Origin of the sequence: Chelativorans sp., assembly GCF_031180965.1 — a bacterium.
In the GTDB taxonomy this organism is placed as follows: Bacteria; Pseudomonadota; Alphaproteobacteria; order Rhizobiales; family Rhizobiaceae; genus Chelativorans.
In genome coordinates this window covers 1-55,737 of sequence record NZ_JAPSLH010000020.1, presented here as the reverse complement: position 1 = coordinate 55,737, position 55,737 = coordinate 1, and the positions used below count along the sequence as shown (strand labels likewise).

Genomic DNA, 55,737 nt, shown 5'->3' with positions numbered 1-55,737 from the left:
TACTCGATCCCGCTGCGCATTCTCGCGCGGCGATGACAGACGGTGGCGTGGTAGATCTCGCCCAGCGCGCCGCTCTGCACGATCTGCCGCGCTCGCTCGGTCGAGGCATAGCCAAGGAACCGGTTGCTGGCACAGCCCAGCCGCTTTCCCGCCGATCGCGCTGCCGTCAGCATCTCCTGCCCGTCGGCAAGGGAGAAGCCGAGCGGCTTGTCCGCAAGCACATGGCGGCCCGAAGCGAACGCACGCTTGGCCAGCGGCGCATGCGTGACGGGCGGGGTCGCAACCACAACCACGTCGTCCTCGTGCGCAGGAATGGATAGCATCTTGTCGGCATCGGGGAAGGCGGCCGCTTCGGGGAACTTGTCCAAAAAGCCTTGCAGCGCCGCCTCGCTGGGATCGGCGACATGGATCGCGCTTCCAAGCAGGGCGGCAGCCTCCGCGTGAGCGCGGCCTATGAAGCCTGCTCCGATGATGAACACCCGGCTCACGCGTGCGATCCTTCTGCGCGAGCGGAGGCGAAGAGCTGCCGCGCATATGCCGCACTGCGGCGATGGGCTTCGACATCGCTCATCGTTTCCGGAGTTCCCTCCTCGAGCGCGCGCTCCAGCACCAGCAGCGGCTGAAGATCGAGGGCGGTGAAGCGGGTCGCCAGATGCTCGTGGTCGAGATCACCCGGGCCAAGGATTTCATCCCAGATCCCGTCTCGCGACTGGCGCAAATGCACGAGCTCGATGCGGTCGCCATAGTGGGTGATGATGTCGTGGAGGGCGATCTCGCTGTTCTCCGCGCCCCGGTAGATCCAGTGCGGGTCGAGACAAAGGCGCACATGGTTCGGGTCGGTCGCGGTCAGCATGTGGTGGAATTCGCGGGCGCTCGCCCGCATCTCTGCATCGTGGGAATGATAGCAGAGCCGCAGGCCCATCTCGTGGAACCTGCCTCCCAGGGCGGCGAGGAGGCTTGCCTGCAGTATGAGCTGCCCGTCCGTCTTGTTTTCCTTTCCCTTCCAGTCGATCGGGTTGGGATTGATCAGGATGAAGCGGACGCCCCATGGCCTCGCCTTCTCGGCAATCGCTACCATGTTTTCAAAGGTGCGCCGCCCCTCCACCTCGTCGTGCATGGCGCCGCCAATATAGATCGAAGGCATCTCCAGCCGGTGCCGTTTGGCCGCCAGAGCAATCCCTTCCACCTGATCCGGCGTCCGCACGATGGGCTCCCAGCCGTCGAGGCCGGCCTCGGCCGCTTCACGCATCGCGTTCTCAAGTTGGTCTTCCCAGGCATGGCCGCGCTGCTGCGCCCGCTGCATGAAGGGGTAGGCCTGCGTCGCAATGAAGTCCGGCCGCATTCAATCCTCCCGCACAGTCATTGATGGCGAGTAGTGAAAGAAAAAGACGTAAAATGCAATAGCGATATGGCAGCGGCCGTAGAGGCAGGTTAGCGTGCAGGGGCAGAAGTGGCTTCGGAATGTCCGATGCGCTTGACAGGCAGGACACACGCTGCAAAACTGGCAGGGATGACGGTAAATGACGTATGCCGCATCATCAGGGAGGAAAAATGATGGCTAGGACATTCTGGGCCGCGATGGCTCTGACGGCTTCCGTTGCCGCGGCCGCCGCGCAGGAGGACGTCATCACCGTCGTTCACGTCGAACAGAACCCGGCGGTGCAGGAATTCTGGGAGGACCTTGCGAAAAAGTTCGAGTCGGCGAACCAGGGTGTAGACGTCCAGTTCCAGTACCTTGAAGCCGAAGCTTTCAAGCAGAAGATGACGACGCTTCTACAATCGTCCGATCGTCCCGATATTATCTACAGCTGGGCGGGAGGTGTGCTGCGCGCCCAGGTCGAAGCCGGCGTCATTGCAGATCTCACGGAGAAGCTCGATCCTGCTGCAAAGGACATGCTTCTTCCCGCCGCGCTTGATGCCTTCACCCTGGATGGCCGCATCTATGGCGTGCCGGTGCGGATGACACAGGTCGGGATCTTCTACAACAAGGACATGCTCGGAGCGGCAAATGTGGACCCCGCGTCCCTTGCCACCTGGGACGGATTTCTTAAAGCCATCGAAACGCTGAAGGCTGCGGGAACGACGCCGCTTGTGGTCGGCGGAGCCGACAAATGGCCGCTGATGTTCTACTGGTCAGGCCTGGCGCTGAGGGCAGGGGGAAGCGCGGCGTTCGAGGCGGCCGTCGCTCAGGAAGGCGAGGGCTTCGCAGCCGCGCCCTTCGTCAGGGCCGGCGAGCTTTTCCAGCAGCTGACCGCGCTGGAGCCTTTCCAGTCCGGCTATATGGGCACCAAATACGGTGCGTCGGTCGGCCAGTTCGGTGACGGCAAGGGGGCCATGATGCTGGTGGCCGATTTCGTGCTCAACGGCATGAAGGCCAATGCGGCCGACGGGGTCGGCATTCCCCTCGACCGGCTGGGCTTTGCTCCGCTCCCCACTGTTGAAGGCGGGGCCGACGAGCCGAACGCCACCCTTGGCGGCATCAATGGGTGGCTTGTAACCGAGGGTGCTTCGCCGCGCGCGGCCGATTTCCTGGCATTCTTCATGCAACCCGAAAATCAGCGCATGGCGGCGCAGAAGTCCTTTTACATTCCCACGGTGAAGGGGCTCGAGGCTGAGCTTGCCAATCCCATCCATCAGGTGATCTCCGCCAATCTTGCAAAATCGACCTACCACCAGAATTTCTACGACCAGGCCTTGGGCGCAGCGGTTGGCGCCGTGGTGAACGATGTCTCGGCAGAGCTTGCGGCGGGCAATATGACGCCCGAGGAAGCAGCGGACGCGGTGCAGGAAGCTTACGCGTTCGAGCAGTGAGTGCGGCGGACCGCTAGGCGCGCCTAGCGCGGGCTCGAACCGAGGGTACGGGATGACGGTGGACTATGCGGGCGAGGGGAGCGCGACCGCCGCTTCCAGGGGCTGGAAGTTGCGGCTCGTTCGCCGGGACGAGGCGCTGCTGGCGCTCGTCTTCCTGCCTCCGGCGCTCCTGCTCTTCACGGTGTTCGTGGCCCTGCCGATCCTCGAGGCGGCGCAGTACTCCTTCTTCAACTGGAACGGTTTTGGTGCGCCGGAGAAATTCGTCGGCCTGCAGAATTACGTTCGGCTTTTCACGCACGGCGCCTTCCACACCGCACTTGCCAACAACGGGTTGATCATCCTGGCCTCGCTGCTCATCCAGATGCCGCTTGCGCTTCTGGTGGCAACGATGCTCGCCGACCGTGAACCGCTCACCGACACTTTCCGGCTCATCTTCTTCCTCCCCTATGTGCTGGCCGAAGTGACCGCGGGGCTGATCTGGCGCTTCATCTATGACGGCGACTATGGCGTCGTCGCAGCGATGACCGGCTGGCTGGGGCTCGATCCGGTCTATGTGCTCGCGGACCGGAACTTCGCCATCTATGCGATCCTGCTGGTGATCGTCTGGAAGTATTTCGGCCTCCATATGATCCTCTTCATCGCCGGCCTGCAGCAGATCGACCGCTCGCTCTACGAAGCCGCGCGTATCGACGGCGCCGGCGGCTGGACGCTCTTCCGGACCATAACGCTGCCTCTGCTGGCCCCAACCATCCGTCTCTCGATCTTCTTTTCGGTGGTTGGCGCTCTGCAGCTTTTCGATGTGATCATGCCGATGACGGCCGGCGGACCCTCCGACAGCACGCATACGATCGTCACCTACCTCTACAATTTCGGCATCATCCGGACGCGCTTCGGCTTCGGCAGCGCTGTCGGGGTGGTGCTGTTCCTGATCTGCGTCATCTTCGCGTTCGGGTACAAACGCACGGTGATGCGCAATGACTGAGGAGGGCCGTTCGCCGCTGCACTGGCCAGCGCCGCTGCGCTACGCGGTCCTCCTGATGGTCGGCGCCTTCGTGCTCGTCCCTCTCGTCATCACGGTCCTCGGCGGCTTCAAGGCGCTAGGTGAGCTCCGCGTCAATCCTTTCGGGCTGCCCGAAACCTGGCGATGGGAAGTCTATTGGGAAATCCTCCGCGGAAGCCGGTACTGGCAGATGCTGGGAAACTCGCTGGTGATCGCTCTGGCGACGGTCTTCCTCACGGTGGCTTTTTCGGCGATGGCGGCCTTCGTCTTCGCGCAGCTTCGCTTCTTTGGCAGCGAATTTCTTCTTGCCTATCTGACGCTCGGCCTGATGTTTCCCGCCGCGACAGCCGTACTGCCGCTCTTCATCAAGGTGCGCGACCTCGGGCTGCTCAATACGCATTGGGCCGTGATCCTGCCGCAGGCCGCCTTCGGGCTTGCAATGAGCATTCTCCTCTGCCGCAACTTCTTCAAGGGGCTGCCGGCGGAGCTGAAGGATGCAGCTTTCGTCGACGGCTGCAGCTATTTCGGCTTCTTCTGGCACGTGGTTCTCCCGCTCTCGCGGCCGATCCTCGCCACCACCGGCGTGATCGCCTTCGTCCACAGCTGGAACGCCTTTCTCCTGCCCCTGGTGATGCTCAACAGCCCCGAGCTCTACCCGTGGCCGCTTGGCATCATGGTCTATCAGGGCGAATATTCGACCGAGTGGAACCGGATCCTCGCCTACATCACGCTTACCATGCTTCCTGCGACGATCCTGTTCCTCCTGGCACAACGCTATGTTGTAGCCGGCCTGACCACCGGTGCAGTGAAAGGATGACAATGGAGAAGCGAAAGATCGCCGTCGTGGGGGCTGGCCTGGTAGGCTGCGGCTGGGCCATCGTCTTCGCGCGTGCCGGTTTCCGGGTGAATGTATTCGACGTCGATCCGTCTATTCGTGCTGCGGTGACCGGGCGCATAAGCGCGGCGCTGGCCGACATGGAAATGGCCGGGCTCGTTGAGGAAAGGGAGACCATAGCGGCCAGGGTGACCGTGGAGGATGAGCTCCGAAGCGCGGTCAGGGGCGCCTCCTACGTGCAGGAATCTGTCTTTGAAAGGCAGGACATCAAGAAGGATGTGTCGAGCCAGATCGATGCCGTCATGCACCCGCAGGCCATCGTGGGAAGTTCCAGCTCAGGCATTCCCGCTTCGGCCTTTACCGAACATCTGAAGAACCGAGAGCGCTTCCTGGTGGTCCACCCGGTCAATCCCCCGCACCTTGTGCCGCTGGTGGAGCTGGTGCGGGCGCCGTGGACCGATTCTGCTGCGCTCGCCTCTGTGCGGGAACTCATGGAGGAAGTCGGGCAAACCCCCATCACGGTGCGGCGCGAGATCGAAGGCTTTGTGCTCAACCGGCTGCAAGGAGCGCTGCTGAACGAGGCCTGGGCGCTGTTTGAAGAAGGCTATGCGAGCGCAGAGGATATCGACCGCACGGTGCGCGACGGCCTTGGGCTCCGCTGGTCCTTCATGGGTCCTTTCGAGACCATCGATCTCAACGCGCCGGGCGGAGTGGGCGACTATGCCCAGCGTCTCGGTCCGCTCTACCACAAGATCGCGCTCGACCGCCGCGACCCCCGGCCCTGGTCGGAAGCCCTGATTAGGCGCGTCGAGGCGGAGCGGCGAGCAAAACTGTCGCCGGACGAGCTTGCCGAGCGGCGCGCATGGCGGGATCGTCGGCTGATGGCGCTCGTCGCGCATCGGCGCCGGATGATAACCGAGGAACAATAGAGGAAAAAGCTCCATGCCCGTCTGGCTCAAGCGAAGCAGGAGCATCGAAGAACGCGCCGAGGCCGACCGTCAGGTGCGCGCCGTGGTCGAGGGCATTCTCGGCGATATCGAGAAGCGGGGCGACGAGGCGGTGCGCGAGCTCTCCCGCAAATTCGATGGATGGGATCGGGAGGATTTTCGCCTGAGCGAGGCGGAGATCGACGCCTGCATGGCCGAGCTTTCGCAGGAGGATCTCTCCGACATCGCCTTCGCGCAGGAGCAGGTGCGCAATTTCGCTGAGGCGCAGAAGGATACGATGCGTGAGCTCGCCGTCGAGACGTTGCCAGGCGTCATCCTGGGCCACAAGCATGTGCCCGTGAGCGCGGTGGGCTGCTATGTTCCCGGCGGAAAATACCCGCTGCTCGCATCCGCTCACATGTCGGTCCTGACGGCCAAGGTGGCCGGGTGCGCGCGCGTGATCACCTGCGCGCCGCCTTTCCAGGGCCGGCCGGCCCCGGCCATCGTCGCCGCCCAGCATATGGCAGGGGCGGACGAGATCTATGTGCTTGGTGGCGTGCAGGCGGTCGGCGCCATGGCGATCGGCACCGAGAGCATCAAGCCGGTGGACATGCTGGTCGGCCCCGGCAACGCCTATGTGGCGGAGGCCAAGCGGCAGCTTTTCGGGCGGGTGGGCATCGACCTCTTTGCCGGCCCGACCGAAACGCTTGTGATCGCCGACGAGACAGTGGACGGCGAGCTCTGCGCTACGGACCTTCTGGGCCAGGCGGAGCACGGCCCGACCTCGCCGGCCATACTGCTCACCAACTCCGAGAAGCTTGCTCGCGAGACTATGGAAGAAGTGGAGCGGCTGCTCGCCATCCTCCCCACCGGCGAGATCGCACGCAAGGCCTGGACGGATTTCGGCGAGGTGATCGTCTGCGAAAGTTACGACGAGATGGCCGAAGTGGCGGACCGGATCGCCTCCGAGCACGTCCAGGTGATGACGGATCGCGACCTTTGGTTTCGCGACCGGCTGCAAAACTATGGCGCGCTCTTCCTTGGGCCGCGCACCAACGTGGCCTACGGAGACAAGGTGATCGGCACCAACCACACCCTGCCGACCATGAAGGCGGCGCGCTATACCGGCGGCCTCTGGGTCGGCAAGTTCATGAAGACCTGCACCTGGCAGATCGTCGAGACGGACGCTGCCTCGGCACAGATCGGCGAATACGCGTCTCGTCTCTCCATGCTGGAGGGGTTTGCTGGCCACGCCGAACAGGCAAACATCCGCGTTCGCCGTTACGGCGGCCGCAATGTTCCCTACGCTGCTGCTGCCAGCCGGCGCAAGGACGGCTAAGATGCGCCTGCCCAGGACGCCGAGCTTCCGCCTGGACGGCAAGCGCGCGCTCGTGACCGGCGGCACGCGCGGCATCGGCCTTGGGGCCGCGGTGGCGCTTGCTGAAGCGGGCGCGGAGGTGACCATCGCCGCCCGTACGGCGCGAGATGTGGCAGCGGCTGTGGCGGCAATGCGGGAGAGCGGCTTCAGGGTCGACGGCTCGGCGCTGGACGTTACTGATACCGCCGCGGTTCAAGCCTTCATGGCCGAACGACCAGCCTTCGACATCCTTGTCAACAGCGCTGGCGGCGCGCGCCATGCGTCTTTTCTCCAGGTGGAGGAGCGTGATTATCAGGCCGTGGTCGACCTCAATCTGAAAGCGACGATCTTTGTGTCGCAATGTGTTGCGACCAGGCTTGTGGCGGAAGGCCGGTCCGGCTCGATCATCAACATCTCTTCGCAAATGGGGCACGTCTCGGGCCCGCAACGCTCCATCTATTCGGCCACGAAATTTGCCGTGGAGGGGCTGACACGAGGGATGGCCATCGATCTTGGACCCGACAATATTCGGGTGAACACGATCTGCCCGACCTTCATCGAGACGGAAATGACGGCCGGCAGCCTGAGTGATGCGGAATTTCGCGCCTGGGTGTTGTCGAAGATCAAGCTTGGGCGTCTGGGCAAGGTCGAGGACATCATGGGGGCTGTCGTGTTCCTTGCATCCGATGCCTCGGCGATGGTGACCGGCTCTTCGCTGCTGGTGGACGGCGGTTGGAGGGCCGGTTGAATTCAACGTGCCGGGACTCGCCTTTTTGAGGCCGTTCCAGTGCTGCGTGCGAGAGGACGCGCGGTCGTTGATGATCTGTCGCCCGACTTGGTGTGTAAGCGATCCCGATTGGCGCCAGCGGAAGCGGATCGGCTGCCGATCCGCCGCGTCGCGCTCCCGACGAGATCGCCCCCGCCTATGTCTATCTCGCCTTCGATGAGGGGAGCTTCGTGGTAGACCAATCGATCTCGCCTATTAGCGGTGACGTGAGCTAGTGATCAGGTAGCGCGCGGCGGTATTCTGGCGGCCAGCCGGACAAGGGAAGTTCAAGAGCTACCCATCGGCTACTTCCAAGTCGACGTTGCCGAGGTGCGCACCGATGAGGGCAAGCTGCACATGTTCGCTGCCATCCAACGGTGTAAGTTTGCCTTCTTGGAACTGCACGAGAAGTCCACGGCCGTGTGGAGAGCTTCCTGCTGCGGCTGACCAGCCGCTCCCCACAAAATCCACACCGTGCTCACCGACAACGGCATCCAAGTCACCACGCCCGGCGTCGGCGGTCGGCCATTCCCCTGATCAAGCAAGCCATCGCCAAGGCGGAACGCTTCCGGGCACATGCCTTAAGATACACCTGCATTACCGACGACATCGAGCACCGCACGACCAAGGGCAAATGTCCATGCACCATGGTCTAGTCGAGAGATGAATTGCGACAAGGATGCTACCGTCGGGCGTTTTTATCACGAGAGCCACGATCAGCTCCGCCGACATTTCGCCAACTTCGTCGCGGCCCACGATCTCGTTGGCGGGCTGAAGACCCTCAACGGTCTCTCACACACTGCGTAATCAGCTGCAAGTCATGGGCTTCCCAGCCAAGCAGATCTGCTCTCAATCGCGTCGGTAAATGCCAGGACTAATTATCTAGTTGGACCGCAGATCGGCGATGATCAAGTCGGACATCCGCTCGGCCAGCATGATAGTAGGAAGGTTGATGTTGGCGCGCGGGGCCGTGGGCATGACGGAGGCATCCACGATCCTGAGCCCATCCAGGCCATGGACCCGTGCCGTCGAGGGATCGACCACCGTGTACCGATCGTCCGCCAGGCCCATTCGGCAAGTGCCGCAGGCGTGCCACTGGCCGACGGCGTTCGACCTCACATGCTCTTCGAGCACGTTGTCATCGGCAAGGAGGGCTTCGAGCGCAGCGCCACCGGCGACACCTTTGTGCAGGAACTGCCGGCGCAAGCCGGGCAGCGCGTCGATGGCTACAGACACCGGGGCGGTAAGCAGGAAGTTCCGCAACGTGCGCCGGCCGAGCGCCTTGGCAAAGCCGCCGTAGCTCGAGGGCACCGGATACTCAATGACGTTCCGCAGCGCCGCGGTCGACACCAGCTGCGCCATCAGTCGGAAAGCAGATTTGAGCCTTTGCAGATCGCGGTGGTCTGCAAGAAAGTTGAAGCTTGCCGTCGGCGCGATCCGCGGGTCGCCGCTGACCAGCGATACGCTGCCACGGGAATAAGCCTTGTTGATCCAGGCAAGGTAGGTGCCGATCTGCCGCCCCAAGGGATGCCAGGCGGATTTGGCCACGGCAACCATGAACATGTCGCCCCCAGGAGCCCCTGCTTGTTCCGACGAATATCGCAGCCCGATATGGATGTGGCGCCTCGTTAGCTTCAGCCGAGCCCGGGCCGGATGAAAGCGGAGAGCGACACGCCTGGGTGTTCCTGCAAATTGGCGCCAACGCCCGGAAGATCAGCCATAATTTCGATCTCGCGCTTGCGCAAATCGGCCGCAGGGCCAATTCCTGACCGCATCAGAAGAGCTGGCGAGTGGATGGCACCGGCGGAAACAATGACCTGCCGCCCGATGAGATCCTTCTCTCTCCCCTCGCGCGAAATGCGGACCCCTGTGATTAGTCGGCCATCGCAAAGGAGGCTCAGGGCTTGCGCGCGAGTGAGGATTGCGAGGTTTGGACGGGAGCGCGTTTCCGGGGAAAGATAGGCCATGGCCGCCGAGACGCGGTGCGAACCGTTGTTGGATAGCGTGAGGGCAGCATAGCCGTCTCCGAAGCGCCCATTCATATCCCCGATGTCGCTGAAGCCGAGTTCGTTGAACGCCCGCGCCGACGCGTGCGAGAACTCGGGCCATTGCTCGCGAGGGATCCGGTGGATGGGTATAGGTCCCGAGCGCCCGTGCATTGGGCCTGCATAATCGAGGTCGGTTTCAAGGCGGCAGAAGTAGGGGAGCACGTTCTGCCAGTTCCAGCCTCGCGCGCCCAGCATCTCCCACTCATCGTAGTCGGCGGGAGTGCCGCGGTTGGCGATCTGCCCATTGATGCTGGAGCCACCTCCGATCAGCCTTGCCTGCTCGTAGGTTTTGTAGGGCGCCGCATCAGGCCGGTTATGAAGGTGTGATGCAGTCTGCACCTTCAAGTCTGGCCAATGGTTGTTGGGGTCGAAGGCTGCGCGGCTCGGATAGGTGTCGAGGATCGCGGCACCTTCGCTTCCCGGTGGCACGTCGCGGCCTGCCTCGAGCAGAAGCACCTTCCGGCTCCGATCGGCGGACAGCCGATTGGCGAGAACGCACCCGGCGCTCCCTCCGCCGACGATGATGATGTCCCATGTCACAATACTACCGCGTCTCGCGTTGGCTCCGCTGCCCTACACAAGCAGGCTTTCCAGCACGGCCTCGGTGAGGCCCAAGCCGAAACCCGGCTCGCCATTGGGAATGACAACGCCGTTCTCGGGAACGGCCATGCCAGGGAAAACCTTGGCATGCTCGAGGGGCACGCCGGGAGGGGAGCCAACGAAGTACTCACCCCAGGGCACGTTCGGCGCAGCCAGGCTGAAATGCTGGCCGTAGGGCGTGTTCATGCCGGCATGCAAGATGACAGGAATGCCCGCCGTCTCCGCAATGTGGTTGATGCGCTGGCAGGCGGTGAACCCGCCCGCCCAGCAGATGTCTGGCTGGAAGACGTCAGCTACGCGACGGGCTGCAGCTTGCGCGAACGGATGCGGTGTGTACCAGTGCTCTCCGGTGGCAAGCGTCTGCCAGGGCAGCCGCCGGCGCAGCTCTTCATGAGCATCCATGTTCTCCGGTGTCAGACAATCTTCGATCCAGGTGAGGCCATAGGGCCGAAGCCGCTCCGCGAGCTGCACGGCATAGGCAACGTCTGCCGACATCCAGCAATCGAGCATAAGCTCAATGTCAGGTCCGATGAGTTCACGGGTTCTGGCGACCAGTTCCTCGTTCTTGGCAAGCCCCGCCGCACGGTCGAAGTGGCCATGCGGGCAGGCGAGCTTGGTCGCCTTGAAGCCAAGCTCCATGTTCCAGTCCGTGTCGTTGCCCGTAGCGTAACAGACCTGCCTTTCGCGCGCCGGGCCACCGGCAAGCTCGTAGACCGGGATGCGGAGCAGCTTTCCCTTGAGGTCCCAAAGCGCCAGGTCGACCGCGCTTATGGCGTGGGAGGCAATCCCCATGGCGCTGTAGGTGGAGGTAATCCGCATCATCACGTCCCAAAGGCGGTCTGTTGCCATGGGATTTTCATCGACGAGCAGTGATGCCAAATGATCGTTGATAAGGCTGATGACGGGATTGCCGTAGCGCGATACCCCGAAGCCGGTGGTGCCGTCGTCCGCCGTCACCAGGCAGCCGACGGCCGGCGTGCCCGGCCGCCATTTCGACCGCTGCCCCCTGAACCGTTCATAGCCGTCCATCGGGCTTGCCACATCGGCATACTTGTTCCACGGCTCGCGCCGGGCGCCGCCCGCGGACACCTGCCCCTCGCGGTAGGCCGCGCCGACCATTTCGTTCTTGATGGCGAAGGCGCGAACTGACTTGATCTTCATTGCGGTCCCGTCGAGCTAGGTTTGTTTTCCGGCGCGAGTGGACCGGCGATCGCAATCGGCCGTCCGCCTTCGCGCGACGATTGGAGAAGGGCGGAGATCACGTCGACGGTCGCCGCACCGATTGTGCCCGGCGACGCGTTCAGGCCAAAGCCCTTGGCAAGATCCACGAGCGCATCTACCGGCCCATCGCAGCGATAGGTCCAGGCGCCGTCGGCAAGCTCCAGACCATCCGCTGCGCCGTCGAAACGACGGATCTCGCACCAGTCGCGATCGAATTCGGCCACAAGCAGTCCCTCGCTGCCGGTGATGAAGAAGCGCAGCAATGCGCGGTTGCCCTGAGGCATCGCCGCCGCCCCGCTGAGCACGCCCACCGCGCCGCCGGCGAAGGAAACCGTCGCCGCGTTGCAGAAATCGACTCGGTCGTTTGGGAAGGAGTGGGCGCTTACGCTGCCGGCCTCCAGACCCGTGAGATAGAGAAGCAGCGCGATCGCATGCGACATCTGCCCATAGGCAAAGCCGCCGCCCTGTTCCGGATCCTGCCAGGTCGACTTGTCTGGCCTGAAGAACGAAGTTTCCCAAGACTTCAGGCCACCCTCGCCTGCAAAGACGTCGCGCGTGGCCGAGATGAAGCTGCACATCACGTGCTCGATACGTCCGACCGCGCCCTCCGCGATACGTCGGCGCAGGTCTTCCACGCCTGGCAGATATTGATAGCCGTTAGCGATCAGCAGGTGACGGCCTTGTGCTTCCGCGCGCTTGACAAGGTCCCATGCCTCGCGCGGATCGAGCGTCATCGGCTTTTCGCAGAGCACATGCGCACCAGCCTCCAGCGCGTCGCGCGCATGCTGGTAGTGCAGGTGGTGCGGCGAGGCGACGATCACGACATCCGGGCGCCGGGCGAGCACCTCCCGATAATCCTCGGACGCGAAGGCAAACCCGAAATGCTCCTTCACGCGCAGGAGCGCCTCCGCACCCAACCTGCTCACGCCGTCAAGCACCAGGTCGCCGCGTGCGGCGAGCACCGGTATGTGGTTCTGAGCCGCGTACCAGCCGGCGCCGATTACCGCTGCGCGAATAGGCGCCTGGCTAGCCATGCGCCGTCACCCGAGCATCGTCGTCAAGGCCCCAGCTCACATCGGGATCGACAGAAGGAATTGCACTGATCAGGCTCTTGGTATAGGGGTGCTGCGGGTTCAGAATCACGGAATCCGGGTCGCCCGATTCCACCACCTTTCCGGAGTTCATCACCAGCACATGATCGGCGATCTGGTAGGCGGTGGTCAGATCATGGGTGACATAGATCAATGAGATGCCCTTCTCCGTTTTCAGGCGATAGAGCGTGTCGAGGATGGTGGCGCGCAGCGAGGCGTCCACCATCGAGGCGGGCTCGTCGGCGATGATGATGCGAGGGTTCAGCAACAGGGCGCGCGCGATCATGACACGCTGACGCTGTCCACCTGAGAGCTGATGCGGATAGCGCCCGAGAGTTTCGGCAGGACGAAGGCCCACCACCGTCAAGGCTTCGCGGATGCGCTCATAGGCTTCATCCCGGTTGCGCGCCAGGCCGAACCGCTGGAGCGGCAGCAAAAGCGCCCGATCGACCCGATAGAAAGGGTTGTAGGCAGCGAAGGGGTCCTGGAAAATCGCCTGCACCTCACGCCGGTAAGTAAGGCGCTCGGCCCGGTCCATCTCCGACAGGAGCTTTCCGCGATAGCTCACCCTGCCGCCGGTCGGCGCCATCAGGCCGAGCAGCAGGCGCGTCAGCGTTGTCTTGCCGCTGCCGCTCTCGCCGACAATGGCGATGATCGCCGGCGGATCTTCGCCGATCTGCAGCGAGACACCGTCGAGAGCGTGCTTCACCTGGCGCCGGCCAAGCGTGCCACCGGTGAAGGTCACGGTGACATTGTCGGCGCTAAGCAGGGTGGACATCGCGCACCTCCGTGACCAGATGACATGACACGCGGTGCCCGTCTTCCCCCAACCATTCCCCGGGATAGTCACGGCTACAGCCGGCGATAGCGGAAGGACAACGCACGTGGAAGGGGCAACCAGGCGGCGGGTCCAAGAGGGACGGCGCCACGCCGGGAATACCGAGGAAGCGCCCGCGATGGCTGAAGGAGGGCAGGCTTGCAATCAGCATCTTCGTGTACGGGTGGCGCGGATTGCCGAAGACCTGCCGCACCGGCCCGTATTCCACCAGCCGGCCGGCATACATGACGCCGATCGTGTGGGCGAACTGGGACATCAGCGCCATGTCGTGGCCAACCAGGATAACGCTCGCGGAAAGCTCCTTCTGCACCCGCACCAGGGTGCGCAACACCTGCTTCTGAACGACCACGTCTAGCGCGCTCGTCGGTTCGTCGGCCACAATCACGCTGGGCTTGAGGGCGATCGCCATGGCGATGCAGACTCGCTGCTTCATGCCGCCGCTCAATTGGTGCGGGAAGAGGTCGGCGACCCCCGGCTCAAGTTCGACTGCCTCGAGAAGGCGCGCCACGTGGGCACGCGCCTCACCTCGTGATTTCCACGCGCCATGCGCCTTCAGGAGGTCGTGGAACTGAACGCCGATGCGAAGAACGGGGTTGAGCGAGTTCATTGCCCCCTGCGGCACGAGCGAGATGCGCGAGAAGCGGGCACGGCGCATCGTTTCGTCGGTGGCTGCCACCAGATCCTCGCCATCCAGCAGCACCTCGCCTCCGGCGATCCGCCCGGGCTTGGCCAGAAGGCGCAGCATGGCAAGGATAGTGGTGGTCTTGCCCGAGCCGGATTCACCGACCAGGCCCAGGCGCTCGCCCGGATGCAAGGTGAAGGAGACATCGTTCACCGCCCGGGCGATGCCGCGCTCAAGCGGGAACTCGACTTGGAGATGCCGGACTTCAAGTGTGCTCGTCATGGGGCAGCGCTCAGACGGTTGTTCACGATTCTGTCGAGGCCGATTGAAATCATGAGCAGGGACAGGAAGATGAGCGCGATCACCACCACCGGCGGTCCCCACCACCACCACATGCCGCGTAAAATCGCACCATTGTAGTGCGCCCAGTAGATTATGCCGCCGAGCGTCAGCTCGTTCTGCGGCCCGAGACCCAGCGCTTCTAGCCCGATCGTCGCCAGAAGTGCGGAGGAAACGGCCGTCACGAAGCTCGCGGCGATGAAGGGCAATAGGTTGGGCAAAACCTCAGTCGCAAGAAGGCGCAGCCCGACCACGGCATTGAGCCGCGCTACGTCGATATAAGGCCGGCTGATGATCGACAGGGTCTGCGAGCGCATGGTCCTGGTTGGGTGCATCCAGGCAATGCCAGCCACGATCAGGGCGATCATGTCCACTGTCATTATGCGCACATTGGTTGCAACAAGCACCAGGACGGCTATGCCCGGAATAGTCATCGCCACATCACAGAGCGTGCGGATGATCGCATCGACCCAGCCGTGGAAATAAGCGGCGATGAGCCCGAGCACGATGCCGATACCGAGCCCGATCACGCCGGCAAAAAGGCTAATCCTCAAGCTTTGCGGCAGGCTCACGACGAGGGCTGCTATCATGTCGCGGCCTTGGCCATCTGTCCCAAGCCAGAATTTGGCGGACGGCGGGCGCCGGGCCCGCACGGCGCCGATCTCGGCAAGACCGGTATCGACCAGAAGCGGGCCGACGACGCCGACTAGGAGCAGGAGGAGAAAGATTGCTACTCCCCCCACGAGCATCGGCTCGCGGGTGACAAAGCGCAGGCCCCTCCCCTGCGCGGAAATTGAAGCAGCCATGCTCATCGAAGCGCGATCCTCGGATCGATCAGCGGGTAAAGCAGATCGAGAATGAACATGGTCAGGGCTATCGAGACGGACAGCAGGAGCACGATGCCCTGGATGACGAAATAGTCGTTGGTCTGTATGGCCTGGTAGAGGTCGTATCCGAGGCCGGGATAGGCGAAGATCACCTCCACCAGGATGGCTCCCGATACGACATGTCCCAAGGCGAGCCCGAGATGGGTGAACTGCGGCAACATGGCATTGCGCAGCCCATAGGCAAGAAAGATGCGGGCCGGCGGCAGCCCCTTGGCCTGAGCGAGCGTGATGTAGTCCTCTCCAAGCACGGAGACCACCATCCCGCGCATAGAAATGGCCCAGGCACCGATCGTCGTTAGAATGATCGAGAGCGCCGGCAAGGTGGCGTGCCAGAGCACGCCGCGAAACGATGCCCAGTTGAGCCCGAGGTTGAGATTGTAGGGAAAGCCGCCCGAAGCGGGGAAAAACTTCCAGACGATGGCGAATGCGAAGAGGAGCACCAGCCCAAGCACGAAATAGGGGATCGCGGAGAGCATCAGGAAGGGCACTGCGATCACCTGAACCCAGCGCCCCGTGCCGGGCCAGGCCATCAGCCCACCAAGAAGCGTACCGATCGCGAAGCTGATTACGGTTGACACCCCCAACAGCCCTATCGTCCAAAGCGCGCCGGTGCCGATCACCTCCACCACGGTCGAGGGGTAGTGCGTTACCGAATATCCGAGGTCGAGCCGCATGAGCCCGTAGAGGTAGTTCAGGTATTGCTGCCAGAGCGGCAGGTCGAGCCCGAATTTCTGCTGGTAGGATTCCACCATCGCCTGCATGTTCGAGCTCGACCCGCCCTGGGCCGAGATCTGGCTGATCATCGTCTGCACGGGATCACCCGGCATGGCGCGCGGAATGAGGAAATTGAGCGTCAGGGCCATCGCCACCACGATCAGCATCATTCCGGTACGCTTGATGATGTAGGTTGCGATCATTTCTGTCTCGGTTAGAGCGGCTTTGCGCTTTTGGGCCTGCCGATCCTTGCTGCCGGCAGGCCTGAATTGCGGTGGCGTTATTCGCGCGGCTTAAGCCGATCACGCACCAGCGCGAAGCCGTTCCAAGCGATATACGGCGCCGCATAGGGGTCTGCCGCCGACGGGAAACCGGTCCAGTAGGTGGTGTTGAACGTGATTGCGTGCAGTTCCTCGATCAACGTCACCTGCGGCATCTCCTCGAGCATGAGGCGCGTGGCGGACTTCACCAGCTCCATGTACTCGGCGTCGTCAGGTGAAGGCTGACGCGCTTCCATCTGGTCGAGGAGCGCATCCATCTCCGGATTGGAGTAGCGCGTGATCGCCCGCACACTGACGCCCTTCTGGCCGGGCTGCGCCGCAAACTTGCTATGAACATGCTGCAGCGTTTGCCACGGATCGTAGAGGCTGCCGCATTCGGTCGCCGTTGCAAGCTGGAAGTCGCCAGCCGTCAACGCTTCGAAATAAGCCGAGTCCTGGCTCGCCTTGAAAACCGCATCGAAGCCCGCCCGCTGTAGCTGACTGGTAACGACGGGAGGCAGTGAAGTGCCTTGATGCGCTGTGATGGTAATCGGCCACGCAGAGCCATCGGGCAACTGCCATTTGCCGTCCGCGCCCTTCTTGAAGCCAGCTTCGGTAAGAAGCTGTTCCGACCGGGCCAGATCCTGTTCAGCAACACCGGACTCCTGAATGATTTCCTCGAGTTGTGAGGTGTATTTCACGACGCCGGGATAGGACGCGAAAGGAAGCACCGCCGGGGGCTGCGATCCTTCGAACGCCAAGTCCGCCAGTTCCTCGCGATCGAACACTGCGGCGATCGCTTTGCGCACGGCAGGATTGTCGAACGGCGCAACCTGGTTGTTGAAGACTACCCGCCACGTGCAGCCGGCGCTCGTTCCCCACACGGGCCCGCTCTCGTTCCATGAGACGATGTTCGGATTGCGCGCCATCACGGCCTCGAGATTTCCGACATTGAGCGCGCGACCGATGTCGATGTCGCTGTTGGCGAAGAGCTGGGTCATGGCGTCGGCGGTTGCCGGGCGATAGAGAATGCGCTCCATTGCCGGCATCGCCTCCGCCAATCCCGCGTCGATCGCCCACCAGCTGTCCCGCCGGTCGAACACGGCGGAGGTCTCGTCGCTCTTCACCAGCTTGAACGGCCCCGTGCCCACCGGCCAGCCCTTGGCGATGTCGAAATTGTTGAAGGTCTTTGGATCCTGATCTTGCCAGATATGCTTGGGCACGACGGCGAAACGGTCCACCTGACCGGTCGCGAGCGTATCCTGTGCCCAGCGCGGCCCGGGCTTGCTGAGTTTCAGCACCACGGTCTGTGCGTCCGTCGCCTCGACGGATGCAACCCATTCGCTGATAGTGCTCGAAAGGGAAAGGTCGGGCGCGGCGCCCTTGAGCATCTCGAAGGTGAAGGCAACGTCTTCCGCCGTCAGCGCCTCGCCGTCACTCCACTTCACGTCCGGCCGGATCTTGAGCGTGACCTCGGTGAAATCATCGTTGTAGGTGAAGGACTCGGCGATCCAGGGAATGATCTCGTTGGTCTGGTGGTTCGTGTAGAATAGCGCCTCATTGATCGTGTAGTGCAGCACATTGCGGATGTTCTGCAGCGGGCTGATATAGGGATGGTAGTTCGAGGGTGCAGGCACCTGATTGTAGTAGTCCCAACCCTGGGTGATCAGCGTGCGGTTGCGCGGAACCTCGCGCAGTTCCTGGCCATGTGCCATTGCCGCGGGACCGAGCAGCAATGCTCCGATTAGGATCGTCTGTCGCTTCATGTCATCCTCCCTTTGCTGCGCTTCCGTCTCAAGACGGGTATTTCCTCAACCGATCGTGGTTCAGCCGCACGCCGAATCCTGGCGTGTCCGGCAGGTGGTAGCGCCCCTCCACGGGGAGCGGCTGGTCCAGAAGCAGGTCGAAGATGTTGACGAGCGTCGTGCCGTCGCCGCCGGTGACGAACTCCGCATAGGGGGAGCCGGCATTGGCCATCACGAGATGCATTGGATAGATGTTGGGCCCGTGCGGGACGAGCGGCACATGATGGTGCTCTGCATAGGCGGCGATGCGGAGCACGGCCGTCAGGCCGCCGCACCAATGGATTTCCGGCTGGATGACCGAGCTTGCGCCCGCCTCCAGCAATCCGGCGAAGGCATGGTGGTCGAATTCCATGTTGCCGTTCGCCAGACCGATGGGCACTAGCGCCTTGCGCAAATCGCGATTGGCGTCAGCGGCCCAGCCGCTCGGCAGCGGATCCTCGAACCATTTTACACCGCAATTCTTCACCCTCTCGGCCACGGCGAGCGCGAACTCGTGTCCCCAGGACATGTAGCAGTCGATCATGATCTCCTTGTCAGGGCCGATCGTCTCGCGCAGCTCGCGGATGAGCTTCTCCATTTTGAGTACCCCGGCCCGCCCACTCTCCGCGCCGAAGGGCGCAGCAATCTTGACGCCCAGGAATCCGCTGTCGCGCCAATGCCCGACCGCGTCCGAATGAGTGGTTAGGTAGCAGGGTATGCCGTCGTCTTTGGTGGCTCCTCCAAGCAGCTTATAGACCGGCTGACCGAGAAGCTTTCCCTTCAGATCCCAGAGCGCGAGGTCAACCCCGGCTATGGCCATTCCGATGAGCCCGCCATGGCCGTAGGGCAGCGAGGCGCGGTACATCTGGTCCCAGATCTTGGCACTGTCGAACGGATCCTGGCCGAGCAGGAAGCGCCTGAAATGAGCGCGGATGATCTCGCAGGCCATTGCGCCGCCGTAGTAGTTGGCGCAGACGCCTACCTCGCCCGTATCAGTCTCGATCTCGATGGCATAGTGCTCCTGCCCGGGCCCCATCCAGCTGCGCCGCGACATTGCATACTGCGGATAGGTCGACATTGGGTTGGCAACTTGGAGCCGCGTGACCCATCCGCGCTGCGCGATATCCTCGGAAGCCGCACTGTCGGTGAAGTACGAGCAGTCAGCTGGAAGCAGTAGGCGGACATCAGCGATCCTCATGAGCGGCGCCTGGCCAGCAGAAGGTCTCTCCAGCAGGCAAAGCCGCAAACTCGCCTTCGCTGATGGTTAGCGCTATCCATTATTGCGTCAGCCTTCCTCATTCTTCGCAATATACACCGGCGCGAACATGCGCGTGGCTGCTATTGACCATCCTACTTCGCGCTTGCCTATTCCTGCGACAACGCGTATGTGGATAGCGCTATCCATGAGGTGGTATCACCGTGAATGAGAAAGTGTCAAGACCCGTACGCCTCGCTGGTGAATCCACGGTTCGATTGGAGGATGTCGCCGCGGCGGCGGGCGTCTCCCTAATCACTGCTTCGCGCTGCGTTAGCAATCCTGGGCGCGTATCCACAAAGACGCGTGAGCACGTGCTGCGGGTGGCCGAGCAGCTGGGCTATATCCCGAACCGACTTGCCTCAAGCCTTGCTTCCTCGAAGAGCAGAGTCGTGGGTGCCGTGATCCCAACGATGCTCAACCCGGTGCACAGCGTGGTCCTCCAGGCCGCGATGGAAATTCTTGCGCCTGCTGGGTACCAGGTCCTGCTCGGCACCTCGCACTACTTAGCGCGCACGGAACTGGACCTCGTGCGCACATTTCTCGGGCACCGGGTGGACGGGCTGCTGCTCACCGGCCGCGATCATGCGTCCGAATGCTCCGCCCTCCTCAGGCGGGCCGGTGTGCCTACTGTGGAGATGTTCGAGCACATCCAGGACCCGATCGATGTCGGGGTTGGCACGTCCAACTTCGAAGCGGGTCACTCTCTTGCGCAGTACCTGATCTCCCGTGGCCGCCGGAATCTGGCCTTTGTGGGCCACACAGATTTCGAGGATAGCCGCATCAACGGCCGCCAGGAGGGACTGATTGCAGCCGCGCGCGACAATGGACTCGATCAGCCGCGGGTTTTTTCCGTCTCCAGCCAGCCCGGGTCGGGAACGGGCGGCGAAATCGTCGGAACCATCCTGCGCGAAACGCCGGAGACGGACGCCGTCGTCTTTGCCGGCCACCAGCTTGCCGTGGGGGCCATTCGCTACGCGCTCGACGTCGGCATCGAGGTACCGGGGCGGCTCGCGATTGCTGGCTTCGGCGACTCTCCCGTCGCGCAGTGGATCAAGCCGGCGCTCACCACCATCAAATTTCCGCTTGAGGACATGGGTCGCGAAGCGGGCAAGGCGCTCCTGCAAAGGCTTTCGGGGAAAGATCCGGGCGCTCGCACCGTACGCCTCGGCTTCGAAATTCTCAGCCGGGAGAGTGCCTGATGTGGCCACCTCCAAGCCTGGTGACGGCCAGAAGTGGAACGCCCGCGCGCAGCCGCTCCAGGTTCTGCGCCACGAAATCACCCAACTCCTGCTGCGCACCAAGGCCGGCATAGTGGGGGGTGATGATCACGTTTGGGGCGCGCCAGAGCGGATGTCCCTGCGGCAGCGGCTCGGGCTCCGTCACGTCGAGCGCTGCCCCGCCAAGCTGGCCCTCATTCAAGGCATCAATGAGCGCGTCAGTGTCGACAATCCTGCCGCGAGCGATATTGACCAGGAGCGCTCCCTTCCTGCAGGCGCGGAAGAGTTCATGGCCAAACAGGCCTTCCGTTTCCGGCGAAGCCGGCAAGGCGACCAGGATCAGGTCCGCTTGCGCAACGACCTCGGCAATCTCGCCGAAGGGCCGCATCTCGTCTGCGGCCGCATCCGGAGCACCGCTGCGGGAAACGCCGACCACGCGTGTGCCGAAGGCGCGGAGCCGCATCGCGATTGCCTTGCCGATCGATCCGAAGCCGAACACCGCGGCTGTCTTGCCGCAAAGCGAACCCAAGCTGCTGAACGGAGCGCGGTGCCATCGCTCGCCAAATTGGTTGGCAAATGCAAGGTCGAGCCGGCGCGAGAGCGCCAGCGTGAGCGCGACTGCATGTTCGGCCACCGCCGGAGCGAGCGAATCCCCGGCCGTCGCCACCACTGTCCCGGGCGGAAAGCTGCGGCCGAGAAGCGGATCATAACCGGCGGAGAGGAGCTGTACCAGCCGCAGTCGGCCGGATGCATGCACGGCCTGCTCGACCGCTTCAGTGTAACGGTTGGGGGTGATGACCAGTACCTCTGCTCCAGCCGCCTCTCGCATGGCGGCGGCCTCATCGGCCACCGCTGCGAGCTCGACGCCTTCAATCCTGCGCAACCGTTCGTCGATCAGCGGGCTGTGGTGCGGCAGTCCCCAATAAAGTACGCGCATCTGGAGATTTCCTTTGCTGGGAAAACGATCCCGTCCGTAAGGGATTCGATGTCCCGGCGCCTATCATCAGGGCCTTGCGAGGGGGCGTCAACCTCCGGGCGATCCCCGCGAAGCTCCGAAAAAAAGTCCTCGATGAGGGATCAGAGACTACTCATAAACCTGGCCGGCAACACGATGGACAGAAGAAGGGCCGCTGCCGAGTATTGGAGGTTTAAATGTCTGACACGCTGAAGGTTGTCGATCCGCACATTCACCTTTGGGATCTTCGCACGGGCCTTTATCCGCATTTCGAGAAGCCCCGCCGGACGCGCTTCGGCTCCAACGCCGCGATTGCCCGCAATTATCTGCTCGAAGAGTTCCTCGAGGAGGGGCAAGGTGATGTGGAGGTACTCGCGGCTGTCCATGTCGAAGCTTTTCCCAAAGATGCCCTCAAAGAGGTGGAGAGCCTGCAGAAGGTGGCAGATGGCAGCCCAATCCCTTTGGCGATTGTCGGGCACGCCGATCTTACCTCACCCGGCTTCCCGGCGCTCCTCGATCGCCAAGCCGCCCTTACCGCCTTTCGCGGAATACGCCAGGTCGTGAACACCCATCCAGACCCCGAGCTTTCCGTCGGGAGCTGCGACTTGATTGCCGTGCCTGCTTTTCTCGACGGCCTGAAGCTGCTGGGCGATCGCGGCTTCTCCTTCGATCTCCAACTCTATCCTCATCAGATGGACGCTGCTGCCAGGCTGGCGTCGCAGGCGCCCCAGACGCAATTCATCCTCGACCATGCCGGCATGTGGACGGACTTCACCCTGGACGGCTGGAAGACCTGGAAGGCGGGTATGCGGAAGCTCGCCGCACTGCCCAATATGGGGGTCAAGATCAGCGGGCTCAGCATGCGGACATCCACAGCGTCGGTGGAGAGCATGCGGCCGATCGTCTTCGAGACCTTGGAGGCCTTCGGGCCAGCCCGGGCAATGTTTGCCTCCAACTTCCCGGTCGACAAGCTCAAGGCTGAGTACCCGGCGCTCTGGCGGGCCTTCGACACGATTACGAGTGACTTCTCCAGCGGAGAGCGGGGCGCGCTCTTCCGCGAGAATGCCCTGCGCTATTATCGATTTTCACAAGGCACGAGGTGAGGAAATCCATGAACCAGATCGATCTCAACGGCCGTGTTGCCGTCATCACCGGCGGGGCTCAGGGAATCGGCTTCGCGATTGCCCGGCGCCTTATGGCCTCAGGCGCAAAGGTAGCGCTTTGGGACATCAACGAGGAAATGCTGGCCGAGGTGGCGCCCGAGCTTGGCAGCGCTTCGAGCACGCTAAAGGTGAACATCACGTCCTATGACGAAGTCGCGGCGGCAGTGGCTGAGACGGAGAAGCGGCTCGGCGGAATCGATATACTCGTGCATTCTGCGGGCATTGCCGGCAAGAACGCGCCGCTAGATGAATATGAGCTGGACGAATGGCGCCGCGTCATAGAGATCGATCTCAACGGCGCCTTCTATGTCAATCGCGCAGTGCTGCCGGGCATGAAGGCGCGCAATTACGGCCGCATCGTCAACATCGCCTCGATCGCCGGCAAGGAAGGCAATCCCAACGCTTCCGCCTATGCGGCGGCGAAGGCCGGTGTGATCGGCATGACCAAGGCTGTGGGCAAGGAGTGCGCGAGCTACAACATCGCTATCAACGCCATCACGCCCGCGACCGCAAAGACCCGGGTCCTCGACGAGCTGAAGCCCGAATTCATCGACTACATGTTGAGCCGCATACCCCGGGGCCGCTTCCTCGAAGTGGATGAGGCTGCGAACATGGTAGCCTGGCTCGTCTCGGAGGAGAACAGCTTTACGACAGCCTCCGTCTTCGACCTTTCCGGAGGTCGCGCGACGTATTAGCGCCTTCAGGCGGACGGGGTTGTGATTCAATGCACCCGGCATAGGAAATTGTCGATGCGGGCGCGGCTTTGTCAGCGAGTAGCTGGCGCACTCGTTTCTGGAGCGGCAGCGCAGCGGCTGCCCGTCGCTTTCCTGCTCGTTTCTGGGTGCATCGCTAACATTCGGTGAGAGGCACCCAAGCGGCTCCAGGTTCCAACCTGTCGGTGATATTCGTCGGGCGCTCGCACAATGTAGTCTTCAATTGTGCTGACAATCCGATCGGCCGCTTGGCCTTACCGCACACCAAGCCCGTCTCTGGAATGGAGTCCATGCTGGCGTTCTGATAGCCAGGTGAATCGATCATCGTCGCCTTTGAGGCTCCCCCTCTGTCGCATCGCACAACCGTCGAAGTAGGGCCGACACGCTTAATTCCTGCGCTGCCCGCATCATTCGGACATACATGTTGCTGATGCTGGACGAACCTGTGAGGTCACAGCAGCAACATAGCGTTCCAGCAGCCTATTAACCGTCTCACACAGCGGTTTGTAACGAATGTCGCTCGCGGCGGTCACGAGGCCTCGCCACCCATTCGGCCGGAAAAGAAGAGATGGGCGCTTTGCGGATGCGGTAGCACGCAGCTTGTGCGGCCCGCGAGCTCACTCTTCAAGGTGGCTGCGTCCTCAGCGTGTCCGCAACCGCCGGAGGTCTCCCGACCGCATCATGGCAGCGGGCGTGGTGCTCGCCGGGTGACGGACTATGGGGCAGACAAAAGGGCGCGATCTGCTATGCCTTGAGGTGGAGGGTGACCAGAACCGTGCAGGAGGCGTCGTCCTCGAATGAGGCCGCCACGCGCAGCCAGCTGCCGAAGTGTGTAAGCCGCGCCACGGCCATGCCGTCCTTTTGCGAAGGCAGGGGCATCTCGGTGCCTTCCGGAACCCAGTGCATGCCGTCCGGCGAGATCTCGATGCGCGCCAGCGGGGCAGGGCCGACGGGATCCTTGAGCGCGCGCACGAAGACGATGGCTTCCCGCGCCCAGCCCGCTTCATAAGGCTCGCTCGCCGCCTCGCCGCTCCAGGTCTCGTTGCGGGCGAGGATAGCGGTGATGTTCTCAGGCAGCATCAGAAATCACCCGAAATGCAGACGGAATCGACATAGAGGAAGGCGCGCCTGGCCACATCCGTTTCGGCAAAAAGGCAGAAATTGAGCATGCACCAGAGGTTCTTCATGGCCGGCATGCGGATGGAATCGAAGCCGCTCATGTCGAACACGCGGTCGTTGCACTGGAAGGAAAGCGCCTTCATCTCCGCCAGATCGAAGTCGAAGCGCAGGTAGCTCCAGTTCACCTTGGTGGCGATCTCGTTGTAGCACAGGCGCTGGCTCCCGCCCGGCAGGTCCTGCCATCCCTCCGGCGCGAGGTGATAGTGGCTCAAGGTCTTCTCGCCATCGCCGACCGGCTGGAATTTTGTCGTCTCGTTCTTGAACTGCCATTTCTGCAGATGTTGGCCACCCTCGGCGTTGAGGAACCTGAGATGCGGCATGACACGTTCCGCCCCATCGTCGCGGTCGCCGCCCTGCAGGTCGAAGAGGAAGCCCACCGAGCGCACGTCTGTCTCGCCGAGCTTCAGTTCCGTCGCCTCCGGCTTGAAGGTGAAATAGGCCTCGAAGCGGATCGGGCCACGCTTGCGGAAGGTGAGGCGCTTGATGGCGACATTCTGCGCGCCGGGATGCGGGCGAGTGGCGATCTTGAGCGCGTAGGATCCGCGCATGCCGCCATGCGAGCCCGCGTCCCAATGGGGAAGGGTGGAAAGCATGGCACTTGTGTGCTGCGCATAGCCCGGCAGCATCGTGTCGAGCGTGTTCTCATAGTTGCCGACGAGCTGCGACCAGCCGCAGTGCCCGCGCGAGAACTCGTCCAGGGTGATGATGCGGGGCAGCGGGTCGAACCGGCTGAGCCCCGGATTGGACAGGTTCATCGCCCGGCGGACCGTCTCGCCGAAATCGCTGCTGGTGTCGCTTCTGCTCAACATCGTCTCCGATTGCGAAAGTTTTACTGGCTGCGCAGGCTGCGCACCGCGTCCCAGTCGATCTCCAGACCGAGGCCGGGGCGCTGGGGCACATCGATCATGCCGTTCTTCTGGCGGAGGGCTCCGGGCGCGAGGTCTGCCAGCTGCGTCTTGAACGGGCTGCCGTCAGTCTCGCTTTCCATGACGCGAAAGTTCGGCATGGCGGCCGCAAGATGCACGCTCGCCGTCTCGCAGATGATGCCGGACATGCCTATATGCGGCGCATAGGCCACGTCATGGTTGCGCGCCAGTTCGGCCATGCGCCGCGTCTCGCTTATGCCACCGGCGCGGGCGACGTCCGGTTGCAGGACGGAGAGGGTGCGGTTGATCACCAGCCGCATTGCCTGGTCGACTGTATAGTTGCTCTCGCCGGCCGCCAGCGGCACGTCGCAGAGCCGGCGCAGCTCCTCGTAGCCCTGCTCGTTCTCCGGCGCGAGCGGCTCCTCGAACCAGCCATAGGCGTTTGCGGAGAGCGTCCGGCCCACTTCCACGGCCTCGTCCAGCTGATAGGCCCAGTTCGCGTCTACATAGAGCTCCACATCGTCGCCGGCGCGCCGGCGCAGCTGCTCGATACGGCGGCAGGCATCCTTCACCGGGCGGGCGATCTTCACCTTGATCCGGTTAAAACCGCGCTCGAGATAGTCCTCCAGTTCGCGCTCCGCCTCGGCATCGCCCACCCAGTTCACCGAGGCCGCATAGACGGCAACTTCCGTGCGCCCCACGCCGCCCAGAAGCTTGTAGATCGGAAGGCCGGCGGCTTTCCCCAGAATGTCCCAGAGCGCGATGTCGACACCGGCGATCGCCTCGATCAGCATGCCGCCCGCACGGCCCGAAAGGGCGCGGCGCATCGCTTGCCAGTGGGCGCCAATGTCGCGCGGATCCTTGCCGATCAGGCGCGGCTTCAGCGATGTCTCGATCAGCTCCGCATACGCTTTGGGCGAAAAGCGCGCCAGTGCTTCGCCGACGCCCGTGATGCCCGCATCCGTGCGGACCTCGACCAGCACGATCGACACGTCCGTATAGGCGCCCCAGGAGGTGACTGTGGATTTGGGCAGCGTCTGCGTCAGCGGGTGAGCAATGACATCGGTGATGCGCAGCTCGGGCATGGCCGCAGACTCTACCTTGTGGTCCTGCTGCCCGTACATACCTTGACTGCTCTCCGCCTGCATTCCTGCCCGCCTCCTACATTCGCCGCCTGCGCGGAACGCGAGCCATTCTTAGCCGAGACTAGATAGCTGCGCAACTATCAAACTTAGTTGCTATGTTGGAAAGCGTATGCTAAGAGGCGGGAAAGAGGACTTCATGAGCGCTGCAATCACCGACCCCCCGCTCTTTTCCGCCAGGATTGCCGTGCCGTCGCGCTTGGCCGATGCGGTGTTCGAGGCGATTGCCGATGCGGTTTTCGAAGGCCGACTCGCTCCCGGCGATCCTCTGCCGTCTGAAGGCGAGATCGCGCGAGAGTTCGGAGTGAGCAAGCCGATCGCCCGCGAGGCTCTGCGGCAACTGGCTGGCGCCGGCCTTGTCCACACACAGCAGGGCAAGGTGGCGCGCGTGAAGGCGCTCAATGGCGAGCCGCTGGAGCGTTTCTACGGCTTTGCCATACGCTCCAGCCTGCAGCGCCTGCGCGAGGCGAACGAGATGCGCCTGGTCGTCGAGACGGGAATCGCCCGGCTTGCCGCCCGCCGCCGCGCGCCCGAGGGACTGAAGGTGATGAAGGCGGCGGTGGGCGATATGGAACGTGCGCTGCTTGATCCCGCGGCTTTCACCGAAGCCGATATCGCCTTCCATCACGGACTGGCGCTCGCCACCGGCAACACGATGATGCGCGTGCAGGTGGAGGGGCTTCGCTCGGTTCAGCGCGAAGTCTCCGAGCTTTTCTCCCGCCGCAGCAACCGCACCGAAGCGGACTGGGCAGCCACGGTCGAACGTCATCGGGCGATCTATCTGGTCATCGAGATCGGGGACGAGGACGGTGCCGAAAAGGCCATCGTCAAGCACTATGAGGCCGCGGACATCGCCTCCTTCGAGGTTGCGGGCAGCCAGGACAACGGGAGCGGCAGACGATGAGTGCCGGCCGTTTTTCTCTTGCCGGCCGCAAAGCGTTGGTGACGGGCGGAAACTCCGGCATCGGCCGGGCGATCGCGCTCGCGCTGGCCGAGAGCGGCGCCGACATCGTTCTCCATCATTTCAGCGACCGGGACGGCGCCCTCGCGGTTTGCGCAGCAATCGAAGAGAAGGGCCGCGCTGCAGCAATCGTGGAGGCTGATTTCTCCCCCAAGGGCGGGACCGAAGCGCTGGCGAAGGCGGTGGTCGAGCGGCATGGCCCGGTCGACATCCTGATCGCGAATGCCGCGATCGAGCAGCGCGGATCGTGGCAAGAGATCGATCCTGCCCACATGGAAGCTCATTTCGCCGCCAACTTCACCTCGCTCCTCATTCTCGCCCAGGTGCTCGTGCCGGAGATGTCAGCGCGCGGCTGGGGCAGGGTGGTTGCGATCGGCAGCGTTTTGGCCAAGAGGCCGCGCGCCGAGACTGTTGTCTATGCCGCGTTGAAGGCCGCCCAGCTCACCGCTATCCGCGCGCTGGCGCGGGAGGTGGCGGGAACTGGCGTGACGATGAATGTGGTTTCGCCCGGCGCCATCGAAACCGAGCGCAACGCCCACCTCTACGCAGATGCCGCATTCCGGCGTGCCGTAGAGGCAAAGATCCCGATCGGCCGCGCTGGCCGGCCGGAGGACTGCGTCGGCCCGGTGCTGCTCCTCTGCAGCGAGGCGGGGGGCTACATCACCGGCGCCGACATTCCCGTCGACGGCGGATGGTCGATCGGCGACGCACCCACAAACAGCTGAAACGAAAAGGGAGGACATCTCATGAATCTGCGAATGAAAAGCCTGGCCGCCTCGACGATCCTGTCGTTGGGCCTGATCTCGGGGCCGGCTCTTGCCGAAGAGCTGCGCTTCACCGTCTGGACCGGCAGCGAGGCGCATCTGAAGATGCTCAACGAAATCGCCGAGAGCTTCAAGGCGACGAAGCCGGACGTCACCGTCCGCTTCGAGACCATTCCAGCGGCGGATTACACGCAGAAGCTCACCTTCCAGCTCGCAGGCGGAAACCCGCCAGATCTGGGCTGGATGATGGAGGATGCGGCACCGACCTTCGCCGCGGCCGGCGTCCTGATGGATCTCGGTCCAACCCTGCGCGAGGCGGAAGGCTATGACTTCGCCGATTATTCGGAGCCGGCGCTCGGGCTCTGGACCAAGGCCGAGACGGTCTACGGAGTGCCCTTCTCCACCTCGCCATTCATGATCTTCTACAACAAGACGCTGTTCGACGAGGCCGGTCTGGAAGATCCGCTCCAGCTCGCCGCCAGTGGCAAGTGGAATATGGACACGTTCCAGGAGGTCGCGAAGACGATTAAGGATAAGACCGGCAAGTGGGGATTCGAGTTCAAGGACGGCCAGGGGTATGAATCCCGCATCATGCACGCGCTGATGCCGCCGATCCGCGCCCATGGCGGCGACGTCTGGGCAAACGGCGAGTGCGGTTTCGACAAGCCGGAGGCCGTGCAGGCCGTCCAGCAGCTGCACGACATGGTCTTCAAGGACAAATCCATCGTGCCGCCCGGCGAGCAGGGCGACTATTTCTCCGGCTCCTCCGCCATGACCATCAACCAGATCTCGCGCGCGTCCAAGATGCCGGAAGCCGGTTTCGAATGGGGCATTGCCCCGCTTCCCTCCGGGCCTGCGGGCGAGTCGCCTGTGATCGGCCAGGCGGCAATCGTCGTCTTCGAGCGGGGCGAGCAGAAAGAGCTTGCGGCCGAGTTCGTGGCCCACATGACCAACAAGGAGAACGTGGCCAAGATGGCGCAGTTCTTTCCGCCGGCGCGCAAGTCTGTACTGGAGAGCGACGCCTTCACCTCGGCCAACGCCATCATCCCGGCGGAGCAGATGGCCCATGTCAGCGATGCCATCGCCAAGGGCAAGGTGCTGCCCAGCCACGAGAAGAGCCCGCAGATCCTTGCGGCCATGGCGCCTCGCGTGGACACCCTCTGGAAGCCTGACGCCGAAGTCAAGCAGGCGCTCGCCGGCGTCTGCGCGGCCATCGAACCGCTGCTGTAATCCGCGGGCCCATGGCGGACACCCTCACCGACAAGACCTCGGCGCGCCCATGGCGCGCGCCGAGACTTTCTCTCCGCCGGCGGGAGGCGATCGAGGCGTGGCTTTTTGTCAGCCCGACCGTCGCCGGCTTTCTCGTTTTCTTCCTGGGGCCGCTTCTCGCGGTTATGTATTTCAGCCTGACGGAATGGAACCTGCTCACCCAGGAAGCCACATTCGTCGGCGTGAAGAACTATGTGGACGCGCTGTCGGTGAATCCCGACTTCTGGCACGTCCTGCGCAATTCCTTCGTTTTCGCGATCGGTCTCGTGCCGCTCAACATGACGCTTGCGCTGACCCTGGCGCTTGCGCTTTCGCGGCCCTTCCGCGGCGTCGTCTTCTTCCGCACGGTCTTCTTCGCGCCCGTGGTGACGTCTGCGGTGGCATGGGCCATCGTTTGGCGCTTCCTCCTCCAGGGCGAGGCGGGTGCGGTCAACCAGCTCCTTGCCAGTGTCGGCATCGACGGGCCGAACTGGCTTCGCGAACCCGACTGGGCGATGGTGGCCGTGATCGTCACCCGCGTCATCAAGATGGTTGGGCTCAACATGATCCTCTACATCGCCGCCCTGCAGGCGATCCCGCGCGACTATGAGGCGGCGGCGCGGCTTGAAGGCGCGTCGAACTGGCAGATTTTCCGCATGGTCATCTGGCCGCTGCTCGCGCCCACGACGCTCGTCATCTTCGTCATCACCATGATCGGGTCGTTCAAGGTGTTCGACCACATCTACCTGATGACGGGCGGCGGGCCGGAGAACGGCACGCTGGTGCTCGCCTTCTACATCTACGAGCAGGGATTCAAGTTCTTCAATGTCGGCTACGCCTCCGCGCTCGCCATGATCATGTTCGTCATCGTGCTCGTCCTGACCGTGATCCAGATGACGCTCAGGCGAAAGGACATGCGATGACGCTGACCACCCGCCAGGCGCGGCTCGTTTCGCGCACATGCCTCATCATCGCGCTGTCGGTGGTGGCGGTGCCCTTCGTCTTTCCGTTTCTCTGGATGGTTTCCTCGGGCTTCAAGAGCGCGACGGAGATTTTTGGCCAGCCATCGCTGATCCCGCGGGTGTGGCGCTGGCAGAACTATCTCGAGCTTCTCGAGTACCAGCCTTTCGCGCGGCAATATTTCAACTCGCTTTACATTGCCGTCGCCGTCACTGTCCTGACGCTGGCGATCTCGTCGCTCGCCGGTTACGCGCTCGCCCGCATGCGCTTCGCCGGGGCAGGTCTGCTGATGCTCTTCCTCCTGTCGGCCCTCATGGTGCCGGAGGAAGTCACGATCATTCCGAACTTCTTCCTCATCCGCTCCATGGGACTGATGGACACGCATGCGCCGCTGATCCTGCTGCCGGTCTTCGGCTCGCATGGCGTCATGGCCACCTTCCTGATGCGGCAGTATTTCCTCGCCATCCCCAAGGAGCTTGAAGAGGCCGGCAGGATGGACGGGCTGTCGCGCTTCGGCATCTGGTGGCGCATCGCGCTGCCGATGTCTCGCCCGGCGCTTGCGGCCGTCTCCATCATCACCTTCCTCTTCTCCTGGAATCTTTTCCTCGAGCCGCTGGTCTTCATAAGCTCGCTGGAGAAATTCACGCTGCCGCTCGCGCTCAGCAACTTCACCGATTCCTACGGGCTCCCGCTCTGGCACCTGCAACTTGCCGCGACCAGCCTGGCGGTGGTGCCGATCCTGATCGTCTATCTGATCGCACAGCGGCAGATCATCGAGAGCTTCGCCCTTTCCGGGGTCAAGGGATAGAACATGACCAGCCTGACACTGCGCAATCTCAAGAAAAGCTTCGGTTCCACCGAGGTGATCAAGGGCGTGGACCTCCAGGTCCACGACGGCGAATTCGTCGTCTTCGTCGGGCCGTCCGGCTGCGGAAAGTCGACGCTGCTCCGGATGATCGCCGGCCTCGAAGACATCACCGCGGGCGAGCTCTATATCGGCGACCGTCTGGTCAACGAGGTGCAGGCGGCGCAGCGTGGGGTCGCCATGGTCTTCCAGTCCTATGCGCTCTATCCGCACCTGGCGGTCAAGGACAACATGGCCTTTGGCCTCAAAGTCCGCAAAGTGCCGGCCGAGGAGCGGGAGCGGCGCGTGCAGGATGCGGCAGCCTCGCTCAAGCTTGAGGCGCTTCTCGGCCGCTATCCGCGCGAGCTCTCAGGCGGACAACGCCAGCGGGTGGCGATCGGCCGCGCCATCGTCGGCAATCCGCAGGTCTTCCTCTTTGACGAGCCGCTCTCGAACCTCGACGCGGAATTGCGGGTGCACATGCGCTCGGAAATCGCCGCGCTCCACAAGCGCCTCGGCAACACCATGATCTATGTCACGCATGACCAGATCGAGGCGATGACGCTGGCCGACAGGATCGTGGTGCTGCGAGAGGGCAGGATCGAACAGGTAGGCTCCCCACGCGAACTCTATGAGCGGCCCGCCAATCTCTTTGTGGCGCAATTCATCGGCAGCCCGCGCATGAACGTGCTGCCCGCCGCGTCCGTAGAAAAATCCCTTTCTGCCCGCGGGCTGGACATCGGCTCGGCCGAAGGAGTCGGCATGCGCCCCGAACACATTTCTGTCGTTGAAGCCGGATCAGGCCTGCTGCGGGGCGCGGTCACGCTGCGCGAATATACCGGGGCAACGACGCTCCTTCACGTCGCCCTCGAGGGTGGGGAGACAGCACTGGTGGTCCACAACGGCCAGAACATGCCAGAGGCCGGCGAGGATGTGGGGCTGGAGATCGCGCGGGAACACATGCACCTCTTTGACAGCCAAGGGCAGGCGATCCGGCCCCTGGCGCGCGCGGGTTAGTTGCGCAGCAGATTCCGGCCTATCGGCCTATTCTTTGCGCGGCGTGCCAGATATGCGCGAGAGGAGCCCGCCGTCGACGCGTACGACCTCGCCCGTGACGAAGGAGGCCTCGTCCGAGAGAAGGAAAGCGACAACCGCCGCCACTTCGTCCGGGCGGGCGGTGCGGCCTATCGGATGCATGCCATCGAGCACGCGCCACAGCCCTTCAGGATCGTCGCTGAGCCTCACAGCGTCCTGCAGCATGGGCGTGTTCACCGCGCCCGGTGCGACGGCGTTCACCCGCACGCCGAAGGGCGCGTAGTCGACGGCCATGGACTTGACGAGGCCCGATCAGCCCATGCTCGGCGGTCGTGTAGGCGAGCACGCCCTCCTGGCTGGCGGGGCCCTGCACGGAGCTTACATGAACAATCGCGCCGCGGCTTTTCCGCAGCGCGGGCATCGCCGCGCGGGAAACGAGGTACGCAGCCTTGAGGTTGACGCTCATAACCTCGTCCCAAAGCGCCTCGCCGGTCGTCTCGACCGTTCCATAACGCTGGATGCCTGCATTGTGGGAGAGCATGTCGACGCCGCCGAAGCGGATTCGGCGATCCCCACGGCCTTTGCGCAGACCCCGGCATCCGCCGTGGAGCCTACCAGGCTTCGCGCATCCGCGCCCGCGCTGCGCAACGAGTCCTCCACCTCCGCAAGCTGTTCTTTTGCTCGGTCGAGACGAACCAGTGCGGCGCCCTGGCTCGCCAGTTTTTCCGCAACGGCGCGGCCGATGCCCATGGCGGCCCCCGTCACCAGCGCACGCTTTCTCGCTTCAGCAGTCATCCGCACCTCCTCTTCGTCCTAGGCTATACTACCATCGCAGATAAACGGAGGGGGGAGAAAGGATTGTGAATACCGGTCTGCGAAGCTCCAGCCCAAGTGCCGTTGCGGTCCATGATGCGCGGCTCACTGGGGGCGAGAGCCTGGTCTGGTGCGAACGCGACAAGGCGCTATTCCTGATCGCCATCGTCGGCAGGACGATCCCCCGCTTCAGGCCATCGACAGGGGAGTTCGACACGTGGGCGGCGCCGGAGTTTGCCACCTCGATCGGCATCAGGCGCACGGGCGGGTTCATCGTCGACTTGAGCGCCGGATCGCATTCTGGCAGCCGGGCGGCGAGTTCAAGACCGTCGCCGTGCCCGAGCCTCACCTGCCGGGCAACCGGCTGAACGAGGGCGCCGCTGCGCCCGATGGCTCCTTCTGGTTCGGCACCATGCAGACCAACCTCAATCCGGACGGCAGCCCACGCAAACAGACGGAGAACTCGGGAGCCTACTATCGGTTTTCGCCGGACTTGGAGGTGCGGCGGCTCACACCCAACGAATATGGCATCACCAACACGATGGCCTGACTCTCGGACGACGTGTTCGTGACAGCCGATACCAAGGCAAACACGCTTTATGCGTTCGATCTGCAGCGCGACGACTCGCTGGCCAGCCGGCGCGTGTTCCACTCCGGCTTTCCGCGCGGCCTGCCGGACGGGTCCTGCGTCGATGCCGACGGGTTCCTGTGGAACTGCCGCGTTGCCGGCGGCGCCTGCGTCGTCCGTTTCGCGCCCGACGGGCAGGTAGACCGGATCGTGGACCTGCCTTGCTCCTGGCCGACCAGCTGCGCCTTCGGCGGCCCAGATCTCGGTACGCTGTTCGTGAGCTCCGCCCGCTTTACGATGACCGCCGAGCACCTGGCGTCCAATCCATGGGAGGGGGCGCTGTTTGCGCTCGAAGTGGGGGTAAAGGGGCTGCCGCCGACGATGTTCGGATGATTGTGCTCGATTTTTCACGACACCCAACCTGTCGCGCGCGGCGGCAGCCTTTGCCCATCTTCCGCCTGTGCCGGTGTCGTTCCGAAGAACACCGCCTGGAGAACGATGGCAACTTTCATTCGCGGTGGGAAGCACATGGTCCTTGCGTGCGGCGCGGCTCCTCTCTCGTTGAGCATCGGACCCGGCTTCCGCTATAACAGCCGCGTGCATGCGGCGGAGGTTGGGCGGTGGATGCAAGGTTGAAGAACGGCCGGCAGCGGGCGAGCCGCAATCCGGAGGCCACGCGGGCGCTGATCCTTGAGGCCGCCACCGCTGAATTCGCCGAAAAGGGGATCGGCGGAGCGCGCGTCGACACGATCGCCGAGCGTGCCGGCACCAACAAGCGCATGCTCTACCATTATTTCGGCGACAAGGCCGGCCTCTACACGGCCGTTTTGGAGGCGGCCTATGCCTCCATCCGCTCCGCCGAGCGCGACCTTGATCTTACCCACAAGGAACCGGCGGAAGCCTTATCGGAGCTTGCGCGCTTCACCTGGCATTATTTCCTGAAGCATCCGGAATTCATCAGCCTGCTCAACACCGAAAACCTGCACCAGGCGCGGCATCTCAAGGGATCGCGCAAGGTCTCTCAGATGCATTCGCATTTCGTCGCCGAGCTCTCCGATGTGCTGAAGCGCGGCGCGCAGGCGGGTCTTTTCCGGCCCGGCATAGACCCGGTGAACGTCTATCTCACCATCGCCGCGCTTGGCTATTTCTACCTGTCCAACCGCCACACCCTCTCGGCCATCTTCGCGCGCGACCTTGCCGACGCGGAGCGGCTTGCCGGATGGGAGAACCACATCGTCGAAACGGTGCTCGCCTCGGTCAGGCTCTGACCTTCAGGTGGTCGAGAACCATCTCGACCGCATGGGCCTCGCGTGCGGCGATATGGGCGCGGCTCGAAAGGTCCGTCTCGAAGATCACCGAGAGCGTCGCGTTGTTGGAGACGTAGAAATAGCCGAGAGCGGCGATCGAGATATAAAGCTGCACCGGGTCGATATCGGCGCGAAAGGCGCCGCTTTTAACTCCGCGCCGGATGAGCTTCCGCAGTTCGTCGACGAGCGGCGAATGCAGGCCGTGCATCTCCGGCAGGGTGCGCAGGTAACGCGCCTTCAGGAGGTTCTCGTTGGTGAGCAGCGCGATGAACCAGGGGCATTCGAGGAAATGGCGGAAGGTGAAGCGCACCAGGCGCTCGACCGCCTCCACCGGCTCCACCTGGTCAAGCTTGAGCGCTCGCTCGCCCTCGCGGATTTCGCGATAGGCCTCGGTCAGAACGGCGCAGTAGAGCGCGTCCTTGCTGCCGAAGTAATGATAGAGCATGCGCTTGTTGATGCCGGCGCGACCGGCGATGGCGTCGATCCGGGCGCCCTCCAGGCCACGGTCGGAAAATTCCACCCGCGCGGCGGCAAGGATGGCCGCGCGCGTGCGGGCCGGGTCGCGCAGCCGGACCGCGCGCGCCTCAGCTGGTGCGGCCTTGCGGGGCGAGGCGCCTGAATAGGCCTGTGACACGTCGGCTCACCATGGGCATGCTCATCAGGATCGTGAGCAGGACGACTGCAAACAGGATCGCGCTGATCGGCCGTGTGAAGAAGGGGCTGACATCCCCGTCCGACAGCATCAGGCCGCGGCGCAGATTGACGTCGAGGAGATCTCCCAGCACGATGCCGAGCACGAGCGGCGCCATCGGATAGCGCATCTCCCGCAACACGAAGCCGACCACCCCGAAGACGATCATCACATAGACGTCGAACATGCGCTGAGTGATGGCGAAGGAGCCGACCACGCAGAGCACGTAGACGACCGCCATCAGCCGCTCGCGCGGCACGGCCAGCACCTTGATCAGAAGCTTGGTGAGGGAAAGGCCGAAAACCAGATTGGCGAGCGTCGCCAGGAGCAGCATGGCGACGACCTGGTAGAGGAAGACCGGGTTCTCGGTCATCAGCATCGGCCCGGGACGGATGCCGTGGATCAGCATGGCGGCGATCAGCACCGCAGCGGCCGCCGAGCCGGGCAGCGCCAGCGTCAGGGTCGGGATCATCGCCGCCGAGACCACGGCATTGTCGCCGGTCTCCGCGGCGATCAGCCCTTCCTGGCTGCCCTTGCCGAATTCCTCCGGCTTCTTGGAAAAGCGCTTGGCCAGGGCGTAGGATGACCAGGAGCCCACATCTTCCCCTACACCCGGAATGATGCCGACGAAGGTGCCGATCACACCGGAGCGGATAATGGTGCGCCAGTATTGGAAGATCTCGCGGAAACTCGGCACGACCCGGTCATTGACCGAGGCGACGCGGGCGACCACCCGGTGCTTCATGGATGACAGGATTTCGGCAAAACCGAAGGCGCCCACCATGGCGGGGATGAGATCCACGCCGCCGCCGAGCGCGGGAATGCCGAAGGTGAAACGCTGATAGGCATGGAGCATCTCCATGCCGACCATGGCGACGAGCAGGCCCAAGATGCCGGCGATATAGCCTTTCAGCGGCGTGTCGCTGCCGGCCATCTGGCCGGAAATAACGACCCCGAACAGGGCGAGCCAGAAGAACTCGTAGGACCCGAACTCAAGCGCGAATTCCGCCAGGAGCGGCGCGATGATGGCGAGGAAGAAAATGCCGACGATCGTGCCGAGGGTGGAGGAGGTGGTCGCCAGCCCCATGGCGAGGCCCGCGCGGCCCTGCTGGGCCAGCGGATGGCCGTCAAGGGTCGCCGCCGCATTGGCAGGAGTCCCGGGAATGTTGAGGAGGATCGCGGTGCGGCTGCCGCCATAGATCGCGCCGAGATAGACGCACATCAGCGTCAGGATCGCCTGGTCGGCGGGCATCTTGTAGGTGAGCGTCACTAGGAGGGCGACGCCCATCGTCGCGGTCAGCCCCGGAAGAATGCCGACCACGAGGCCGAGCAGGGTGGCCCAGGCGACATTGAAGAGCGATGTCAGCGTAAGGAAGTGGCCAATGCCTTGGCCCAGAAGCAGAAGACCGTCGAACATCGGCAATCCTAGGGGAGGCGGACGAGGAAGATGCGTTCAAAGACGAAGAAGATGCCCCAGCCGGCGGTCACCGCAATGGCCAGGGCCCAGATGCCGCTGCGCAACGGATCGGCAGGCTGGTCCGTCATGGATAGTTCGAACAGCAGGATGAAGGTGAAGATGAACAGCATGGATGCTGCCCAAAAGGGTAGCCAACCGACCAGCACAAGCGTGTAGAAGAGCGCCAGCGCCAGCAGGGCAAGGATGCGGACAGCCGGGCGGCTCACAAGAACCCGGCCCAGCGCCTGCCAGCCCCCCTTCGCCTCGATGCTGCCGGCGCGCCATCCTAACAGCGCGCCGCAGAAGGCCAGCGTCAGGCCCAGGATCATCGGCACCAGGCCCGGTATGGTGGCCGGATGGATCCGCCGCGGTTCCAGGCGGGGCATGCTCCACGAGAGATAGAAGATCACCAGCCCGAGCGCGACCAGAACGATGGCTGTCAACAGATCGGCGCGAGCGCGCGCCGCGCGCTCACCGGGTTCCTCGAAATCCATGGCTTACTCCGGCAATGTCATGGCGGCGGCGGACGGGCCGCCGCCTCAGGCGCAGTTGCGGACTATTGCTTGCCAACCTCGGTGCGGGTCTTGCAGTCGATGCCGATCGTCGAGGGATCATTGACCGCCTCGTTGCGTTCTACCGACGAGCAGGCCTCGAGGATAGCCACTGGCATGGCGCGCGCACGTGCCTCCTCGCCGTAGGAGGGGGCGAAGACGGCGCCGAAGGTTTCTGCATATTTGCGCAGTTCCTCCGAGTTCATCACCTTCTCCTGCCAGATCTTGTCCATGGTGGCGACCACCTCGTCGGGAACCCCGCGCGGGATCAGGATGCCGAAATAGTCGGGCGCCATAGGCAGTTCGGGCAGCCATTGCGTCACCGGCGGAATGGGTTCGATGCCTTCGAGCGCGAGCGGCTTGTCCGAGAGGACCGCGAGCGCACGCAGGCGTCCGCCGCGGATCAGTTCGGCCTGCTCCACCGCAAGCTGGGTGGTCACCATGGCCTCGCCAGAGGCGGTGGCGATTGCCGCCGGGCCGCCGCCGTCATAGGTGATCATGTTGTAATCGAATCCGCCCTCGTCGGCGAGGGCCGCAATGGCCGTGCCGCCGGACGAGGTAATCCCGGCGGTTGCGATGGTGATTTCGCCGCCCCGCGTCTTCAGCGCCTCCAGCAGCTGGCCGAAATCCTTGAACTCGCTGTCGGCCGGCACTGAAACGACAGGGACATTGGCCACGGACAGGTAGATGTGCCAGTCATCGATGCTGGTGTTCGGCACGAGCCCCGTCACCGCATAGGTTGCGTTGTTGGCGACGGCGTTGGCCGTCCAGGTATAGCCGTCCTTGGGCGCGTTCAGCACCTCCTGCGTACCCACGGCGCCGGAAGCGCCGGGCTGGTTTACGACGACCACCGACTGCCCGAGCGCCTCGGCGATGATCGGCGCGGTGACCCGGGTCACCTGGTCGGTCGAGCCGCCGGCGCCCCAGGGCACGATGATGTTGATGGGCCGGTCGGGCTTCCATGCCTGGGCAAAGGCTGACGTTGCGGCCAGGACAAAAGCGGATGCGGCCAAGGCGAGTGCGGCTCTGGTCGAAAGACCCATCATTTCCTCCCGAAATCCTTGATGCTGCGGACCCTCTCTCTCCTGATCCGCAGTGCCGCGAAAGACTGAAGACTGTTCGGCGGACTGTCAAGAAGTAAGTAACCGGTTAGTTCCCGCCCTCTATGAGCTTGACGGGCGCGTTCCCCTTCGGTAGGAAGTAACTGGATAGTTACATAGCTCCAGGGAGGAGACATGGCAGAGCGGCGCATCGGCATCATCATGCACGGGATCACCGGGCGGATGGGCTACAACCAGCATCTGGTAAGGTCGATCCTTGCCATCCGCGATCAGGGCGGGCTCCCGCTTTCCAACGGCGACACGCTGATGGTGGACCCGATCCTCGTCGGGCGCAACCTCGAGAAGGTGGAGGCGATCGCGAAGAAGCACGGGGTCAGGCGCTTCACCAATGATCTCGATGCCGCTCTGGCCAGCAAGGAAGACGAGATCTTCTTCGACGCAGGAGCCACGAAGATCCGCGCCGGGCTTCTGGAAAAGGCGCTTGCGGCCGGCAAGCATGTCTATTGCGAGAAACCGACCTCGGATGATCTTGCGACCGCTGTCGACATTGCCCGCAAGGCGCGCGCGTCTGGCCTGAAGCACGGGGTGGTGCAGGACAAGCTTTTTCTCCCTGGCCTCATCAAGTTGAAGATGCTGCGCGACGCGGGTTTCTTCGGCCGCATCCTCTCGGTGCGCGGAGAGTTCGGCTATTGGGTCTTCGAGGGCGATTGGCAGAAGGCGCAACGCCCCTCCTGGAACTACCGCAAGGCTGACGGCGGCGGCATTATCCTCGACATGCTCTGCCACTGGCGTTACGTGCTGGACAACACTTTCGCGCCGGTGAAGGCCATCTCCTGCCTCGGCGCGACCCACATCCCCGAACGCGTGGACGAGCAGGGCAGGCCCTACCCGGCGGACGCCGACGATGCGGCCTATGCCACGTTCGAGCTTGAGGGCGGCATCGTCGCCAACATCAATTCCAGCTGGGCGGTGCGCGTGCGCCGAGACGATCTCGTCACGTTCCAGGTGGACGGCACGCATGGCTCGGCGGTCGCCGGCCTGCACAAATGCTGGACGCAGCATCGGGTGAATACGCCCAAGCCGGTCTGGAATCCCGACCAGCCGCAGAAGATGAACTTTTACGAAGACTGGGAAGAGGTGCCGGAGAACTGGGCCTTCGACAACGGCTTCAAGGTGCAGTGGGAGCAGTTCCTGCGCCATGTGGCGGAAGATGCGCCGTGGGCTTACGGCCTGGAGCAGGGCGCTAAGGGCGTTCAGCTCGCCGAGCTCGGGCTGAAGTCCTGGGCCGAGCGCCGCTGGCTCGACGTGCCCGAACTTGCCTTCTAAAGGAGAGCCGTCATGCTCAACCTGCCCAATGCGGACCGCTCGGTCTCGGCCTACGAGATCAGGAACGCCCCGATCGAGATCGGCAAGCGCGAAGCGAAAAGCTTCAACCGCATCGCCTATGCCGCAGCCCATGTGGTCGCCGACCCGCTGGCCGAAAACGACCCATGGCTTGCCCCCGCTATAGACTGGGACAAGACGCTCGCCTACCGCCACTATCTCTGGGACCTCGGCTTCGGCGTGGCCGAAGCGATGGACACGGCCCAGCGCGGCATGGGGCTCGGCTGGGTGGAAGCCCGCGAGCTCATCGAGCGGGCGCTGAAGGAGGCAAGAGGCCGACCCGGCGCTCTGATCGCCTGTGGCGCGGGCACCGACCATCTGACGCCCAGCCCGGAGGTTTCGATCGACAGGATCATTGCTGGCTATGAGGAGCAGATCGAGGCGATCGAGGCGCATGGCGGGCGCATCATCCTGATGGCGAGCCGGGCGCTCGCCACCGCTGCGAAAAGCCCCGACGATTATGCCCGGGTCTATGACCGCATCCTCAGCCAGGTGAAGGAGCCGGTGATCATCCACTGGCTGGGCGAGATGTTCGATCCCGCGCTCGAAGGCTATTGGGGCGCGCCGAACCATATGGCGGCAATGGAAGTGGCGCTCGGCGTCATCGCTGCCCATGCCGAGAAGGTGGACGGCATAAAGATCTCGCTTCTGTCCAAGGAGAAGGAAATCGTCATGCGCCGCCGCCTGCCGGCGGGCGTGCGCATGTATACGGGCGACGACTTCAATTACGCCGAGCTGATCGCCGGGGACGACCAGGGCTATTCCGATGCGCTGCTCGGCATCTTCGATGCCATCGCGCCGGCGGCTTCGGCGGCGCTCGCGGCGCTCGGAGCGGGCGAGGAGCAAAAATTCTTCGACCTCCTCGATCCCACCGTCCCGCTGTCGCGCCACATCTTCAAGGCGCCCACCCGCTTCTACAAGACGGGCGTGGTTTTCCTCGCCTATCTCAACGGGCTGCAGGACCATTTCACGATGATCGGCGGCCAGGAGTCGACGCGTTCCACCCTGCATCTGGCGGAGCTGTTCCGCCTTGCCGATGCCGGTCGCGTGCTGATCGATCCCGATCTGGCGGTGGCGCGGATGCGCCAGGTGATGGCGGTGCACGGCGTTTCGCAGCCGCGGTGAAGGCTTCGGCCCGGCAGAATTTTGGGAGGGATCCAATCATGAGCCTTGAAGGGCGCATTTCGATCAATCTTGCCACGACGCGCGGCAGCTGGGGCTTTGCAGAAGCGGTCGACGGCTGCCTGAGGCATGGCATCACCGCCATCTCGCCCTGGCGCGATCAGGTGGAGGCGATCGGCCTTAGGGAGGCCGCCCGCATTGTCGAGACGAACGGGCTGAGGGTGACCGGGCTCTGCCGTGGCGGCATGTTCCCCGCCGAGGATCCGGCGGGAAGGCAGGCCAAGATCGATGACAACAAGCGCGCTATCGACGAGGCCGTGGCACTCAAGGCGGACTGCCTGGTGCTGGTCGTAGGCGGGCTGCCCGGCTCTTCCAAAAACATGCCGGAGGCGCGCAAGCAGGTAGCCGAAGGCATCGCGGCGATCCTCCCTTATGCGCGCGAGAATGGCATGCCGCTCGCTATCGAGCCGCTGCACCCCATGTATGCCGCCGACCGGGCCTGCGTGAACACGCTCTCCCAGGCGCTCGATCTCTGCGTCGAGTTGGGCGAGGGTGTCGGCGTCGCCGTCGACGTCTACCACACCTGGTGGGACCCGGAGCTCGAAACCCAGATCGCCCGCGCCGGGCAGATGGGCGTGATCCTCGCGCACCACATCTGTGACTGGCTCGTGCCGACAACCGACCTTTTGCTCGACCGCGGCATGATGGGCGACGGCGTCATCGACCTCCCGGCGATCCGCCGCATGGTCGAGGCGGCCGGCTATCATGGCCCGCAGGAGGTCGAGATATTCTCCAAGGACAATTGGTGGAAGAAGCCCGGCGACGAGGTGCTCTCAACGGTGATTGAGCGCTTCAATACCGTCTGCTGAGGGGCGGCAGGGCGCCACAACCGGCGCTTGACACCCGCGCAGCGATGCGCCAGCCTTGTAACCACCTGGTTATTTACAGGATACCGGCTGCGTGGAGGATTGTGCGGCCGGGCCAGGCAAGGGAGGAACAGCATGGCTCTTGAGGTGAGCAGACGTAAGTTTCTTGCAGGCGGTGCGGCGGCGTTCTCGGCCGCTGCGCTTGGGCTGCCGCGCCTGGCCTTCGGCCAGGAGACGCGGCTCCGGCTGATGTGGTGGGGCTCACAGCCGCGGGCCGAGCGCACCATGAAAGTCAGCGAACTCTACATGAAGAACAATCCGGGCGTCACGGTCGACGGCGAGACGACCGGCTGGGACGACTACTGGCCGCGGCTCGCCACCCAGGTGGCCGGCCGGAACGCGCCGGATGTCGTGCAGATGGACTACCGATACATCTTCGAATATGCGCGGCGCGACGCGCTCGCGCCGCTCGAAGGTTACGTGCCCGACGTGCTGAACGTGTCCGATTTCGACAAGGCGGCCCTCGACGGCGGCTCGGTCGACGGGTCGCTCTACGGCATCAGCCTCGGCGCGAATTCCTCCGCGATGATGGTCAATGCCGCCGCCTTCGAAGAGGCGGGAATCGAGATTCCTGACCAGTCGCTCACCTTCGATGAATTGAAGCGCATCGGCGAGGAGATCACCAAGGCCGGCAAGCGCAAGAGTTTCTACGGCTTGTCCGACGGCTCAGGCGTCGAGCCCTTCTTCGAGAACTTCCTGCGGCAGCGCGGCAAGGCGCTCTACACAGCGGAAGGCAAGCTCGCCTTCGATGCGGAAGACACGCGCGAATGGTTCGAGCTATGGGCCGCCATGCGCGAATCCGAGGCCTGCGTGCCGCCGGACTTGCAGGCGCTCGACCAGCGCCAGATCGAAACAGGCATGGTCTCGCTCGGCCATGCTGCAGTCTCCTACGCCCACTCCAATCAGCTCGTGGGCTACCAGTCGATCAACAAGGACCCGATCGTCATGCATGCCTATCCGCGGCTGGCGGCCGGCGTTGGCGGCGGGCACTACCGCAAGCCCTCCATGTTCTTCTCGGTTTCCAAGCAGTCCCCCAATCCCGAAGCGGCGGCCGCCTACATCTCCTTCTTCGTGTCGGACCCGGAAGCCGCGGCGATTCTGGATGTGGAGCGCGGCGTGCCCGAATCGGCCAAGATCCGGGAGCTCATCGCGCCGAAGCTCGACGAGACGGGCCGCGCTGCGGTCGAATATATCGGCGGCCTGGGCGACCTTGCCGGCCCGCTGCCGCCGCCGCCCCCGCTCGGGGCGGGCGAGATCGACGTGATGCTGGTCCGCGTCAGCCAGGAAGTGGCGTTCGGGCAGCAGACGCCGCAGGCGGGGGCCGAAGCCTTCGTCGCCGAGGCGGAAGCGATCCTGGCGCGCAACTAGCCCGCGGCCGCGGGCGAAGTATGATCGCGCAGCCCGGCTGTCTCGTTAGTTTGCGGTCCCAAAGCCGGCGACGAGGCAGTCGGCGATGCCCCGCGCATAAATGCCTTCGGGGTCGAGATCGGGGTCGAAGATGGTAACATCGGTGCCGATGACGCGCCCGGAGGCACAGAGCAGGCGGATAAGCCGGCTGAGCTGCTCGTATTCGAGCCCGGGCGAGCCGGGGGAATCCACGGCGGGCATCACCTCGGCGTCCAGGATATCCACGTCGACATGGAGCCAGAGCCGCTGCGGCGTCAGCACGGCCAGCGCATCGGCGGCCGTCTCGTCGATGCCCTTCCGCAGCACCGAGCGCACATCCATGCAATGGATCCTCGTCTCTGCTATATCGGCAAAGGCATAGTCCGGATCGAGATTTTCCCGCTCGCCGATCTGCACCACGTCTTCTTCCCTGACGAGGGGCCTCCGCTGGTCGCCCCAGTCCGACAGCAGCGCTTCGCCCCGCCCGGTGGCAAGCGCCAGGTCCATGCCTGCCACCGAGCCCAACCTGGCCTCGGTGTCGTAGTTTCCGGGGTGGAAGAAATCGCTGTGCCCGTCGGCATGGATCAGCCCGCAGGGACCGCCCGCGCGGGCGGCGGCGAGGCAGCCGAGCAGGAGGCTGCAGTCGCCGCCGATAACCAGGGGGAAGGCGCTTCCGTCGAGCGACTGCTGCACGATCGCGGCGAGCCGCTCATTGAAGGCGCGGATGGCGTGCCCATTGCCGAGCCGCGTGCCGGGCTCCGGCTCGAAACTGTAGTCCGGCCGCTCCAGCGACGTCTCGCGCGCAGGGCGCAGCCGCTGGTGCAGCCCCGCCTCCTTGAGCGCGGCGGGAGCCCGCCATGCGCCGGGCACATGACCCCTGCGCAGCGGACGCAGCCCCAGATTTGTCGGCGCGTTTATGATCTCCAGCGGCTTTCCGGAAATGCTCGAAGCCGGCATCGTCTCCTCCGTCGCCTCGCCCTAGGGTCATGCCTTCTGACCCGGCTACCGCAATGCATTGGCAGTGTCAGCCGATCCGCAGGGAATCGTCGTCGAGCTCGGCGCCGCCGCGGACGCGGCGGAACATCTCGACGAGGTCGTCGACGCCCATGTTCTTGCGTCGTTCGCCGGTAATATCCAGAACGATCCGCCCCTCGTGCAGCATGATGGTGCGCGTGCCGAGATCGAGCGCCTGGCGCATGGAATGGGTGACCATCAGCGTCGTCAAGCCGTGGGCGGCGACCAGCCGCTGCGTCAGGCCAGCGACGAACTCGGCCATGCCAGGGTCGAGCGCCGCCGTATGTTCGTCCAGCAGCAGAACCTCCGCCCCGGCCAGCGTCGCCATGACGAGGGAAAGCGCCTGGCGCTGCCCGCCCGAAAGCAGGCCCATGCGATCGCCCATCCGGTTTTCCAGATTAAGGCCCAGCTCCTTCACCTTGTCGCGCAGCGCGCTGCGCCGCTCCTGCTTCAGCGCCGGGCCAAAGCCGCGCTTCGAGCCGCGCATGAAGGCGAGCGCCAGGTTCTCCTCGATGGTGAGATCGGCGCAGGAGCCGGCGAGCGGGTCCTGGAAGACGCGCGCGACGCGTGCGGCGCGCTTGGCAGGCGCCTCCCTGGTGACGTCGCGGTCGCCGATCCTGATGCGGCCGCTGCGGGGAAAGACGTCCCCGGCGATGGCGGCGAGCAGCGTCGACTTGCCTGCGCCGTTGGAGCCGATCACTGTGACGAACTCGCCTTCGCCGAGAACGAGATCGATGCCCGCCACGGCGCGCCTTTCCAGCGGCGTGCCGGCATTGAAGGTGACGTGCAGGTCCGAGACCGCGATCATCGCGCGACCGCCTTTCCGGCGCGGATCTTGGGCAGAACGAGTGCCAGGGCGACGAGCACAGCCGTGACGAGATTGAGATCGGAAGCGCGCAGGAAGAAGAGGTCCATCGAGAGCGCGAGCTGCACGGCGACGCGATAGATCACCGAGCCGATCACGCATGCAAGAAGCGCGACCAGCATGACGCGGCTGCGCAGCAGCGTCTCACCGACGATGACCGAGGCAAGGCCGACGACGATGGTGCCGACGCCGGAGGTCACGTCGGCGAAGCCCGAAACCTGCGCGAAAAGTGCCCCGCCCAGTCCGGTGAGCGCATTGGAAAGCGCCATGCCGACATAGATCTGCCCCCCTACATTGACCCCGTTGGCCCGCGCCATGCGCGGATTGGCGCCGGCCGCGCGCATCGCCAGGCCGAAGTCGCTGCCCAGAAAACGCGCGAGCAGGACAACGGCGATCAGCACAAGCACCGCCAGCACCAGCGGCCGCACAATGTGGTCGGGCAGGCCGAGATCAAGAAAGGGCGTGATGACGGTCTCCTGGTTGAGCACCGCCATGTTCGGTCGGCCCATCACGCGCAGAATGACCGAGAAAAGCCCGATCATCGTCAGGATGGAGGCAAGCAGGTTCAGAATGCCGAAGCGGACATTCAGGAAGGCGGTCACAAGTCCGCAGGCGGCCCCCGCCAGCGCCGCAATGAGGCAGGCAAGCCAGGGGTCCCAGCCGCTGGTGATCGCCACCGCGGCCACGGCCGCGCCGAGCGGGAACGAGCCGTCCACCGTCAGGTCGGGAAAATCAAGGACGCGAAACGCCAGGAATACACCCAGGGCGACGAAACCATAGACGAGGCCGAGCTCGACAGCGCCCCAGAATGCAATGGCAGACATGATAGCGGGGGACTCCCGAAACGAACAATATGCAATCCCGGTGGCCTGCCGCGTGCGAAAATGCAACGGAAATATGGGCTGGCCGGGCCCGCGGCCAGGGAGGGGCGGCCCGCGCCGGGCGCCGGGCCGCCTCGATCTTACTCGACCACCTTCGTGGCGCGGTCGAGCACCGCCTGCGGCAAGGTGACTCCCATCGCCTCGGCGGCCTTCTTGTTGACAACGAGGTCCGTGCCGGAGGCGAAGGTGACGGGGATCTCGCCCGGCTTCTCGCCCTTCAGCACGCGCACCACCACCTCGGCCGTCTGCTTGCCCACTTGGTGATAGTCGAAACCCACCGAGGCCAGCGTGCCGCGCTCGACCGAGTCCGTATCGCCGGAGATGAGCGGGATGTCGTTTTCCTCGGCCACGCCCACTAGAGCTTCCAGCGCGGAGACGATGGTGTTGTCCGTGGGCACGTAAAGGGCCTCGACCTTACCGACGGCGCTGCGGGCGGCATTCTGCACGTCGGCCGACTTGTTGGCAGGCGCCTCGACCACGGCGATGCCCTCCTTCTCTGCGGCTTCGCGGAAGAGGTTGAGCAGCACGACGGAATTTGCCTCGCCGGGATTGTAGACGAAGCCGACGCTCTTCACGTCCGGCACCAATTCCTTGATGAGCGCGACGTGGTCGGCGATGGGCGACAGATCGGACACGCCCGTCACATTGGCGCCCGGCGCCTCGTTCGACTTGACGAGACCCGCCGCAACCGGGTCGGTCACCGCCGTGAACACCACCGGGATGTCGCGCGTCGCTGCGGCGACCGCCTGGGCGGAGGGCGTCGAGATCGGCACGATCACATCGGGACCCGCGCCCACGAACTCGCGGGCGATCTGGGCGGCGGTGGCGGGATTGCCCTGCGCCGACTCGTAGGTGAATTCCAGGTTTTCGCCGGTCTTGTAGCCCGCCTCTGCAAGACCTTCGCGAACGCCGTCGCGTACGGCATCGAGCGCGGGGTGCTCGACGATCGCCGTCACCGAGACCGTCACGTTCTGTGCAGACGCCGCCGTGGCGAGCGCCAGGCTCGCCGCCGCAAGAAGAAGAGTTTTTCGCATGTGTTCGCTCCCTAGAGTCGTTGTTGCCTGATAGTTCGCCGGACAACCCCTCCCGGCGCTCGGCGCGCGAACCGGCCCTCGCCAGTTCCGCGGCTTCGAACGGATTCCTTTACGGGATCAGCCGATGGTTCGTCCAGATGGAGAAAGCCCGGCGCGCCACAACTAAGGCGCAATCGCCGTCCGGGCGGCCAGTCTTCCGCCCGTCAGCGGCCGAGGCGCGCCGGTCGTCCGCGGAAAGCTGATCGGCAGGCCGCGCAGGCTGCGCACCGCGAGAAAGGCGAAGCACTCGGCTTCGATGGCGTCGCCGCGCAGGCCAAACCGGTCGACCGGCTCGACTTCAGCCCGTGCCCTGCGGGCTAGTTCGGCCATCAGCGCCGGGTTCTTCCTCCCGCCGCCGCAGACCAGGAGCCGCTCCGGCCGGCGCGGCAGCAGGTCGAGCGCCTTTCCGACCGCCGCCGCGGTAAATGCGGTTAGCGTGGCCGCGCCGTCGGCGAGGCCAAGACCCTCCGCCATGTCGGCCGTGAAGGAGTTGCGGTCGAGGGATTTCGGGTAGGGCGCGATCAGATAGCGATGCTCGAGCAGACGGGCAAGCCGCGCCTCGTCGACCGTTCCGGAAAGGGCGATGCGCCCGTCCCTGTCAATCTCCCCCTGCCCGTGCCGCCTGATCCAGTCGTTTATCGGCGCGTTGGCCGGGCCGGTGTCGAAGGCGACCATGTCCTCGCCGCACCAGGTGATGTTCGCAACGCCCCCCAGATTGAGCATCGCCGTCTCGGCGCCGCCCCCGATCTTGCGCATCAGGGCACGATGGTAGATCGGAACGAGGGGAGCGCCCTGGCCGCCCGCCTCCACATCCGCGCTGCGGAAATCAAAGACGACATTGGCCCCGACGATCTCCGCCATCAGCCGCCCGTCCCCGAGCTGGCGCGTGCGGCCGCGCCTGCCTCCCTCGGCCGCCCGATGCAGCACTGTCTGGCCATGGAAGCCCACCACCTCGATGTCGGCGGCGGAAAACCCATTCTGCGTCAGGAATTCGTTTACCGCCAGAGCCTGCGCCCTGGTGAGCGCGATCTCCGCATCTCGGAAGATCGCCGGCTCTTCGCCCCGAAAATCCCATTCGCGCGCAGCTTCCAGCGTGCGGGCAAGCAGGGGCGGCAGGTCGGCGGGGTAGGGAGCGAGTGTCCACGGACCGAATTCATGTATGATCTCGCCATCGGTGCGGATCATGGCAATGTCGACGTTACCGTCGAGCACGGTGCCGGTCATCAGCCCGACCGCCCACACCGGCTCCAAATACTCTTTGGTCCCTTCGTTCACAGCGGCGCCTTCGGATGGCGCGACTTTAAATTTCCCGGACAATTCCGCCATGGGCATTTCCCAGATATTCACCGCCGCGGCTTCCGGACCCGAGGCTTTGGTGGATGTTGCGGATCAAAGTTCATATCTGCCGGTTATCCATGAGTTCCAAGCAGCGTACAAGCGGTGTGGTCACGCGGAGGCGGTGTCCGGAACAGGAGCCTCTTGTCGGAGCGTCTGAAGATGGTCGGCACGGAACTTGTCAGCGAGCGCTACCGCGATCTGGAACTTTCGCCGGACAGCGCGATGCTGCGTATGCTGCTCGAGGGGCAGCAGCGCGCCTTTTCCGCCGTATCGGCGGCGCTGCCGGACCTGGAAAATGCCTTGCGGCAGATGCTCGGCCGGCTGCGCGGGGGCCGGGGGCGCCTCCTCTATGTCGGTGCCGGCACCTCCGGGCGCCTCGCGGTGCTCGACGGGGTGGAACTCGGTCCCACCTTCGGCTGGCCGGATGATCGGCTGGTCCTCATCCTTGCGGGCGGAGCCTCCTTCGCACGCGCCGAGGAGGCGGCGGAGGATGACCAGGCGGCCGCGCGAAAGGCCATCGAGGAGGCAGGCTGCGGACCCGACGACGTCGTGCTCGCATTGGCGGCAAGCGGCTCCACGCCATTCACCCTCGCGGCGGTCGAGACGGCGCGCAGGCTCGGCGCGCTCACCATCGGCTTTGCCAACAATCCCGGCACACAACTGCTCCAGAAAGCCGAGCTCGGCATCCTGCTCGACACCGGGCCGGAGGTGCTCGCGGGCTCCACCAGGCTTGCCGCCGGCACCAGCCAGAAGATGGCGCTCAACCTGCTTTCAACCGCGCTCATGGTGCGTCTCGGCAAGGTCTTCCATGGGCAGATGGTCGATGTAAGGGCGACCAATGCGAAACTGCGTCGCCGGGCGGTCGCCATCCTCGTTGACGTGACGGGCTGCAGCAGGGAGGAGGCTCTGGCGGCGCTGCAAAAGACCGGGTATCGGGTGAAGCCCGCGGTGCTCGTGGTGAAGGGCATGGATCCCGAAGCGGCGGAGGCGGCGCTGGAGCGGCATGGAGGCGACCTCCACGCGGTGCTGGAAACGGGCAGGGGCGAAAGAAAGCCGGCGGAGGCGAAGGGGTGAACGAAGCGCACTCATTGATGTATCGCGAAACGGGCGAGGCGGCGGATGCCGTCGGCCGCCTGTTCGCGCGCGAGGAAAAGACCTTCCGGGAACTCGGCCGGCTCATCGCTGAGCGCCGCCCGCCGGTGGTCACGGTTGCCGCGCGCGGCTCGTCCGATCATGCCGTCAGCTTCTTCAAATATCTGTTCGAGATTTCCTGCGGCATCCCCGTCGCCTCCATAGGCCCGTCTGTCGCCTCGGTCTACCGCGCCTCGCTCAGGCTGTGGGGCGGCCTGCACCTTACCGTATCCCAGTCCGGGGCCAGCCCCGACATTATCGCCGTGCAGGAAGAGGCAAAGCGCGGCGGGGCTGTCACCGTGGCGGTCGTCAATATCGCCGACAGCCCGCTCGCCCAAGCCGCGGACATCGTGCTGCCGATCCATGCCGGGGAGGAAAAAAGCGTGGCAGCCACCAAGAGCTTCATTGCTTCTGCCGCCGCGCTTGCGGCGCTCACGCAGGCCGCATCGGGCAATGCGGCGCTGGGCGCGGGCTTGAAGCGCCTGCCAGAGGCGCTCGCTGCCGCCTGCGACGCCGATCACGGGCATGCCCTGCCGCTCCTCGTTAACGCCCAATCGCTGTTCACCGGCGGCCGCGGCCCGGGCTTCGCCGTCGCGCTGGAAGCGGCGCTGAAGGCCAAGGAAACGGCAAAGCTGCATGCCGAAGCTTTCTCGCTCGCCGAGCTGATGCACGGGCCGATGCAGCTCGTAGAGGAGGGCTTTCCCATCCTCGCTTTCGTCCCGGAGGACGAAGCGCTGGCGTCCAGCACCGCGATCATGGACAGGTTGCGCGGGATGGGCGCGCGTGTCCTGCCGTTTTCCTCGCGCCCGCTCGGCCCCGACGTGATCGTGGTGCCCTCGACCGGCTGCGGGCAGCTCGATCCGCTGGCCGCGCTCACCGCCTATTATCGCCTTGTGGAGCGGCTGGCGCGCGAACGCGGCTTCGATCCGGACAGGCCCGACAAGCTCAAGAAGGTCACGGAGACCGTCTGATGGAAGATGCGGTTCTGGCCGGCGCGCGCCTGTTTGACGGCGAGCGCTTTTTCGACGGCCACGCGCTCATCGTGGAGAAAGGGCGGGTCAAGGCGGTCGTGCCGGAGGCGGAGATCTCCGGGCGCGACGGAATCAGCCGGCTCGGCGGCGGGATACTCGCGCCCGGCTTCATCGATGTTCAGGTGAACGGGGGCGGGGGCCGGCTGCTCAACAACGATCCGTCGCCGGAAACCTTCGCTGTCATCGCCAGGGCGCATCGGCGCTATGGGACCACGGCGCTGCTCCCCACCCTCATCACCGACACGCGCTCGGTCACGCAGTCGGCCATCGCCGCCGCGATCGAGGCGAGCAAAGCGGGGGAGGGCGTGCTCGGAATCCACCTCGAGGGGCCGCATCTTGCCCCTTCCCGGCGCGGCGCGCATCTGGCCGAGTTCATGCGGCCCATGGAGGAGGAGGACGTCCAGCAGCTCCTCCGCGCGGCGGAGAAAATGCCGGTGGTGCATGTCACCGTCGCCGCGGAGCAGGTGCGCCCGGAACAGGTCAAGCGCCTGTCAGACGGTGGGGTTATCGTCAGCCTCGGCCATACAGACTGCACATGCGAGGCCGCGCAGCGGCTCTTTGCGGCGGGCGCGCGGGGGGTCACGCATCTCTTCAACGCCATGAGCGGCCTTTCGCATCGCGCGCCGGGCCTCGTCGGAGCGGCGCTCGACGCCGGGGGCATCTGGGCCGGCATCATCGCCGACGGCCATCATGTCGATCCGGTCGCCCTGCGCGTGGCTCACCGCGCCAAGCGCGGGCCCGGAAAGCTCTTCCACGTGACCGATGCCATGGCTCTGGTCGGCAGCGGCGCGGAAAGCTTCGATCTCAACGGCCGGACGGTGCGGCGCGAGCCGGGCGAGATCTGCTCCAAGCTGGTGCTGGAGGACGGCACGCTGGCGGGCTCCGATCTCGACATGGCCTCCGCGGTGCGCTTCGGCGTCGAGGCGCTGGAGCTATCCCTCGAGGAATCGCTGAAGATGGCGAGCAGCTATCCGGCCACGTATCTTGGCATCGGCGAAGAGCGGGGGTCTCTCCGTCCGGGCGCCCTGGCCGACTGCGTGCATCTTGGCGATGACCTGCGCGTCCGGCAGGTCTGGTTGACCGGCCGGGCGCAATAGGCGCCCGATCCTCCTGCCGGGGAAGCCTCTGGCGCAAGTGGCCAAGCCGCGCTAGCGTGACCGGACTTCAGCAGCGGCAGCCCGGCCATGGACTTCGTTCCCGACACCACCACCATCCTGCAATTCGCCATCGCCACTTTCGTCCTCGCCATCACCCCCGGGCCGGACATGACGCTTTTCGTGGGGCGGGCGCTCTCGCAGGGCAGGGCGGCGGGGTTCGCCTGCATGTTCGGCGCCATGACCGGCATCCTGATCCATACGAGCCTGGTGGCGCTCGGCTTGTCGGCGCTCCTGGTGGCGTCCCCCACCGCCTTCCTTGCCCTCAAGATATTCGGCGCTGGCTATCTCGTCTGGCTCGCCTGGCAGGCGATCCGCCACGGCTCGGCCTTCAATCCCGAAGCGCGGGCGGGCGGGAAGAGCTCGCTTCTCAAGAACTGGGCGACCGGGCTTGGAATCAACCTGCTCAACCCGAAGATCATCCTGTTCTTCATGACCTTCCTGCCGCAATTCGTCTCGCCGAGCGATCCGGATGCGCCCGGCAAGCTCTTCTTCCTCGGCCTCCTGTTCATCCCCTTCTCGCTGCCGGTCGTGGCGCCGATGGTGATCGCGGCCGACAAATTTGCCGGGCTCCTGCGGAAGAGTCCAAAGGTCACGCGGCTCGTCGACTATCTCTTCGCCGGCGTCTTTTCCGCCTTTGCCTTGAAGATACTCACCGCGCAGGCGCGGTAGCGGTGATGCGGATCTATGTTCCCACGGTGCAGAGCCGGCAGGAATGGATCCTCCCCCGGGATCCGGAGGACAATTTCGTCCTCACCGAGCTCGGCGGGAAGGCGCAGCCGGATTGGCGGCCTCTCGAGATGGAGTTCCTGACGGAATTTGATGACGGGACGGCTCGCCAGCATTCGGATCTTCCCTGGTGCGGTGAGCATGTGCTCATGCTGCGGCCGCGGGCGGTGGAAGCGCTACGGCCCCTGCTCGTGCAATATGGCGAGATCCTGCCCCTGCGATGCGCCGAGCCGGTCTGGCTCTTCAATGTGACGACGACGATCGACGCGCTCGACGAGGACCGTTCCAGGATCGTCCGTTTCGACGACGGCGGAGGCTTTCTCGATATCGAGGAGCACGTATTCTGGCCGGAGCGGATCGGCGGGGCGGAAATCTTCAAGCTTCCCGAAAGCCCCGGCGGCGTGCACGTGTCGAGCATCTATCTGCAGGAAGGAATGGTCCGGAGGATCGGCGAGCTCGGTCTCAAAGGCGTCGCCTTCCGGCTTGTCTGGAGCGACGAGACGCCGGCCGGCGAAGGGATCGTCGAATATCCCGGCGAGAAGAGGGCCGTCCCGGCCGCCGGCCCGTTCCGCAAGTTCATGTCGAGCCTGTTCGGGAGGTGAGGGAGGGGCCGCCGGTTACCGGTCAGTCCCCATGCCCCGCTATCATCATCGCTTCGAGCTTCAGCCGCTCGGTCCTCTTCATGCGCTCGGAGGCCGACTTCAGCTGCCCGCAGGCGGCGAGGATGTCGCGGCCGCGCGGCGTACGGATGGGCGAGGCATAGCCGGCGCGGTTGACGAGCTCGGCGAATTTCTCGATCTGCTCCCACTCCGAACATTCATAGGAGCTGCCCGGCCACGGATTGAACGGGATGAGGTTGATCTTGGCCGGAATGCCCCTCAATAGCCGCACCAGCTCACGCGCATCGTCAAGGGAGTCGTTCACGCCCTTCAGCATCACATATTCGAAGGTGATGCGGCGCGCGTTCGAAAGCCCGGGATAGGCGCGGCAGGCGTCGAGCAGCTCCTTCAGCGGATACTTCTTGTTGATCGGCACCAGCTCGTTGCGCAGCTCGTCGCGCACGGCATGCAGCGAGATGGCCAGCATCACGCCGATCTCCGATCCCGTGCGGTAGATCTCGGGCACCACGCCGGAGGTGGAAAGGGTGATGCGGCGTTTGGAGAGCGACAGGCCGTCGCCGTCGGAAGCGATGAGCAGCGCCTGCTTCACATTCTCGAAATTGTAGAGCGGCTCGCCCATCCCCATCATGACGATATTGGTGATCTTGCGGCCTTCGGCCGGCACGATCGCCCCGTCGGGCGTGTCCGCCTCCGGAAAATCGCCCAGGCGGTCGCGGGCGATCAGCAGCTGGTCGAGGATCTCGCCCGCGGTCAGATTGCGCACCATCTTCTGTGTGCCCGTGTGGCAGAACGAGCAGGTGAGGGTGCAGCCGACCTGGGAGGAGATGCAGAGGGTCCCGCGGTCTTCCTCGGGAATATAGACGGTCTCCACCTCCACGGGCCGTCCGGCGCCGCGCGGCGGAAACCGCAACAGCCATTTGCGCGTGCCGTCCTGCGAGATCTGCTCTTCCACGATTTCCGGCCGCGCGATCGAAAAATGTTCGTCGAGCGCCGCGCGCAGCTCCTTGGAGATGTTGAACATCCTCGAAAAGTCGGAGACGCCGCGCACATAGAGCCAGTGCCACAGCTGGCGCACGCGCATCTTCACCTGGCGCTCCGGCACGCCGACGGAGGCGAGCGCCTCGCCGAGCTCCTCGCGCGAGAGGCCGATCAGCGGCTTCTTCTCCGGCTGGATGTCGGGGCGCAACAGGGCGCGGTTCTCTGGGGTCGAGGTATCGATCGTGAGTGTCATGATTGAGCTTATATAGGCGGCACACCTGCCGGCCGCCATTTTGCGGGCTCCTTAGCACAGGTGGCAGGCGCGGTCACCCTCCGGCGGCTCGATCCTGATGCCATTCGGAGCGGTGATCCGCCGAGCCGCGTCCTCACCCTTTCATATGCGCCTTCACCTTGCGCATGTCCTCAAGAAAGCGCCGGCGCTCGGTCTCCTTGTCCATGGGATCGGGGATGCGCAGCAGGTAGGAGGGATGTACGGTGATCAGCACCGGCACGCCCTCCTCGCTCTGAACGATCGTACCGCGGAATTTCGTAATGGGAACCGGCTTGCCGGTGAGCGCCCGGGCGGCGGTAGCGCCGAGCGCTACGGCAACGTCAGGCCGGATGAGCGCCAGCTCGTGGTCGAGCCACCAGCGGCAGGCACGGATCTCGCCGGCATTGGGCTTTGAATGGATACGCCGCTTGCCGCGCGGTTCGAACTTGAAATGTTTCACGGCATTGGTGACATAGGTCTTCGTCCGGTCGATGCCGACTTCCTCCAGAATGCTGTCGAAAAGCCGTCCGGCAGGGCCGATAAAGGGCCGGCCCTCGAGGTCTTCCTTGTCGCCCGGCTGCTCGCCGACGAAGACGACCCGGGCATCGCTGCCGCCCTCGCCGAAGACGGTCTGGGTGGCGTTCCGGTAGAGGTCGCAGCGGGTGCAGTCGCGCGCATCTTCCCGCACGGCATCGAGCGAAGCGGCGATAGCCTTTTCGGCGCTTTTCACAGCCATGACTGATTCCCTTTGGCGGGAAAGGCAGGAGAAGGGGGAAATGTTCCTGAATGGCCGGCTGGCAATGGGAGTCATATGTCCCTGCTGGATTGGGGCAGGGTGAGGGCGCGTTTCATCGCTGCCACGCCCGGCTTTCGCCGTCTGGCCATTGAAGAAGGTGGGAAGCGGGGCGCGTGATCCGTGCCTCTCTGTTAGTTAATCGTGGCGCGTTCCACGCGCCCCGCCGGCCGCTGTCCCGACATTGGCCG

Annotated in this window: 54 protein-coding genes and 2 pseudogenes (1 of these 56 only partly in view); 26 read left to right on the top strand and 30 right to left on the bottom strand. The window is 64.4% G+C overall.

Annotated features, from left to right (window positions below; all coding sequences use genetic code 11):
* On the bottom strand, window positions 1-488 hold the 5' end (the start) of the coding sequence (locus RIN79_RS15070) for a Gfo/Idh/MocA family oxidoreductase (protein WP_309085492.1). 598 nt of this gene lie to the left of the window's left edge; only the first 488 of its 1,086 coding nucleotides appear in the window; its start codon is at window positions 486-488; the stop codon falls past the left edge of the window.
* A complete protein-coding gene (locus tag RIN79_RS15065) occupies window positions 485-1,342 on the bottom strand; it encodes a TIM barrel protein (protein WP_309085491.1) in 858 nt (285 codons plus the stop codon). Before RIN79_RS15065 ends, RIN79_RS15070 begins: the two co-directional genes overlap by 4 nt.
* A 212-nt stretch (window positions 1,343-1,554) precedes the next feature.
* On the opposite strand from RIN79_RS15065, the gene RIN79_RS15060 reads away from it, so the two are divergent.
* Genes RIN79_RS15060 through RIN79_RS15035 form a run of 6 tightly spaced genes read left to right on the top strand, consistent with a single transcriptional unit; the run spans window position 1,555 to window position 7,677 of the window.
* The gene (locus tag RIN79_RS15060; protein ID WP_309085490.1) at window positions 1,555-2,811 is read left to right on the top strand and encodes an extracellular solute-binding protein; all 1,257 of its coding nucleotides are present in this window, start codon (window positions 1,555-1,557) and stop codon (window positions 2,809-2,811) included.
* Between the two features lie 52 nt (window positions 2,812-2,863).
* Window positions 2,864-3,793: a sugar ABC transporter permease gene (locus RIN79_RS15055; RefSeq protein WP_309085489.1), complete on the top strand. Its 930-nt coding sequence runs from the start codon at window positions 2,864-2,866 to the stop codon at window positions 3,791-3,793.
* A gap of 55 nt (window positions 3,794-3,848) precedes the next feature.
* Window positions 3,849-4,628 (top strand): carbohydrate ABC transporter permease, encoded by a 780-nt coding sequence (locus RIN79_RS15050; RefSeq protein WP_375165946.1) that lies wholly within the window; start codon window positions 3,849-3,851, stop codon window positions 4,626-4,628.
* A 2-nt stretch (window positions 4,629-4,630) separates the two neighbouring features.
* Complete coding sequence (locus RIN79_RS15045; protein WP_309085487.1) at window positions 4,631-5,575, top strand: 3-hydroxyacyl-CoA dehydrogenase; 945 nt, start codon at window positions 4,631-4,633, stop codon at window positions 5,573-5,575.
* A 13-nt stretch (window positions 5,576-5,588) separates the two neighbouring features.
* A complete protein-coding gene (gene hisD, locus RIN79_RS15040; protein ID WP_309085486.1) occupies window positions 5,589-6,911 on the top strand; it encodes a histidinol dehydrogenase in 1,323 nt (440 codons plus the stop codon).
* 1 nt (window position 6,912) lies between these two features.
* Complete coding sequence (locus RIN79_RS15035) at window positions 6,913-7,677, top strand: SDR family oxidoreductase (RefSeq protein ID WP_309085485.1); 765 nt, start codon at window positions 6,913-6,915, stop codon at window positions 7,675-7,677.
* A 900-nt stretch (window positions 7,678-8,577) separates the two neighbouring features.
* Here the strand turns inward: RIN79_RS15035 and RIN79_RS15030 are convergent.
* The 10 genes from RIN79_RS15030 to RIN79_RS14985 form a co-directional block, all read right to left on the bottom strand.
* The gene (locus RIN79_RS15030) at window positions 8,578-9,258 is read right to left on the bottom strand and encodes a GMC family oxidoreductase (protein WP_309085484.1); all 681 of its coding nucleotides are present in this window, start codon (window positions 9,256-9,258) and stop codon (window positions 8,578-8,580) included.
* A gap of 71 nt (window positions 9,259-9,329) precedes the next feature.
* Window positions 9,330-10,283 carry a GMC family oxidoreductase N-terminal domain-containing protein gene (locus RIN79_RS15025; RefSeq protein ID WP_309085483.1) on the bottom strand — a complete coding sequence of 318 codons (954 nt, stop codon included), beginning with the start codon at window positions 10,281-10,283 and terminating at the stop codon, window positions 9,330-9,332.
* Between the two features lie 33 nt (window positions 10,284-10,316).
* Entirely contained in the window at window positions 10,317-11,504 is a 1,188-nt protein-coding gene (locus tag RIN79_RS15020; RefSeq protein WP_309085482.1) for an enolase C-terminal domain-like protein, read from the bottom strand.
* Window positions 11,501-12,598, bottom strand: a complete 1,098-nt coding sequence (locus tag RIN79_RS15015) for a Gfo/Idh/MocA family oxidoreductase (RefSeq protein ID WP_309085481.1) — start codon at window positions 12,596-12,598, stop codon at window positions 11,501-11,503. The genes RIN79_RS15020 and RIN79_RS15015 overlap by 4 nt, the downstream gene beginning before the upstream one ends.
* Window positions 12,591-13,433, bottom strand: coding sequence for an ABC transporter ATP-binding protein (locus tag RIN79_RS15010; protein ID WP_309085480.1), 843 nt, complete (start codon window positions 13,431-13,433; stop codon window positions 12,591-12,593). The genes RIN79_RS15015 and RIN79_RS15010 overlap by 8 nt, the downstream gene beginning before the upstream one ends.
* The gene (locus tag RIN79_RS15005; protein ID WP_309085479.1) at window positions 13,417-14,397 is read right to left on the bottom strand and encodes an ABC transporter ATP-binding protein; all 981 of its coding nucleotides are present in this window, start codon (window positions 14,395-14,397) and stop codon (window positions 13,417-13,419) included. The genes RIN79_RS15010 and RIN79_RS15005 overlap by 17 nt, the downstream gene beginning before the upstream one ends.
* Window positions 14,394-15,266 (bottom strand): ABC transporter permease, encoded by an 873-nt coding sequence (locus RIN79_RS15000; protein WP_309085478.1) that lies wholly within the window; start codon window positions 15,264-15,266, stop codon window positions 14,394-14,396. Before RIN79_RS15000 ends, RIN79_RS15005 begins: the two co-directional genes overlap by 4 nt.
* On the bottom strand, window positions 15,263-16,258 hold the full coding sequence (locus tag RIN79_RS14995; protein ID WP_309085477.1) for an ABC transporter permease: 996 nt from the start codon (window positions 16,256-16,258) through the stop codon (window positions 15,263-15,265). The genes RIN79_RS15000 and RIN79_RS14995 overlap by 4 nt, the downstream gene beginning before the upstream one ends.
* Window positions 16,259-16,335: 77 nt before the next feature.
* Window positions 16,336-18,081, bottom strand: coding sequence for an ABC transporter substrate-binding protein (locus tag RIN79_RS14990; protein WP_309085476.1), 1,746 nt, complete (start codon window positions 18,079-18,081; stop codon window positions 16,336-16,338).
* Window positions 18,082-18,109: 28 nt separating this feature from the next.
* A complete protein-coding gene (locus RIN79_RS14985; protein ID WP_309085474.1) occupies window positions 18,110-19,297 on the bottom strand; it encodes an enolase C-terminal domain-like protein in 1,188 nt (395 codons plus the stop codon).
* Between the two features lie 221 nt (window positions 19,298-19,518).
* Here RIN79_RS14985 and RIN79_RS14980 point away from each other — a divergent pair, with 221 nt between their 5' ends.
* Window positions 19,519-20,556 carry a LacI family DNA-binding transcriptional regulator gene (locus tag RIN79_RS14980; protein WP_309085473.1) on the top strand — a complete coding sequence of 346 codons (1,038 nt, stop codon included), beginning with the start codon at window positions 19,519-19,521 and terminating at the stop codon, window positions 20,554-20,556.
* On the opposite strand, the gene RIN79_RS14975 is transcribed toward RIN79_RS14980, so the two are convergent.
* Window positions 20,537-21,511, bottom strand: a complete 975-nt coding sequence (locus RIN79_RS14975; protein ID WP_309085472.1) for a D-2-hydroxyacid dehydrogenase — start codon at window positions 21,509-21,511, stop codon at window positions 20,537-20,539. The two genes, RIN79_RS14980 and RIN79_RS14975, sit on opposite strands and share 20 nt — an antisense overlap.
* Window positions 21,512-21,726: 215 nt before the next feature.
* Between RIN79_RS14975 and RIN79_RS14970 the strand changes: the two genes are divergently transcribed.
* A complete protein-coding gene (locus RIN79_RS14970; RefSeq protein WP_309085471.1) occupies window positions 21,727-22,632 on the top strand; it encodes an amidohydrolase family protein in 906 nt (301 codons plus the stop codon).
* An 8-nt stretch (window positions 22,633-22,640) separates the two neighbouring features.
* Complete coding sequence (locus RIN79_RS14965) at window positions 22,641-23,387, top strand: SDR family NAD(P)-dependent oxidoreductase (RefSeq protein WP_309085470.1); 747 nt, start codon at window positions 22,641-22,643, stop codon at window positions 23,385-23,387.
* 762 nt (window positions 23,388-24,149) lie between these two features.
* On the opposite strand, the gene RIN79_RS14960 is transcribed toward RIN79_RS14965, so the two are convergent.
* From RIN79_RS14960 to RIN79_RS14950, 3 genes are all read right to left on the bottom strand, one after another.
* Complete coding sequence (locus RIN79_RS14960; protein WP_309085469.1) at window positions 24,150-24,485, bottom strand: hypothetical protein; 336 nt, start codon at window positions 24,483-24,485, stop codon at window positions 24,150-24,152.
* Window positions 24,485-25,339 carry a DUF6772 family protein gene (locus RIN79_RS14955; protein ID WP_375165945.1) on the bottom strand — a complete coding sequence of 285 codons (855 nt, stop codon included), beginning with the start codon at window positions 25,337-25,339 and terminating at the stop codon, window positions 24,485-24,487. The genes RIN79_RS14960 and RIN79_RS14955 overlap by 1 nt, the downstream gene beginning before the upstream one ends.
* 74 nt (window positions 25,340-25,413) lie before the next feature.
* Window positions 25,414-26,535 carry a mandelate racemase/muconate lactonizing enzyme family protein gene (locus RIN79_RS14950; RefSeq protein ID WP_375165944.1) on the bottom strand — a complete coding sequence of 374 codons (1,122 nt, stop codon included), beginning with the start codon at window positions 26,533-26,535 and terminating at the stop codon, window positions 25,414-25,416.
* Between the two features lie 196 nt (window positions 26,536-26,731).
* Between RIN79_RS14950 and RIN79_RS14945 the strand changes: the two genes are divergently transcribed.
* The 6 genes from RIN79_RS14945 to RIN79_RS14920 are packed head-to-tail and all read left to right on the top strand — an operon-like array spanning window position 26,732 to window position 32,386.
* Window positions 26,732-27,496 (top strand): FCD domain-containing protein, encoded by a 765-nt coding sequence (locus tag RIN79_RS14945; protein ID WP_309085467.1) that lies wholly within the window; start codon window positions 26,732-26,734, stop codon window positions 27,494-27,496.
* Window positions 27,493-28,278, top strand: coding sequence for an SDR family NAD(P)-dependent oxidoreductase (locus tag RIN79_RS14940; RefSeq protein ID WP_309085466.1), 786 nt, complete (start codon window positions 27,493-27,495; stop codon window positions 28,276-28,278). The genes RIN79_RS14945 and RIN79_RS14940 overlap by 4 nt, the downstream gene beginning before the upstream one ends.
* A gap of 21 nt (window positions 28,279-28,299) precedes the next feature.
* Window positions 28,300-29,547 carry a sugar ABC transporter substrate-binding protein gene (locus RIN79_RS14935; RefSeq protein WP_309085465.1) on the top strand — a complete coding sequence of 416 codons (1,248 nt, stop codon included), beginning with the start codon at window positions 28,300-28,302 and terminating at the stop codon, window positions 29,545-29,547.
* Window positions 29,548-29,558: 11 nt separating this feature from the next.
* Window positions 29,559-30,488 (top strand): sugar ABC transporter permease, encoded by a 930-nt coding sequence (locus RIN79_RS14930; RefSeq protein WP_309085464.1) that lies wholly within the window; start codon window positions 29,559-29,561, stop codon window positions 30,486-30,488.
* 2 nt (window positions 30,489-30,490) lie between these two features.
* On the top strand, window positions 30,491-31,333 hold the full coding sequence (locus RIN79_RS14925) for a carbohydrate ABC transporter permease (RefSeq protein ID WP_309085516.1): 843 nt from the start codon (window positions 30,491-30,493) through the stop codon (window positions 31,331-31,333).
* Window positions 31,334-31,336: 3 nt separating this feature from the next.
* Entirely contained in the window at window positions 31,337-32,386 is a 1,050-nt protein-coding gene (locus RIN79_RS14920; protein WP_309085463.1) for a sn-glycerol-3-phosphate ABC transporter ATP-binding protein UgpC, read from the top strand.
* A 27-nt stretch (window positions 32,387-32,413) separates the two neighbouring features.
* Here the strand turns inward: RIN79_RS14920 and RIN79_RS14915 are convergent.
* The 3 genes and pseudogenes from RIN79_RS14915 to RIN79_RS21590 form a co-directional block, all read right to left on the bottom strand.
* Window positions 32,414-32,701, bottom strand: a pseudogene (locus tag RIN79_RS14915) (SDR family oxidoreductase); the annotation flags it as partial.
* Window positions 32,592-32,945, bottom strand: a complete 354-nt coding sequence (locus tag RIN79_RS21595; RefSeq protein WP_375165942.1) for an SDR family NAD(P)-dependent oxidoreductase — start codon at window positions 32,943-32,945, stop codon at window positions 32,592-32,594. The gene RIN79_RS21595 and the pseudogene RIN79_RS14915, both read right to left, overlap by 110 nt.
* Window positions 32,867-33,199 carry an SDR family NAD(P)-dependent oxidoreductase gene (locus RIN79_RS21590; RefSeq protein ID WP_375165941.1) on the bottom strand — a complete coding sequence of 111 codons (333 nt, stop codon included), beginning with the start codon at window positions 33,197-33,199 and terminating at the stop codon, window positions 32,867-32,869. Before RIN79_RS21590 ends, RIN79_RS21595 begins: the two co-directional genes overlap by 79 nt.
* A gap of 65 nt (window positions 33,200-33,264) precedes the next feature.
* Here RIN79_RS21590 and RIN79_RS14905 point away from each other — a divergent pair.
* Together RIN79_RS14905 and RIN79_RS14900 are read left to right on the top strand one after the other, a co-directional pair.
* A pseudogene (locus tag RIN79_RS14905) lies at window positions 33,265-34,178 on the top strand (SMP-30/gluconolactonase/LRE family protein).
* A gap of 227 nt (window positions 34,179-34,405) precedes the next feature.
* Window positions 34,406-35,053: a TetR/AcrR family transcriptional regulator gene (locus RIN79_RS14900; RefSeq protein WP_309085461.1), complete on the top strand. Its 648-nt coding sequence runs from the start codon at window positions 34,406-34,408 to the stop codon at window positions 35,051-35,053.
* Here the strand turns inward: RIN79_RS14900 and RIN79_RS14895 are convergent.
* The 4 genes from RIN79_RS14895 to RIN79_RS14880 form a co-directional block, all read right to left on the bottom strand.
* Window positions 35,043-35,726 (bottom strand): TetR/AcrR family transcriptional regulator, encoded by a 684-nt coding sequence (locus tag RIN79_RS14895; protein WP_309085460.1) that lies wholly within the window; start codon window positions 35,724-35,726, stop codon window positions 35,043-35,045. The two genes, RIN79_RS14900 and RIN79_RS14895, sit on opposite strands and share 11 nt — an antisense overlap.
* The gene (locus RIN79_RS14890; RefSeq protein WP_309085459.1) at window positions 35,677-37,200 is read right to left on the bottom strand and encodes a tripartite tricarboxylate transporter permease; all 1,524 of its coding nucleotides are present in this window, start codon (window positions 37,198-37,200) and stop codon (window positions 35,677-35,679) included. The genes RIN79_RS14895 and RIN79_RS14890 overlap by 50 nt, the downstream gene beginning before the upstream one ends.
* 8 nt (window positions 37,201-37,208) lie before the next feature.
* On the bottom strand, window positions 37,209-37,733 hold the full coding sequence (locus RIN79_RS14885; RefSeq protein ID WP_309085457.1) for a tripartite tricarboxylate transporter TctB family protein: 525 nt from the start codon (window positions 37,731-37,733) through the stop codon (window positions 37,209-37,211).
* A 62-nt stretch (window positions 37,734-37,795) separates the two neighbouring features.
* Window positions 37,796-38,836, bottom strand: a complete 1,041-nt coding sequence (locus RIN79_RS14880) for a tripartite tricarboxylate transporter substrate binding protein (RefSeq protein WP_309085456.1) — start codon at window positions 38,834-38,836, stop codon at window positions 37,796-37,798.
* Between the two features lie 189 nt (window positions 38,837-39,025).
* Here RIN79_RS14880 and RIN79_RS14875 point away from each other — a divergent pair, with 189 nt between their 5' ends.
* The 4 genes from RIN79_RS14875 to RIN79_RS14860 all read left to right on the top strand — a co-directional run bounded on the left by RIN79_RS14875 (window position 39,026) and on the right by RIN79_RS14860 (window position 43,650).
* The gene (locus RIN79_RS14875) at window positions 39,026-40,177 is read left to right on the top strand and encodes a Gfo/Idh/MocA family oxidoreductase (RefSeq protein ID WP_309085455.1); all 1,152 of its coding nucleotides are present in this window, start codon (window positions 39,026-39,028) and stop codon (window positions 40,175-40,177) included.
* Between the two features lie 12 nt (window positions 40,178-40,189).
* Entirely contained in the window at window positions 40,190-41,359 is a 1,170-nt protein-coding gene (locus tag RIN79_RS14870) for a dihydrodipicolinate synthase family protein (RefSeq protein WP_309085454.1), read from the top strand.
* A gap of 38 nt (window positions 41,360-41,397) precedes the next feature.
* Entirely contained in the window at window positions 41,398-42,225 is an 828-nt protein-coding gene (locus RIN79_RS14865; RefSeq protein WP_309085453.1) for a sugar phosphate isomerase/epimerase, read from the top strand.
* Window positions 42,226-42,357: 132 nt separating this feature from the next.
* A complete protein-coding gene (locus RIN79_RS14860) occupies window positions 42,358-43,650 on the top strand; it encodes an extracellular solute-binding protein (protein ID WP_309085452.1) in 1,293 nt (430 codons plus the stop codon).
* A gap of 45 nt (window positions 43,651-43,695) precedes the next feature.
* On the opposite strand, the gene RIN79_RS14855 is transcribed toward RIN79_RS14860, so the two are convergent.
* The 5 genes from RIN79_RS14855 to RIN79_RS14835 all read right to left on the bottom strand — a co-directional run bounded on the left by RIN79_RS14855 (window position 43,696) and on the right by RIN79_RS14835 (window position 48,752).
* On the bottom strand, window positions 43,696-44,625 hold the full coding sequence (locus RIN79_RS14855; RefSeq protein WP_309085451.1) for an arginase family protein: 930 nt from the start codon (window positions 44,623-44,625) through the stop codon (window positions 43,696-43,698).
* A 67-nt stretch (window positions 44,626-44,692) separates the two neighbouring features.
* Window positions 44,693-45,490 (bottom strand): ABC transporter ATP-binding protein, encoded by a 798-nt coding sequence (locus tag RIN79_RS14850; protein WP_309085450.1) that lies wholly within the window; start codon window positions 45,488-45,490, stop codon window positions 44,693-44,695.
* Window positions 45,487-46,371, bottom strand: a complete 885-nt coding sequence (locus tag RIN79_RS14845) for an ABC transporter permease (protein WP_309085449.1) — start codon at window positions 46,369-46,371, stop codon at window positions 45,487-45,489. Before RIN79_RS14845 ends, RIN79_RS14850 begins: the two co-directional genes overlap by 4 nt.
* 137 nt (window positions 46,372-46,508) lie before the next feature.
* A complete protein-coding gene (locus tag RIN79_RS14840) occupies window positions 46,509-47,462 on the bottom strand; it encodes an ABC transporter substrate-binding protein (protein WP_309085448.1) in 954 nt (317 codons plus the stop codon).
* 162 nt (window positions 47,463-47,624) lie between these two features.
* Window positions 47,625-48,752: an anhydro-N-acetylmuramic acid kinase gene (locus RIN79_RS14835; RefSeq protein ID WP_309085515.1), complete on the bottom strand. Its 1,128-nt coding sequence runs from the start codon at window positions 48,750-48,752 to the stop codon at window positions 47,625-47,627.
* A gap of 228 nt (window positions 48,753-48,980) precedes the next feature.
* Between RIN79_RS14835 and RIN79_RS14830 the strand changes: the two genes are divergently transcribed.
* The 5 genes from RIN79_RS14830 (at window position 48,981) to RIN79_RS14810 (ending at window position 53,486) form a co-directional block, all read left to right on the top strand.
* Window positions 48,981-49,913 (top strand): N-acetylmuramic acid 6-phosphate etherase, encoded by a 933-nt coding sequence (locus tag RIN79_RS14830; RefSeq protein WP_309085447.1) that lies wholly within the window; start codon window positions 48,981-48,983, stop codon window positions 49,911-49,913.
* The gene (locus RIN79_RS14825; protein ID WP_309085446.1) at window positions 49,910-50,941 is read left to right on the top strand and encodes an SIS domain-containing protein; all 1,032 of its coding nucleotides are present in this window, start codon (window positions 49,910-49,912) and stop codon (window positions 50,939-50,941) included. The genes RIN79_RS14830 and RIN79_RS14825 overlap by 4 nt, the downstream gene beginning before the upstream one ends.
* Entirely contained in the window at window positions 50,938-52,098 is a 1,161-nt protein-coding gene (gene nagA, locus RIN79_RS14820; protein ID WP_309085514.1) for an N-acetylglucosamine-6-phosphate deacetylase, read from the top strand. Before RIN79_RS14825 ends, nagA begins: the two co-directional genes overlap by 4 nt.
* 87 nt (window positions 52,099-52,185) lie before the next feature.
* Entirely contained in the window at window positions 52,186-52,827 is a 642-nt protein-coding gene (locus RIN79_RS14815; RefSeq protein WP_309085445.1) for a LysE family translocator, read from the top strand.
* Window positions 52,828-52,832: 5 nt separating this feature from the next.
* Complete coding sequence (locus tag RIN79_RS14810) at window positions 52,833-53,486, top strand: imm11 family protein (RefSeq protein WP_309085513.1); 654 nt, start codon at window positions 52,833-52,835, stop codon at window positions 53,484-53,486.
* Window positions 53,487-53,508: 22 nt separating this feature from the next.
* Here RIN79_RS14810 and rlmN read toward each other — a convergent pair whose 3' ends face one another.
* Both rlmN and RIN79_RS14800 read right to left on the bottom strand, forming a co-directional pair.
* Window positions 53,509-54,735, bottom strand: coding sequence for a 23S rRNA (adenine(2503)-C(2))-methyltransferase RlmN (gene rlmN, locus RIN79_RS14805; RefSeq protein ID WP_309085444.1), 1,227 nt, complete (start codon window positions 54,733-54,735; stop codon window positions 53,509-53,511).
* 133 nt (window positions 54,736-54,868) lie between these two features.
* On the bottom strand, window positions 54,869-55,489 hold the full coding sequence (locus tag RIN79_RS14800; RefSeq protein ID WP_309085443.1) for a UdgX family uracil-DNA binding protein: 621 nt from the start codon (window positions 55,487-55,489) through the stop codon (window positions 54,869-54,871).
* Window positions 55,490-55,737 lie beyond the last annotated feature (248 nt).

Bases quoted from the DNA above. Each gene is read 5' to 3' on its own strand.
- RIN79_RS15065 (WP_309085491.1), bottom strand. From the start codon at position 1,342: ATGCGGCCGGACTTCATTGCGACGCAGGCCTACCCCTTCATGCAGCGG.
- RIN79_RS14810 (WP_309085513.1), top strand. From the start codon at position 52,833: ATGCGGATCTATGTTCCCACGGTGCAGAGCCGGCAGGAATGGATCCTC.
- RIN79_RS14940 (WP_309085466.1), top strand. From the start codon at position 27,493: ATGAGTGCCGGCCGTTTTTCTCTTGCCGGCCGCAAAGCGTTGGTGACG.
- RIN79_RS14890 (WP_309085459.1), bottom strand. From the start codon at position 37,200: ATGTTCGACGGTCTTCTGCTTCTGGGCCAAGGCATTGGCCACTTCCTT.
- RIN79_RS14960 (WP_309085469.1), bottom strand. From the start codon at position 24,485: ATGCTGCCTGAGAACATCACCGCTATCCTCGCCCGCAACGAGACCTGG.
- RIN79_RS15020 (WP_309085482.1), bottom strand. From the start codon at position 11,504: ATGAAGATCAAGTCAGTTCGCGCCTTCGCCATCAAGAACGAAATGGTC.
- RIN79_RS14955 (WP_375165945.1), bottom strand. From the start codon at position 25,339: ATGAACCTGTCCAATCCGGGGCTCAGCCGGTTCGACCCGCTGCCCCGC.
- RIN79_RS21590 (WP_375165941.1), bottom strand. From the start codon at position 33,199: ATGACTGCTGAAGCGAGAAAGCGTGCGCTGGTGACGGGGGCCGCCATG.
- RIN79_RS14945 (WP_309085467.1), top strand. From the start codon at position 26,732: ATGAGCGCTGCAATCACCGACCCCCCGCTCTTTTCCGCCAGGATTGCC.
- RIN79_RS14920 (WP_309085463.1), top strand. From the start codon at position 31,337: ATGACCAGCCTGACACTGCGCAATCTCAAGAAAAGCTTCGGTTCCACC.
- rlmN (WP_309085444.1), bottom strand. From the start codon at position 54,735: ATGACACTCACGATCGATACCTCGACCCCAGAGAACCGCGCCCTGTTG.
- RIN79_RS14885 (WP_309085457.1), bottom strand. From the start codon at position 37,733: ATGGATTTCGAGGAACCCGGTGAGCGCGCGGCGCGCGCTCGCGCCGAT.
- RIN79_RS21595 (WP_375165942.1), bottom strand. From the start codon at position 32,945: ATGCTCTCCCACAATGCAGGCATCCAGCGTTATGGAACGGTCGAGACG.
- RIN79_RS14870 (WP_309085454.1), top strand. From the start codon at position 40,190: ATGCTCAACCTGCCCAATGCGGACCGCTCGGTCTCGGCCTACGAGATC.
- RIN79_RS14985 (WP_309085474.1), bottom strand. From the start codon at position 19,297: ATGAGGATCGCTGATGTCCGCCTACTGCTTCCAGCTGACTGCTCGTAC.
- hisD (WP_309085486.1), top strand. From the start codon at position 5,589: ATGCCCGTCTGGCTCAAGCGAAGCAGGAGCATCGAAGAACGCGCCGAG.
- RIN79_RS14970 (WP_309085471.1), top strand. From the start codon at position 21,727: ATGTCTGACACGCTGAAGGTTGTCGATCCGCACATTCACCTTTGGGAT.
- RIN79_RS15030 (WP_309085484.1), bottom strand. From the start codon at position 9,258: ATGTTCATGGTTGCCGTGGCCAAATCCGCCTGGCATCCCTTGGGGCGG.
- RIN79_RS14975 (WP_309085472.1), bottom strand. From the start codon at position 21,511: ATGCGCGTACTTTATTGGGGACTGCCGCACCACAGCCCGCTGATCGAC.
- RIN79_RS14880 (WP_309085456.1), bottom strand. From the start codon at position 38,836: ATGATGGGTCTTTCGACCAGAGCCGCACTCGCCTTGGCCGCATCCGCT.
- RIN79_RS15045 (WP_309085487.1), top strand. From the start codon at position 4,631: ATGGAGAAGCGAAAGATCGCCGTCGTGGGGGCTGGCCTGGTAGGCTGC.
- RIN79_RS15010 (WP_309085480.1), bottom strand. From the start codon at position 13,433: ATGTCCACCCTGCTTAGCGCCGACAATGTCACCGTGACCTTCACCGGT.
- RIN79_RS14950 (WP_375165944.1), bottom strand. From the start codon at position 26,535: ATGCCCGAGCTGCGCATCACCGATGTCATTGCTCACCCGCTGACGCAG.
- RIN79_RS14850 (WP_309085450.1), bottom strand. From the start codon at position 45,490: ATGATCGCGGTCTCGGACCTGCACGTCACCTTCAATGCCGGCACGCCG.
- RIN79_RS14865 (WP_309085453.1), top strand. From the start codon at position 41,398: ATGAGCCTTGAAGGGCGCATTTCGATCAATCTTGCCACGACGCGCGGC.
- RIN79_RS15005 (WP_309085479.1), bottom strand. From the start codon at position 14,397: ATGACGAGCACACTTGAAGTCCGGCATCTCCAAGTCGAGTTCCCGCTT.
- RIN79_RS14965 (WP_309085470.1), top strand. From the start codon at position 22,641: ATGAACCAGATCGATCTCAACGGCCGTGTTGCCGTCATCACCGGCGGG.
- RIN79_RS14800 (WP_309085443.1), bottom strand. From the start codon at position 55,489: ATGGCTGTGAAAAGCGCCGAAAAGGCTATCGCCGCTTCGCTCGATGCC.
- RIN79_RS15050 (WP_375165946.1), top strand. From the start codon at position 3,849: ATGGTCGGCGCCTTCGTGCTCGTCCCTCTCGTCATCACGGTCCTCGGC.
- RIN79_RS14930 (WP_309085464.1), top strand. From the start codon at position 29,559: ATGGCGGACACCCTCACCGACAAGACCTCGGCGCGCCCATGGCGCGCG.
- RIN79_RS14840 (WP_309085448.1), bottom strand. From the start codon at position 47,462: ATGCGAAAAACTCTTCTTCTTGCGGCGGCGAGCCTGGCGCTCGCCACG.
- RIN79_RS15015 (WP_309085481.1), bottom strand. From the start codon at position 12,598: ATGGCTAGCCAGGCGCCTATTCGCGCAGCGGTAATCGGCGCCGGCTGG.
- RIN79_RS15060 (WP_309085490.1), top strand. From the start codon at position 1,555: ATGGCTAGGACATTCTGGGCCGCGATGGCTCTGACGGCTTCCGTTGCC.
- RIN79_RS14855 (WP_309085451.1), bottom strand. From the start codon at position 44,625: ATGCCGGCTTCGAGCATTTCCGGAAAGCCGCTGGAGATCATAAACGCG.
- RIN79_RS14995 (WP_309085477.1), bottom strand. From the start codon at position 16,258: ATGATCGCAACCTACATCATCAAGCGTACCGGAATGATGCTGATCGTG.
- RIN79_RS15000 (WP_309085478.1), bottom strand. From the start codon at position 15,266: ATGAGCATGGCTGCTTCAATTTCCGCGCAGGGGAGGGGCCTGCGCTTT.
- RIN79_RS14875 (WP_309085455.1), top strand. From the start codon at position 39,026: ATGGCAGAGCGGCGCATCGGCATCATCATGCACGGGATCACCGGGCGG.
- RIN79_RS14815 (WP_309085445.1), top strand. From the start codon at position 52,186: ATGGACTTCGTTCCCGACACCACCACCATCCTGCAATTCGCCATCGCC.
- RIN79_RS14860 (WP_309085452.1), top strand. From the start codon at position 42,358: ATGGCTCTTGAGGTGAGCAGACGTAAGTTTCTTGCAGGCGGTGCGGCG.
- RIN79_RS15055 (WP_309085489.1), top strand. From the start codon at position 2,864: ATGACGGTGGACTATGCGGGCGAGGGGAGCGCGACCGCCGCTTCCAGG.
- RIN79_RS15035 (WP_309085485.1), top strand. From the start codon at position 6,913: ATGCGCCTGCCCAGGACGCCGAGCTTCCGCCTGGACGGCAAGCGCGCG.
- RIN79_RS14935 (WP_309085465.1), top strand. From the start codon at position 28,300: ATGAATCTGCGAATGAAAAGCCTGGCCGCCTCGACGATCCTGTCGTTG.
- RIN79_RS14845 (WP_309085449.1), bottom strand. From the start codon at position 46,371: ATGTCTGCCATTGCATTCTGGGGCGCTGTCGAGCTCGGCCTCGTCTAT.
- RIN79_RS14990 (WP_309085476.1), bottom strand. From the start codon at position 18,081: ATGAAGCGACAGACGATCCTAATCGGAGCATTGCTGCTCGGTCCCGCG.